Origin of the sequence: Mammaliicoccus lentus (assembly GCF_002902755.1) — a bacterium.
Taxonomy (GTDB): Bacteria; Bacillota; Bacilli; order Staphylococcales; family Staphylococcaceae; genus Mammaliicoccus; species Mammaliicoccus lentus.
Genome location: NZ_PPRS01000011.1, coordinates 1 through 57,671, shown reverse-complemented (window position 1 = coordinate 57,671; position 57,671 = coordinate 1). Strand labels below are relative to the sequence as shown.

The window sequence follows — 57,671 nt, the reverse complement described above, 5'->3', positions numbered from 1 at the left end:
AAGGAAAGCATGTGTTCTTTAGGGAATTCATCTATTTCTATTTTTTGATATCCTCCGCCTCTTTTCTTGATGGACGGATACACTTTGTCAGCTACTTTATGGATTTGTTCTTCTAATGCATATATTTTTTTGCTTAATTCTGTTGTATTGTTTACTTGATCAAATACAATTTGTCCTAATTTAGTTGTTCCAGTCTTAATGATTTTTAGACCGCCCGTATTGTTAAATAGTTTTGAACCATAACTTGCAGCTGCTACGACTGAAGGTTCTTCGACCATCATAGGAACAACATATGCTTTATCGTTTACTATTATTTCTGGCAATATACCTATTGGCAGAGTACCTTGTCCAATAACATTTTCAATTAAATTATCTAATAGTTCTTTATCTATTACAGAATGATTGTGTAGGATTTGTTCAGATTCTTCATTTAGCCAACCATGTTTTTTGAGTTGTTCAATTTTCTCTAATCGAGATAAATGTCTAAAGTCTTTTGTTAATTTTTCCATTATTGATCTGCTCCTCTTTCTATCATTAAAGCAATACCTAAGCCACCACCGATACAAGCTGTCGCGATACCAGTTTGTTTATTCTCTTGATGTAGTGCATAAGATAAAGTTGTAACCAATCTTGACCCTGTGGAGCCTAACGGATGTCCTAAAGCAATTGCGCCACCATATATGTTGAAATTCTCATCTGGAATATTTAAATTTTTCTTAACTGGTATACTTTGAGCTGAGAAAGCCTCAGTCATTTCTACTAAATCTATATCTTCGATAGTTTTGTTAACTTTATTGAGCAATGCTTCAACTGCATAAAAAGGAGCGTATCCCATATATAAAGGGTCACAACCTATTTCTGAATGTTCTCCTAACGTAGCTAAAATTGTATAATTGTGTTCTTTAGCATAGTCTTCATCCATGAGGATTAAAGCAGATGCGCCATCGCTTAATGCTGATGCATTTCCAGCTGTAATCGTACCGTCTTCTTTAAAGATTGTTTTTAAAGAACCTAAATCTTCCATGTTACTTTCAGGTCTAACTAATTCGTCAGCATTCATCATTTCGCCGTTTATATCTTCGAGTGGAACAATTTCCTTATCAAATTTACCTGCTTGAATTGCTTCATGAGCTTTCAAATGAGAATTTAACGCAAATTCATCTTGGTCTACACGACTTACTTCATACTTTTCAGCAATACGTTCAGCAGTTAAACCCATTGGTATTTGATTAAATACATCTGTTAAACCATCATGCATAAAACTTTTTACAGGAGCAGTGTCCTTTTTTAAAATAAGTTCTGGAGCATTTGTCATGCTTTCGATACCACCAACAGCTACAACCTCAGCTTCTCCTAACTGTATGAGTTGTTTACCTAAAATAATAGATTTTAGGCCAGATCCACATACTTCATTTACTGTCATTGCTGACGTCTTGTATGGGACACCTGAATTAATACCGATTTGTCGAGCAGGATTTTGACCACTGCCAGATTGAATAACATTCCCGAAAATAATATTTTGTATTTGAGCTGGATCTATTTGAATTTTATCTATAGCAGATTTTAAGGCAAAAGTGCCAAGTTCCACCGCTGAATAACGGCTTAATTTCCCTCTAAATTTTCCTACAGGTGTTCTTTGAGCACTTACGATAACAACTTTTTTCATGAATTGTATCTCCTTTTATAAATTTATTAATTAATATTTGTAATTAAATACCCTCATTTGATATGATTTTATTATAAAATAAACCTCGAAAGGAATTTATTATGATAATAGGTATTGATAAATTAGATTTTTATATCCCAAACTTCTATGTCAGTATGACTGATTTAGCAAAAGCACGTCAAATAGAACCAGAAAAATTTACGATTGGAATTGGCCAAACAAAAATGGCTGTAAATCCCGTGAGCCAAGATATCATCTCTATGGGTGTCAACGCAGCTCAAAATATGTTAACTGAAGAAGACAAAAAAGATATCGAAATGGTAGTCGTTGCTACAGAATCTGGTGTTGATCATTCTAAAGCAGCATCTATAGAAATACACAGCATGCTTAATATACAACCATTTGCACGTTGTATAGAAATGAAAGAAGCATGTTATTCAGCTACAGCAGCTATTCAATTAGCTAAAGATTTCTTATCTAATCGTCCAGACAAGAAAGTTCTTGTCATTGCTTCAGACATTGCACGTTATGGTTTAAACTCTGGTGGAGAACCTACACAAGGTGCTGGTGCAGTAGCAATGCTAATTAGCCACAACCCTAGAATTTTGACGTTAAACGACGACAGTGTTGCACATACCACAAACGTATATGATTTCTGGCGTCCAACATCTGAAAAATATCCAGTAGTTGATGGAGCTTTATCTAAAGACGCATATATTGATTCTTTCAATACACTTTGGAATGAATACACTAAAAGAACTAAATATGGTTTAAATGATTTTGAATCATTCTGTTTCCATGTGCCATTTACTAAAATGGGACAAAAAGCCTTTAAGACTATTTTAAGCGAAAACGTAGAAGATTCAACAAAAAATAGATTGATGGATGCGTATCAAGATTCTGTTAACTATAACCGTGATGTAGGGAATATTTATACAGGTTCATTATACTTAAGTTTAATATCTTTACTTGAAAATCACGAATTCCAAGATGACCAAAAAATCTGTTTGTTTAGTTACGGATCAGGAGCAGTAGGGGAAATATTCAGCGGTTCACTTGTACCGGGCTATGAGAAAATGTTAGATAAAGAAAGACATTTAGATATGCTTAAATCTCGAAAAGAACTGACTGTAGAAGAATACGAACATTTCTTTAATCGTTTTGATAATGGAGAATTTGACCTTGAGCAAGAATTAACGCAAGATCCATATACAAAAGTATATTTAGATAGTATCGAGGGCCATATTAGAAACTATAAACAACAAGGAAATGAATCATGAAACTAGATGAATTTTCCATTGGTGATATATTTGAAACAAAACCATATTCTTTAACTGAAGAAAATGTTAAAAAATTTGCTAGTGAGTTTGACCCGCAATACATGCATTTAGATCATGAAAAAGCTAGTCAAGGTATGTTTCAAGGTATTATAGCATCAGGTATTCATACGCTCGCTTTATCATTCAAATTATGGGTGGAAGAGGGTAAGTATGGTGATGATGTGATTGCCGGGACTAAGATGGAAGCTGTTAAATTTATTAAGCCAGTATATCCAACAGATGTATTAAGTGTACGAGCCGAAGTCATTAACAAGAAAGTATTAAATGATGAACAAGGGTTACTCACTGTTCTTTTATCAACATTTAATGATAAAAACATAAAAGTATACCAAGCAGAATTAACAGCACTTATAAAAAGATAATAAAACGCGCTTTCAAATTGAAAGCGCGTTTTATTATTTTTAAGCAGGAATTTCTTTATTTTGATTTTTAGTTAGTTTATATACGATTAAGCCAATTACAAAACCTAAAATAGACGGAAGTAGCCAGCCCATTCCAATATCAAAAAATGGTAACCATTTTTCACCGAATGAAATAACAACTTGAGCAAATTTTGTGTTTAAGAATACTTCAGGGCTCGCTTGAACTCCGTCTACAAAAGAAGCAATCATTGTGAAATATGTAGTGAAACGATAGACCGTTCTTGAATGATTAAATAAAGGACTGAATAGTGTTAGTAATATTAAAGTGATTGCAAGTGGATATAAGAACATCAGTACAGGTGTTGAATAAGTGATAATTTTAGTTAATCCAACGTTTGCAAACACACATGACATAATACTTACTACTGTAGCTAATACTAAGTAATTTTGTTTTGGAAATAGGTCTACGAATGTTTCTGAAAAAGCAGTGATAAGACCGATAGCTGTTTTTAAACATGCGACAATAATAATTAAACCTAAAATGATAATGCCGTAATTTCCTAGGTAATATTGAGCAATTTGAGCTAAAGCAATACCGCCATTTTCACTGATTTTGAAGTGGCCAAGACTCATTGTTCCCATAAAAGCTAATAAGCTATAAATAACACCCATTAAAACAATGCTAATTGTCCCAGATTTAATTGTTTCTTTAGCAATACCATTCGGACTTGTTATGCCTAATTTTTTAATTGTTGAGACTATAATTACACCGAAAGCTAGTGAAGCTAAAGCATCTAGTGTATTATAACCATCTATGAAACCAGATAATAATGAACTCTTGTCATATTTAGGATCGATCGGAGCTTCTGAAATACCACCCATAGGATTTATAAAAGCTAAAAGAATAACAATACCTAGTAAAACTAAAAATATTGGGTTTAAAAACTTTCCAATATAATCTAAAATTTTGGAAGGTTTTCTTGCGAAAAACCAAGCTATTGCAAAGAATAAAATACTAAAAATAGATAAGTATAATGTACTAGACGAACTTGAAATAAAAGGTGAAAAAGCAATTTCAAAAGAAGTCGTAGCTAACCTTGGTAAAGCAAAGAATGGTCCGATTACGAGATATAGAGCAATCGTGAATATATAAGCATAGATCACGCTGACTCTGGAAGATATCTCAAAAATACCGCTTGTTTTAGATATTCCAATAGCAACAATACCTAAGAAAGGTAAACCAATTGCAGTAATTAAGAACCCTAAATTCGCGGTAAATACGTTAGAACCAGCTAATTGGCCTAAATGAAGCGGAAAGATTAAATTGCCTGCCCCAAAAAATAAACCAAATAGCATGGATCCAATAAAAATATTCTCTTTTATTGTTAATTTTGTTTTCATGATATTTGTATGTATCCTCCATTATTATTTTAGCGGAATAGTAAGTGATTTTTATTCACTACAACCTATAAAATTACAAAAAAGTTGTAATAATATAATTAATTATGAATAAATTAATTACAAACTGCATTGTATATGAACTATCTTATATTTTTATAGACATTCAAGTCAATAAGGTTTTGAGAGAAATAAGAATGTTATAAAAAAAGAAAGAAGACTTAGGTGAATTTATTGTAATATAGTTTTAAGTATAAGCGTTGGGAAATCTGGAGGTAGAAAGGCACTGAATATTGCAAGACGAGCATCACGTGCAACATATAAGGTCAGGATGTTGCAAGACGAGTGCCACGTGCAACATTCAGAATCATTAATAAAATTTCAAGCCCTAAAAAAACAGTATTTTTGAGGTAGTGTTTTCTACTCAAAAATACTGTCTGGGCCTTCTTCTACTATTTCTAATAGTTCTTCAATAGTATAATCATATTTATTGTTATGCCATTGTTTGATTACATGTATAATCCCACTACCATAGAAATCACTTACTAAATCTGGATGGCTTGAGTTTCGTACTTTTTTACATATCGGGTCATCATTAACCGGAGCAAACTCTTGTAAAAGTCTACTACTTATTATGGTTAATTCATTAAAAACATCTACGTGATGTGATGTATTAATTACGTGATTAAGTAGCTCTCTATTGTTATATACATAATGGATTGTAGCTTCGAATAACGAATCATAACGTGAAGCTTTTACTTCGTTATATAAAAGTTCTGCTATGTATTGTGTAATATGATAGAGTAAATCGAATTTATCTTCAAAGTAACGATAAAATGTACTTCGATTAACTTCTGCTTCTTTACAGATCTTTTGAACAGTTAGTTGATCAAAATCTGTTTCATGCAATAAGTCAAAAGAAATTTGAGTAATGTGTTGGACTGTTCTTTTTTGCGCAGACGAATACACTGTAAAATTCTCCTTTTTGGTTACGGAATTCATAAGCTTATATTAATGTATTCATCGACTTATAACAAATAAAATCCATTATATAAAATAAGAAATTAAATAAAATACAAAAAGAAGAGCCCGAGACATAAACAATTGTCTCGGGCTCTATCATTAAATTGGCAGTAGGTGACTGGATTGAAAAAATGATTGTATCAAATTTTTTCAATCCTACTCCCTAGACCTATAACATTAATTTTCTTTTATGCCTTCAGTCCATTTATCTTTTTTACTTTCATGATTATTAACGTAATCTTCAGCTACTTTTTGTGGGTCTTCGTTATCCACATAGATTTTTTTAGATAACTCTTTTTCGTCATCTTCATTCCAATCATTAGCAATACGTGTCGCTATTTTATAAGCTGCTGGATGATTGTTTTTGAAGTTTTTATTGAAGACTAAGTTTACGTGTTCTTTACCACTGCCATATATTTTATCCGGATCGTCTAACATTTTGAAATCCATTTCTTCGAATATCCAGTGGGGTTGAGTTCCAGTGAAGATGATAGGTTGTTGTTTTTTATATTTTTCTTGAATTGTTTTTAACATTTCTTCATCTGAAGATTTATCAAGTTTCCAATCACTGAAATCATTATCTTTTAATGCTTCATTTGTTTCTTTCATAACACCGTTTCTATTATCTGTACCCGTGATTGTCCAATCTACTGATTTTCCTAAATCATTATCATTTTTTAAATCATCAATTGAGTCTACATCTTTCATATATTTAGGCACTGCCAATGAAACATTTGCTTCATCAATTATATTTTTATCATCGTAAACTTCTAAGTTATCATATTTATTTAAATAACTTTTGTCTGTTGACGGAAAAATACCAGCTGCGTTAAACGAGTTAGAGTTTTCTGATGTTGCTGAATACAATGGTCCGCTAGCAGGTACCGGCGTAGTTACGACATCATAGCCTACATCTTTCAATACTTCAGCGATAACAAGTGAACGTGCTGCTGAATTATCCCCTTTATACGGAATTTCGATTTCTTTTCCGCCTAGATCAGTAGATGAATTTTCTTCTGAACTTCCACTTCCACAAGCACTTAATATCATTGCAATCATTAGTGTTGTGACGAGGCCAATTATTTTGAATTTACTATTTTTAAACAATCTGAGAACCTCCTTTACTCATTATTATCGTCATTCAAGTCTTCTTGATTATCGTCTTTTAAATCTTCCTGATTAATATATTTGTCATAAACGGAAGGATTATATTCTTTTGCGTAAAGCATTAATGCATTGAATAGTATCATTTGATCTGAAGAATCATTTGATAAATCTTTGAATAAATTAGTTGTTCTTTGTTCAATATTTTGATTATTTGGGTCTACGCCAAAGTTATAAGTACTATTATGAGTATCTTCTTCTGAACCTTCTTGTAAAGCGTGACCTTCAACATCTATTCTAGGTAAGAGGCGGTCTAACCATTTAGGCATATACCATGAAGCGTTACCGAATAGTTTTGTAAGTGCTGGTATCAGCGTCATACGAACGATGAATGCATCGAATAACACACCAAATGCTAGAGAAATACCCATGGACTTGATGGTTACATCATCTTGGAAAACGAATGCGATGAATACACTGAACATAATAAGTGCTGCTGCAACAATTACAGGACCACTTTGTTTAATACCAACTTTAATAGAATGTGCGTTATCTCCTGTTTTGCTGAACTCTTCGTGAACACGTGACATTAAGAATAATTCATAGTCAATTGCTAAACCGAACAAGAGACCTATTGTAATGACAGGTAAGAATGCCAAGATTGGACCTGTAGCATCAATTCCGAATAATCCGCTTAAGAAACCTTCTTGCATAACGAATGTTGTGAATCCTAATGTTGCCATTAATGATAGAACAAAGCCTAGAACAGCTTTTAATGGTACTAGGATTGAACGGAATACGAATAGTAATAGAACGAATGCTAGAGCTACGATAACGCCAGCGAATACTGGTATAGCATCATTTAATTTTTTAGACATATCTATGTTAATAACACTTTGTCCAGAAATTTCAGTATTAAAGTCATATTTGTCTTGTGCTTGGTCATCATAATCTCTTAAGTCATAAACTAAATCGTTTGTTGAAACAGCATTAGGACCTTCTTCAGGTGTTATTGCTAACAATGCATAGTTATTGTTGTTTGTTAACTGTGGTGAAGATACTTTGTCGACGCTATCTAGATCTTCTAAGTCGTCTCGAACATTATCTAGATTACGTTTAATTGTATTTTCACTACCATTGTCTTTTGTATTGATTAACATAACAATTTGACCGTTATAACCTTCTCCAAACTCTTTAGAGACTAATTCATTTGCTTTATATGCAGATGAATCTGCAGGTTTCATACCGTCATCAGGCATACCTAGGCGCATTTGTGCGACAGGTATAATCGCTAAACCTAAAACAACTAAACTTAAAATAACAGCGATAACAGGTTTGCCAACTACAAAGTTAGACCATGGTGTATCGTACCCTTTATTATCTGTATTTTTCTTATTTTTAATTTTAATATGTTTATGGAATATACTGATAAACGCTGGTAATAATGTTAATGCTGCTAATACAGCGAATAGAACACTGATAGCTGATGCATAACCCATTACTGCTAGGAATTCGATACCTACTAGAGATAAACCACAAACAGCAATAATTACTGTGATACCAGCAAAGATAACGGCACTACCAGCTGTCCCAACTGCCATACCTATTGCTTTAATTGGATCTTTTTCAGTTTTGGATACTTCTTTATATCTAAATAGAATAAATAGTGAATAGTCAATACCGACGGCAAGACCAATCATTACTGCCAGTGTCAGTGTGACATTAGGTATATCGAACACGTAAGTCAGTAGCCCTATTAAACCAATACTAGAACCTAGTCCGATTACAGCACTGATAATTGGCATACCAGCAGCGATTAATGAACCGAATGTTATAAGTAAAATAACAAATGCTACAATGACACCGATAACTTCAGACATACCACCGATATCTACATCAGATGATGTGCCTTCTGTCGTTTCAATTTGTAGATTATGATCATCTTCTAATTTATTTAATTCGTGCATGATATTATTTTTAGAAGAATCCTTTAATGAAGTTTGCGATACAACGTAATTAATATCTGCAATTGCAGTATCTTTGTCGTCGTTGATTTGTTTACTTTCATAAGGATTAGAGACATTTAAGATGTCGTCATCATCTTGTTTAATATCGTCTAACGTTTTTTCAATATCTTTTTTAGTGTCTTTATCATTTATCCCATTTTCAGATTGGGAATGAAAGACAATACGCATTGATGCTTTTTCACTATCCTGATGAAATTCTTTATTAATTTTTTCATTAGTATCTAGTGATTTTAAACCATTCATTTGAATATCATCATCAAACTTTGGTGCATTTAACGTTAAAGGTAATACGATAACTGCTATTAGTATAATCCAAGCAAATACCGCTAACCATTTTTTCTGAGCTATAAATGTTCCTAGCTTGTATAAAAATTTCGCCAAAACGATTTCCTCCTAAAATATTTTTAAATGTCAGTACAAATTGAATGGTAAATTAAAAAAACTATCCATAATTATGAATAGCGCACCACTTCATACTTCATTTCGGTTTGATAAGATTACACTAACACTCTATACAATAAGAAGACACCAATAATTTTAAACTTGTGTTGAATAATGCAACACTTTTAGAAGTTTGTTGGCATTTAATTTATAAATTCAAGTAAAAATGTATGAATAAGTATTGAAAAATGAAAATTAGTAACAACAATGAAGTTAGTTTTATAAAAGTAATTAATTTGTTAAATATTAATAAAAATTAAACATAATCAAACAAAGTCTGATATATTAATAAGTAAATGTTTCTTTTTCAAACAACTTTATTGTAAAACGAACAATAATATAAAGGGGGTCATAAGAATTGAATAAATATGATAGATTAGATGAAATAACTGACTTAGTTAATCGAAAAGGATCAATAAGAATTGCTGAAATAGTTGAAGAACTCAATGTTTCTGATATGACAATAAGACGGGATTTAGCTGAATTAGATGAACAAGGCATATTAACCAAAATACATGGTGGGGCAAGAAGTAACTCAGCCTTTCAATATAAAGAAATGTCACATAAAGAGAAACATACACAATATATTGAAGAGAAAAAACAAATAGCTAAAAAAGCAGCTACTCTTATTGAAGAAGGAAACACAGTGTTTTTAGGGCCAGGTACAACTGTAGAATTATTAGCGGAAGAAATTCATAATAAAAATTTATCAGTTATAACAAACTGTTTGCCTGTATTTAATATTTTGTTTAAAAAGAAAAATGAATATTTCAAAGTCTATTTAATTGGTGGAGAAATGAGAGAAATTACAGAATCATTTGCAGGAGATATGACGAATAGTGCATTAGAAACAATGAGATTTAGTAAAATGTTCTTCAGCGCTAATGGCGTAAAAGGAATGGATGTTATGACATCTTCACATGAAGAAGCATACACTCAAAAATTAGCGCTTAGAAATTCTATAGAGAAATATTTGCTCGTTGACTCATCAAAAATAGGAAAAGAAGATTTCGTTTCATTTTGTGATTTGAAATCATTAAACGGTGTCATAACTGATGGTAAAGACGAAGACAAAAATAAAATAATAGCAGATTATACAGAAGTCATTATATAAACAAGAACTAAACGATAAAAGACAAAATCTAAACAGATTTTGTCTTTTTTTTATATTATTCAAACAAAATCGAACAATAAATGTTGATTATATGTTTATTTACGTTTATAATCTAAACATAATCATTTTGTAAGCGTTTATATTGTTTAAAGCAACAAGAAATAAACAAATAGAAAGGAAGATTTGAATGAATGTCGTAATTGGTTCAGATGAGCATGGGAAAAATCTAAAATCACGTATCAAACAATATTTATTGAAAAACAATTATAAAGTTGTAGATGCTACAGAAGGTAATGATGTTGACTTCGTAGATGCGACCTTAGCTGTTGTTAAAGAAGTTCAAACAAATGAAGAAAATTTAGGTATTGCAATAGATGCATACGGAGCAGGCAGTTTCATGGTAGCAACAAAAATTAAAGGCATGATTGCTGCTGAAGTTTCCGAAGAAAGATCAGCATATATGACAAGGGAACATAATAATTCGAGAATGATTACGATAGGTTCAGAAATTGTTGGAGAACAACTCGCAATTAACATTGTTCAAGAGTTTATTAACGCTAAATATGATGGTGGAAGACATCAAATTCGTGTCGATATGTTAAATAAAATGTGCTAAATGAGGAGGAAATATAGATGAAGATTGCAATTGGTTGTGATCATATTGTTACAGATACAAAAATGGCAGTTTCACAATTTTTAAAAACGCTTGGTCATGAAGTGATTGATTGTGGTACTTATGATTTTGCGAGAACACATTATCCTATTTACGGAAAAAAGGTCGGAGAAGCAGTAATAACTGGAGAAGCAGATTTGGGTGTATGTATATGTGGGACTGGCGTTGGTATAAATAATGCTGTTAATAAAGTTCCAGGTGTACGTTCTGCTCTAGTAAGAGATATGACTTCTGCTATTTATGCTAAAGAAGAATTAAATGCGAACGTGATTGGATTTGGAGGCAAAATCATTGGTGAATTATTAATGTGCGATATTATTGAAGCTTTTATTGAAGCTGAATATAAACCTACAGAAGAGAATAAAAAGCTTATTTCTAAAATTAAATATTTAGAAGGTCAAAGTGAAAGCCAAACAGACGCTCATTTCTTTGATGAATTTTTAGAGAAGTGGGATAAAGGTGAATATCATGATTAAAGGAATATTATTATGATTTTAACGATTACGATGAATCCTTCAGTAGACATATCATATCAATTGGATAATTTATCAATCAATCATGTTAATAGAACAAATAAATTGAATAAAACCGCTGGTGGAAAAGGTTTAAATGTAACGAGAGTTTTAAACCAGTTAAATGAACAAGTTGTGGCTTCTGGTTTAAAAGGTGGTAAACTCGGAGAATTTCTTGAACAATCTTTGAATGATCATAATATAGCAAATCACTTTTTTGAAATTCAAGGCAATACAAGAAATTGTATCGCTATATTACACGAAGGAAACCAAACAGAAATACTTGAAGGTGGACCTACTATTAGTACTGAAGAAATAGAAAGCTTTAATGAACATTTTGAAGAACTCGTGAGTAAATCTGACGTTGCTGTGATATCCGGAAGTTTACCTAAAGGCGTGGAACCAAATTTTTATTCAAGTTTAATAAAGACCTGTGATAAACACTCTGTTCCAGCAATTTTAGACTGTTCTAATAAAGCGCTTACAGAAGTATTGAGAGGTCAATATAAACCATTGTTGATTAAACCGAATATCGATGAAATCGATGAATTACTTGGAGAACAAATAAATGAAGGTATTGATTCATTGAAACAAGCAGTATCGAATCCAATATTTAAAAATATCGAATGGGTTGTTGTGTCTTTAGGTTCAAATGGTGTATTCGCTAAACATAAAGATAAATATTACAAAGTGGACATACCTAAAATACAAGTTGTGAATCCTGTTGGTTCAGGCGATTCAATGATAGCTGGTTTTGCGTCTGCTTTAATTAATAAAGCAACGAATGAAGAAATACTTAAAAAGGCAAATACTCTAGGTATGTTAAACGCACAAGAAACAGTTACGGGTTATATCAATTTAAAGAACTACGATGACCTTTATAACAAAATCAAAATTATTGAGGTGTGAACAAATGAATAAAATAGATTATAAATTTGAACAATTAAGGCGTTTAAGCGATGAGAAAGGTATCATATCAGCTTTAGCGTTCGATCAACGAGGCGCTTTAAAACGTATGATGGCTAAGTATCAAGATACAGAACCAACTTTAGAGCAAATAGAAAATTTAAAGACATTAGTTTCTGAAGCTTTAACAGAATATGCTTCTTCAATATTGCTAGATCCAGAATATGGTTTACCAGCTTCTAAAGTACGTAATAGTGAATCAGGATTATTATTAGCTTATGAAAAAACAGGCTATGATGTGAACACTAAAGGGCGATTGCCAGATTGTTTAGAAGATTGGTCAGTTAAAAGGATTAAAGAGCAAGGTGCAGATGCTGTTAAATTCCTTCTATATTATGACATTGATGATTCTGAAAGTATCAATATTAAGAAAAAGGCATATATAGAAAGGATTGGTTCTGAGTGTGTAGCTGAAAATATTCCATTTTTCTTAGAAGTATTAACTTATGACGATAATATTCCTGATAACGGAAGTGTTGAATTCGCTAAAGTTAAACCTAGAAAGGTTAATGGCACTATGAAAGTATTCTCAGAAGAGAGATTTAATGTGGATGTATTAAAAGTAGAAGTTCCTGTAAACATGAATTACGTTGAAGGATTTGGAGAAAGTGAAATTGTATATACGAAAGAAGAAGCTATGCAATATTTCAGAGAGCAAGAGGATGCCACACACCTTCCATACATTTACTTAAGTGCAGGTGTATCTGCAAAATTATTCCAAGAAACATTGAAATTTGCACAAGCATCAGGTGCTAAATTCAATGGTGTACTTTGTGGACGAGCAACTTGGGCAGGAGTCGTACCTATTTACATAGAAAAAGGGGAAGAAGCGGCTAGAAAATGGTTGCAAACAGAAGGCTTTAATAATATTAATGCATTGAATAATGTGATTAAACAAACAGCTGTTTCAGTTAAGGAGAAATTATAAGAACGAATTAAAGGAGTGTTAACCATGAATCGTGAAGAAACAACAATGTTAGGTTTTGAAATAGTCGCTTATGCAGGAGACGCTAGATCAAAATTACTAGAAGCATTAAACGCTGCACAACAAGGGGATTTCAATGAAGCAGAACAATTAATAGAAGGAGCTAATCAATGTATTGTAAGTGCTCATAATGCACAAACTGATTTGCTAGCTAAAGAAGCATCTGGCGAAGACATTGCATATAGTGTAACGATGATGCATGGTCAAGACCACCTTATGACTACTCTGCTTCTGAAAGACATGATGAAGCATATCGTTGAACTATATAAAAGAGGGAGCTGATAATTATGGAAGCACTTATCGCACAAATTGAAAAAGCTAAGCCACTTTTTGAAAAAATTTCTCGAAATATTTATTTAAGAGCTATCCGTGATGGTTTTATTTCAGCAATGCCTGTAATTTTATTTTCAAGTATTTTCTTATTAATAGCTTATGTACCAAACGTATTTGGTTTTACATGGAGCAAGAGTATTGAAGCGGCACTTATGAAGCCTTATCAATACACGATGGGTATTGTAGCATTGTTAGTTGCGGGTACTACTGCTAAATCTTTAACCGATTCGTATAACCGAAGATTAGAAAATACAAAGCAAATTAACTTTATATCTACTATGTTAGCATCGATTTGTGGCTTTTTATTTTTAGCTTCTGATTCGATAAAAGAGGGCGGATTTGCGAGTGAATTTCTAGGTACTAAAGGTTTATTAACAGCATTTTTATCTGCATTCGTTACAGTTATAATATATAACATTTGTGTTAAGAAAAACGTCACGATAAAAATGCCCGAAGAAGTTCCACCAAATATTTCACAAGTATTTAAAGATATTATCCCATTCGCTTTAGTTATTTTAGTGTTATATGGTTTTGATTTACTAAGTAGAGCAGCATTAGGATCAAATGTTGCTCACGCTATCATCAAGTTCTTCGCACCATTATTTACGGCAGCAGACGGCTATGTCGGTATTACTATTATATTTGGAGCTTTTGCATTATTTTGGTTCGTTGGAATTCATGGTCCTTCAATAGTGGAACCGGCAATAGCTGCTATAACTTATGCTAATATTGAAACGAACTATCAATTATTAAGTTCCGGTGCTCATGCAGACAAAATCATAACTTCTGGAACACAAATGTTTATTGCAACTATGGGTGGAACAGGTGCTACTTTAGTCGTGCCATTCATGTTTATGTGGCTAGCTAAATCTAAGCGTAATAAAGCGATTGGAAGAGCATCTGTAGTACCTACATTCTTTGGAGTGAATGAGCCTATTCTCTTTGGTGCGCCATTAGTGTTGAACCCTGTGTTCTTCATACCATTCATATTAGCGCCAATTGCAAACGTATGGATTTTTAAAATATTTGTTGATTTAGTTGGTATGCATAGTTTTAGTGTTAACCTTCCATGGACAACGCCAGCGCCTCTCGGAATTGTGATGGGAACAGGATTGGGAGTATGGTCCTTTATTTTAGCGATTACTTTAGTGATAGTAGATATTATTATTTATTACCCATTCCTTAGAGTGTACGATAGACAAATTGTTGAAGAAGAAATTTCTGGACTCAATCAATCTGAGCATCTACAAGATAAAGTTAAGGAAAATTTTGATACAAGTAAAGCTGATAGTATTATAAGTAGTTCTAATAATAATGAAACTCAAGAATATGATGAAGAACAAAGTAATAATGACTTAAGCAACGATGAAGCCAAAAACGTATTAGTATTATGCGCAGGTGGCGGTACGAGTGGATTACTTGCTAACGCTTTAAACAAAGCAGCTAAAGAATTTGGAGCACACGTTACGGCAGCAGCTGGAAGTTATGGTGCTCATATGGACATTATGAAAGACTATGATTTAATCGTTCTTGCACCACAAGTAGCTTCAAACTACGAAGATATTAAACAGGACGTTGATAGATTAGGTCTTAAATTAGCAAAAACAGAAGGTGCAGAATACATTAAATTAACGCGTGATGGTAAAGGCGCATTAGAGTTTGTAAAAAATCAATTCAATAATTAGAAGGGAATAGATATATATATGAAAAAATTACCTGAGGATTTTATTTTTGGTGGCGCAACTGCAGCATATCAAGCTGAAGGAGCAACTCAAACAGATGGAAAAGGAAGAGTAGCTTGGGACACTTATTTAGAAGAGAATTATTGGTATACGGCAGAGCCAGCAAGTGATTTTTATAATCGTTATCCAGTAGATTTAGAGCTTAGTGAAAAATTTGGAGTTAATGGAATTAGAATTTCGATAGCATGGTCAAGAATTTTTCCAGATGGATACGGTGAAGTGAATTCTAAAGGTGTTGAATATTATCATAATTTATTTAAAGAATGTCAAAAAAGAAATGTAGAACCGTTTGTAACGCTTCATCACTTTGATACACCTGAAACGTTACATTCTGACGGAGACTTTTTAAACCGTCAAAATATTGATTATTTCGTTGAATATGCAGATTTTTGCTTTAATGAATTTGAAGAAGTGAATTATTGGACTACATTTAATGAAATTGGACCTATAGGAGATGGTCAATACTTAGTAGGTAAATTCCCTCCAGGTATTAAATATGATTTCGAAAAAGTATTTCAATCTCATCACAATATGATGATAGCGCACGCAAGAGCAATTAAAATATTTAAAGAAAAAGGGTATAAAGGAGAAATTGGTATTGTTCATGCTCTTCCTACTAAATATCCATATGATCCAAGTAACCCTGAAGATGTGAGAGCAGCGGAACTTGAAGATATTATCCATAATAAATTTATTTTAGATGCAACATACTTGGGCGAGTACTCAGACAAAACAATGCAAGGTGTTCAGCACATTCTTGAAGTCAATGGAGGAGAACTTGATATTCGCGATGAAGATTTAAAAATATTAAATGATTCAAAAGACTTAAATGACTTCTTAGGCATCAATTATTATATGAGTGATTGGATGAAAGCATTTGACGGTGAATCTGAAATTACACATAATTCGAAAGGCAATAAAGGTGGATCTAAATATCAACTTAAAGGTATAGGGCAACGTGAGTTTGATGTAGATGTACCACGCACGGATTGGGATTGGATGATATACCCTAAAGGACTTTATGATCAAATTATGAGAGTGAAAGCAGATTACCCAAACTATAAGAAAATTTATATTACTGAAAATGGTCTAGGGTATAAAGATAAATTTGAAGATAATACAGTTTATGATGATGCTCGTATTGATTATGTTAAGAAACATTTAGAAGTAATATCAGACGCTATAGCAGATGGTGCAAATGTTAAAGGGTATTTTATCTGGTCATTAATGGATGTGTTCTCTTGGTCAAACGGTTATGAAAAAAGATATGGATTATTCTACGTAGACTTTGATACACAAGAAAGATATCCAAAGAAAAGCGCATATTGGTATAAGAAGCTATCAGAAACAAAAACAATTGAATAAAACAGTAAAAAGCTTATCTTATTGGTTACGACCAAAAGATAAGCTTTTTATATGAGTGATAAAGTGTAAAAATTCCTTTTAATATCATTTATTATTTAGAATTTTTTTCCAACCTTCTGTTAAGGTCTCATTTTTTACTTCTTTGAAAATGAAGTTAGGTTTTAAGTTTGGATCTTTGTCATTATGATCTTTTGCTGCGAACCCTGTTGAAAGAGTAATGTCATCTTCTGAATTAAATGTGTGTGCATAAACTTTACCATTATCAGCAAACAAATATTTTGTAATAGGCTTATTCATATTTGCTACATTTTGATAGCCTTCAATATTAGATAAATTTTCTGCTGCTTTATCAAACCCAGTTGTGCCATTACTTGAATGATATGAGACAGCCCCAACAACATTGTGTATATCAAATGCTTTTTTGCCTGGTTTGCCTTTATCACTAACTTGAATTTCACCATCATCTGTAAGTGTATATGCATCACCAGTAGCATAATCACCGAAGCTCAAATAACGATTAGAGATTGCTAAAGATTGTTCTTGAGCATATTTATCTAATGATTTCATGATAGATTTTTTAATTTTTTTCTTATCTGATGAATTAATATCTGTTTTTTGGGCTTGAGTTGTATGTGCTGATTTAACGTGTTGTTGAGATTGGCTTTGGCTACTACAACCGACGGTAAAAACGACGATGCTAATTGTAAGAAAAATGTATTTGAATATTGCTTTCATAAATAAACTCCTTTATGTATAAGGGGGTGGGACTACGAAATCTTTTTATCAAAATAAGATTTCTGTCCCACTCCCAATTCATTCATAACTATTTATTTTGCTTATTTTTCAAAATACCAAATTCGTCGACTAATTTTACTTCACGTTGTTCTCCTTTGCTAATATCTCCGTATAGTTGATAAATTTTCACTTTAAGTTTGTTTCCTGATACTTCGTAAACTGAGAAGTTTTGCTCGGATGAATCGCGATTATTTTCATGACTAGTATCAAAAGCTTTAGATTTATGTGGTTGATTGCCAAGTGCGAACAAGCTGTTGTAATGATCTAATTGTTGTTGTGTTAAATCTCCTAATTCAGGACGTACTTTTTTGATGTGTTCTAATGAACGATCATAAATAGCATCATAAGCTTTTGTACCACCTGTGTTTGGCAACACATAGACTGAACCATTTGGATTATCATAATATTCTACATGGTCTTTTCCTAAAACTTGTGGTGCATCTTCAGGTTTTGCGTTTACAAAGCTATTTTTAGTAGAAGTATGCTCCAATGGTTTAGTTCGTGATAAAACATGATCGTGACCTTGTAACACTAAATCCACATCTAATTCATCAATCTCTTTTGTCAGTTCATTTCTAATTTTATTAACATCTTCATCGGATAGTGCATGATAAGATTTTGAATACATCGGTTTATGCAGGTTTAAAATAATCCATTTTGCACCGTTTTGTTTTGCTTGCTTAATATCTTTTTTAATCCAATCCATTTGTTCTTTGCCGATTGCTTTTTCATCAGGATTATCTTTAGATTTTTTGTTGTCATTTGTATTTGCTACAACCATGTGTGCACCGTTGTAATCAAATGAGTAATAAGAACCACCATTTACTGCATTATTTTCTTTTGGCACGTTCATGTGTTTGTTAAATTGACCTAATAATTTGTCATCGTCTTCACTTAAAGCATATTCATCGTGGTTTCCTGGAGCAGAAGCGACTGGAACAGATAAAAATGAAGGTCTTGAGCGCTCGTATAAATCTACCCATTCATCTTCAACTTCAGCAGTTTCAACAAAATCACCTGTGTGTAATGCAAAATTTGGATCTCCTGCTGTTTGAATTGCTTGTTGAATTGTATCAGCACCGAATTGAGCTTCGTTTCTTACATGTTCATTCCAGTAAGCATTTTGTGTATCAGTATACTGTACGAATTTAAATTCATCACCACTGTTACCAGATGTTTTGAATTGACCAACTTCACTTTGTGGACCACTCGCACTACCAACTTTATAATAGTATTTTGTATTCGGCTTTAAATTTTGAGCTTTAGCTTTATATGTATACTCTGGAACGGTAGTTAATTCAGACTTACCGTGTTTATCACCGCTAGTCCATTCCGCACCGCTAGCATTCTCATCAGTATAATAGCCATTAATTTTTTCTTTACCATTACTATCTTTAATAATTTCGCCTTCATCGTCTTTCTCTACATCAGCAAAAATGAAATTCCCGTTTTTATCTCGTTCGACATATTTAGAATTTACTTTTTTAGGCTTTGAATTAACTACTTGCGCGTCACTAAAATCTCCCGTTTCTGATATCCATACTTTTGCATCATTAAACTTATTTGTCGTGTACCAACTAAAACCCATTTGTGTTCTTGTATCACCATTAAAATTAGCGATTATACGATTTGGGTTGTTATTTGTAGGCACGGGCGCTACTTGAGGTTTTTCTTGCATAATCTTGATAGATTGATTACTTTGGGCTTGGGAACTGTTTTGCTCAGGTGCTTTTCCCGCTCCACTTGCATCTGCATATTGTGAACCAGGTAAGAGTAACATAACACTTGCTGTACTTGCTGTGACAAACTTTAACAAATTTCCACTTTTCATCTTTTAAGAACCTCCTATGTATGATTACTTCGAATTATAGCAATGGGATGTTAAATTAATATTAAGATGTTGTTAAAATACATAACTTGCTTTAAACCGCTAATAAACTAATAGAATGACCTTTACAAGAGACTCATATTTCTTGTGTTGGACGTTCTTTATATCTAAAATACAAAAAAAGAGGGTAGTAGATTAATAGAACCTTCAATATAGTTAAGGAGTGAAGATATGCTTACCGTTTATGGACATAGAGGGCTGCCTAGTAAAGCTCCAGAAAATACGATTGCATCTTTCAAAGCAGCATCCGAAATTGAGGATGTAAAATGGTTGGAACTTGATGTAGCCATTACGAAAGATGAACAATTAATTATTATTCATGATGATTATTTAGATCGTACGACAAATATGACCGGGGAAATAACTCAATATAATTATAGTGACATTAAATCTGCATCTGCCGGATCTTGGTATAGTTCGAAATTCAAAGATGAAGTTTTGCCAACATTTGACGATGTGATTGAAATAGCAAATGAATATAATATGAATTTGAATGTAGAATTAAAAGGTGTAACTGGACCAAATGGAACTGCACTTTCCAATAGTATGGTTAAACAAGTTAAGGAAAAGTTAGCTCAGTTAAACTCTAATCTTGAAGTTCTTATTTCAAGTTTTAATTTTGTATTAATCAAGTTATCGCATGAAATAATGCCGGAATATAAACGAGCTTGTTTATTCTGGACAACATCTTTCAGAGAAGACTGGAGAACAATTTTAGATTATTGTCATTCTAAAACTGTTAATGTTCAAGATTCATCTCAGTTAACGCAATCTAAAATAAGTGTGATTAAAGAAGCAGGATATGAAATTAACGTTTGGACTGTTAATAAAGCATCCCGTGCGAATCAACTCGCAAATTGGGGAATAGATGGTATCTTCACAGATAACGCTGATAAATTAATTCATTTATCAAATTCATAAAAAGCCTTAGCTATAAACCTACTAATGTAATTAGGTTTTAAGCTAAGGCTTTTTTAATATTTCTGTTTCACGTGAGACAATTTTAATATTTATAGACGAATTTACATGGAGGGAGTCTAAGGGTTGTCTGACCGTACTGATACGGGTAGTCTTATTTCTCTTGATTTTTATCCGTGTTATAGACTGTTTGATCTTTATTGTCTTGTTTTTTTTCTTGTTGCTCTGCTTTGTCTTCTTCTTCGACTTCAGCTTCTTGTTGTTCTTTTTCTTCTCGTAATTCTTTGATGCGTTTGTAACGCATTTTTTGTCTATAGCCATAAGTACTTTCGAGTATTAATTCTTCATTATTTAAGCCTGCGCCAATTGCTCCGGCAACAGTAGAAATTGATGCTGCGAACCATGCAAGGTTAAAGAAAGTTATGAAGTCTGCTGATCTGCCCATCTTCAATGTTTGACCGAGATAATCAGGCGGTAAAATCACAAGGGCGGCTACTAAGAATAAAATCAATAATGTCACATAATAAATAATCAATGAAATTGCTAAAGTAGAAACCGTTGTAAAATTATACAATCTCGTAATGCGACGATCTTCACTTTGTTTAATAGGCTCCCACAAACGATGTGCTACAATTGTCCAAATCATCATACCTAAAACTGCAACAATCGTCATACAAAATAATCGCCACTCTGTATAAACATAACTTAAATTCCACATTGTTGTAAAAACGATACCGAATGCTCCAGTTGTAAAAGCTATTGCCACAACACTACTTAAACTAGACATCATATTGAGCGGGTTGTTCGCAAAAGTCATACCACTTATTAATCTAAATGCCCCAAATGTTTTATTGGATACTAAATATTGAACGTGTTCTGATTTAGTATTTTCTATATAGTGTGATGTACGTTTAAGAGATGATAAAGGAAATTGGCTATTCATCAATTCATGGCTTGTTTCTGATTCTTTATTTTTATTTTTATGTTTGTACTCATTTACTTCTTTAATAATGCCAACGATAGTATGTTTCGCTCTTTTTTTCATTGGTCTCCAACCGTATGAAGGGAGAGAAATAAGACTTGTACCAGTGTCTTTATTAATATCGACAGCTACAACATATTTTTCTTGAAAGACTGGTAAATCGGTTATACATATCGTATAAGCCCATTCATTAGAATGATTGTAGTCATTTGTTTTTTCATAGATTCGTTCAACAGATTCTGCTGAACCCGTTAAAGGATCGATTGTTAAACTAATTTTCCATTCAACATCTGAATTTATATATTTAGATAAAGTTTCAGGTAGTTCATTTTCAAGTTGATAAGCTAAATTTTCAGGGAGGCCAGGGGCTGCAACTATACCTACGACTATTTTATTTTTAGTCATCTTATTTCTCCTCCTTTCTATGCGATTGTTTTTCACCTTCATATTGTTCTTCATTTTCTTTATCATCTTCACTTTGACTTTGAGAAATGTATTCGTAACGATAGTATTGTCTGTAAGAATACGTTACGCGACGAATTTTTTCAGCATTCTCAACTGTTGAACCTAAAGCTCCTGCTAAAAAGCCTAGTGAAGTAATGAACCAAATTAAATTAACATAGTCTATGAAAGTTGGGTGTATGCTATTTAAAGAAGTCCATGATGTAAATAACTCAGGTGGCACGAAAAGTAACGCACTTATTCCGAGTAACACAAAAAGTAAAAGGTAGTGAAATATAGTAATCGAGCCTACCGTCATAAATGTTGTTAAATTATAAGCATTTCGATAAATCCTTTGTGTTTTTGTAGAAGGATGCTCCCAAAGCTTATAAGAATAAATTAACCATGCAGTCATCCCTATTAAAGATAAAAGCGTTAATAAAATAAAACGCCAATAATCATATGAAATACTTAAATCCCAAGGCGTTGAAAAAATAGACACATACGTACCTGTCGCAAATGAAACAGATATAATCTTTTTGAAATCACCTATTGCTGACCATGGTTCATTAGCATAAGTCATCCCAGCAATAATATGAATCCAACCTATAGCAGCAGATTCTATTATAATTCGTACAGTTTGGGTTGAATTGTCCTCATTAGGTGTTACTTTAGATATTTTGGCAAATTTAAATCCTTTATTTTTTAATAAATCAACATCGTCTTCTTTGCGATACATGTAATTAAGCACAAAAGCTAGAAAGCTTTTCAATTTCTTCTTTAAATTAATTACACCAAGAGCTGGTAAAGAAAGAAATGCTGAATGTGTGTCTGTTTTTATATCACATACGACTGCTTTTTTACCAGAAATACTCGGTAAATCAGTGACACAAATAACATAATCCCAATTGTTTTGATCTTTTTTATCTTTTATTAAATCGAGTGTTTCATCCATATGCTCAGATGTGCCAATCATAGGAGCTACTTCCTGTTCAAAGTGCCAATCCACGTTTGAATCTATATTAGATTTGAAAGTTTCCTCTAGTTGATTGATTACTTTATCAATTAATTTATTTGGCATATCTGGAGAAGGAATCAATCCAACTGTTATAGCCTTCATAAGGTGACCTCCTTAAACTTATATGACCATTTATTAATTCCCGTATTATCCTGATTTAATCATATTCAGAGCAAAAGAAAAAACCAAATAACATACTTTATACACAAAAAATATATAATATGACCATTTATTAATTTAAAATCTAGGAGTATAGTTGTTTATAGTACGATAATAAAAAAAAGTAGTTCACATCATTTAATGAATAACAAAAGTATTATTTTAAAAAGAAAATAAGAATTCTATCAAGATGAGGTGGGGAAAAGATGACTCATGCAAAAATTACAGCTGTTGGCTCATATAAGCCATCAAAAGTATTAACAAACGAAGATATGGAACAACTAGTTGAAACAAGTGACGATTGGATTATTTCACGTACAGGTATTAAAGAACGACGTATAGCAGCAGATGACGAATTTACATCTGATTTATGTTATGAAGCTATTAAAAATTTAGAAAAGAAATATAATAAAGACATTAGCGATGTGGATTTAATAATTGTCTCAACTTTAACACCGGACTATAGAACGCCAAGTGTAGCTTCATATGTACAAGGTAGACTAGGTCTTGAAAATGCTGCTGCAATAGATGTTAATGCAGCGTGCGCAGGATTTGTATATGGTATTAATATGGCAAATGCATATATATCATCAGGTATGTACAATAAAATTATTGTCGTTGCAGGTGAAGTTTTATCTAAAATCACTGATTATTCTGACCGTAATACGTGTGTTTTATTTGGTGATGGCGCGGGTGCATTTTTAATAGAAAATGATGAAGAATCAAGTTTTATCACCTCCACAAGTGGCTCAGAAGGAAAATTAGCTGAAAGTTTATACTGTACAGATGTAAGTAAAACGATGTTCGGAAAAGATTTAGAACAAATCGGTTTTGTAAATCAAAATGGTAAAGAAGTGTATAAATGGGCAATTAAAATGGTACCAAGAGAAATAGAAAAAGTAGCTGAAAAAGCAAATGTAGAATTGAAAGATGTAGATTGGTTTGTACCACACAGTGCAAACTTGAAAATGATACAGAACATCTGTAAGAGAAGTGAATATCCATTTGAACAAACGCTACATAGTCTAGTTTATTACGGCAATACATCTTCAGCTACGATACCACTTGCTATAGATGATGCAGTAGACAGAGGAGATATTAAAAAAGGCGAAACAATACTGTTATTTGGCTTTGGCGGTGGTTTGACATATTCAAGTTCATTAATAAAATGGGGAATATAAGAGGGCAAGAAACTCTATTTTTCAAAAAAGCTCCTAATTCGTTAAACTTTATTTAACGGGTTAGGAGCTTTTGTTAAGGAAATTTAGTCATCATAATTCTTTTCTAATTTTCGTAATTCGTCTCGTGCTTTCTTTTCTAGACCTTCCCCATAATCCATCATGCGTACGATGTCTTTAAAAGCTGCTTTTGGAATTGCTAATGATACAAGTTCTTCTGATGTTACATTTAAATTAATTTCTTCGAGTCTGCCTTCTTTTAATTTATGAACAAAATCAGGTTCTGTAACGAAAGGTGAAGACATTCCGACCATATCTGCATTTTGGAGTGCATCTAAAGCTGTTTCTGGAGAATTGATACCTCCACTAACGATAAGTGGTATTCTTCCATTTAAATGTTCATATACGACTTGATTTACTCTTTTGCCAAAATATTTACCAGGTGTGCGCGTTGTATTTTGGTAAATATGACGCCCCCAACTAGCGATAGCTAAATAATGAATGTTTGCAACTTCTAATACCCAGTCTAAATGTTGGTTAAATTCATCGATTGTATAACCAAGTTTATCTCCTCGTGTTTCTTCAGGAGTCGCTCTATAACCGAAAATAAAATCATCAGGTGCTTCTTTATCGATTACTTTTTGGACAGCTTCCATGACTTCCAATCCGAATCTTGCTCTGTTTTCTAATGTGTTTCTTCCATATTGATCTGTTCGTTCATTTGAGAATGTAGAAAAGAATGTCTGTATAAGTAAACGTTGTGCTATAGATATTTCGACACCATCAAATCCTGCTTGAATAGCACGCGAAGTTGCGTCAGCATATTGTTGTATTACTTCATTTATTTTAGAAACTGACATTTCTAGTACTTCATGTTTAATAGGTGAATTTAATGACATTGGGCTTGGGCCATAAACTTGTCCATATTTTAAAATAGCATGATTAGAAAAACGACCTGCGTGTGCAAGTTGTAAAATAGCTTTATTGCCCGAACCTTTCATTGCTTTAGCAACTTTAGTTAACCCCGGTATACAAGCATCGTCAGAAATATTAAATCCATATTCAAATAATTGTCCGTAAGGTTCTATGTATGCTGCGCCAGTTACTTGCAAAGGTGCTGAATCTGCACGTCTTTTGGCGTAATTTAAATCTTCTTCTGTAATATGACCTTCTTTAGTAGATGAATTTGTTGTCATCGGTGAAAGTACAAAACGGTTTGATAATACAACGCCATTAGGCAATTGAAGTGATTCTAATAAAGGTGAGTATTTATTCATGTTATAACATCCTCTTTCGCGCTTTTCATTACTTTCAAATTAACATTGAAAAATTTAATAATCAATAAACAAATAGCTAAATGAATATTTATATGCTGGAAATTTAATGATTGCATAAATGGTTAACAAAATACTGATAAAAAAGTTATAATATATATTGGACAAAAAGGGATTAAGCAATAAATGTGATATTTCATACATCATCATGCATAATATAGTCGAACATGATTTTAGCAGTGATGTAAGTAATCTTGGAGATGATGGTTTGGTTGAATTAAGTGTATTGGATTACGCTGTGATAGATGAAGGGAAAAGCGCTGAAGAAGCTTTGCAAGATACTGTGAAACTGGCTAAGTTAGCAGACAAGCTTAACTTTAAGAGATTTTGGTTAACAGAGCATCACGATGTGCCAGCGTTTGCCTGCAGTAGTCCTGAATTAATGATGATGCATTTATTATCAGAAACAAAGCGAATTAAATTAGGCTCTGGTGGAGTTATGTTACCACATTATAGCCCGTATAAAATAGCAGAGAACTTTAGATTGTTAGAAGGTTTGTTTCCAAATAGAACGGATTTAGGCATTGGTAGCAATTTAGGAACTGCGATTGTTAAACGTGCTTTGAATGAAGGTAAAACAGACTTCCTAGATTATGAGCAAAGCATCAAAGATATATGTCATTATATTACGAATCAAGATGAAAGTCAGCGCTATAAAGGATTAATTGCTCAACCTCATTTATCTCATCATTCGGATATGTGGCTACTTTGTACAAGTGCTGAATCAGCTCAGATTGCAGCTGAGCAAGGAATAGGCTTGACGTTAGGTACGTTTTTATTACCTAATCAAGCTCAAATTGATAGTGCAAAAGAAAGTGTCGATACTTATCGCAAAGCTTTTAATCGCACATCATTAAATATGAGCCCCACTGTTATGATAACAACATTTGTTATTGTTACAGATACTGAACAAGAAGCTGAAGACTTGTTACAATCATTAGATGTATGGTTACTAGGCAAAAAACAGTTTGCTGAATTCAGTCGATTTCCATCTATTGAAACTGCTAAATCATATAAATTAAGTGAACGAGATCAACGTTTGATTGAACAACATCGTGCACGTGTTATTGTAGGGACGAAAGAACAAGTTAAACTTAAAGTAGATCGACTTGTCGAAGATTTCCAAGCAAATGAAGTCTTATTAGTACCATTACATCCAGGAATTAAACAGAGATGTAGAACTTTAGAGCTATTATCAGAAATATATTTATAAATGAAAGGAAGATTTTTAATGAAAAAATTAGCGAATTACTTATGGGTAGAGAAAGTAAATAATCAATATGTTTTTAGAATGACACCGGAGTTACAAGATGATATTGGAACTGTAGGTTATGTAGAATTTATGGGACCAGACGACATAAATGTAGACGATGAAATTGTAAGTATTGAAGCATCTAAAACAGTGTTAGATGTACAATCTCCATTAGCAGGTACAATCGTGGAACGTAATAAAAAAGCTGAAGATGAGCCAACAATTTTAAACTCTGAAAAACCTGAAGAAAATTGGTTAGTTAAATTAGAAAATGTAGACGAAACTGCATTTAACGCATTACCTGAGGCATAAATGAAACAAACACAAGATGAGAGACTCGCTTATCTCACAGCTTATTTATGGAATGAAGCACATGGAGACAACCCTATTGTTGATGAGGGACGAAGTAAGTGGGAGCTGTATCGCGGACTCCAAAATGTTCGTCCCCCTAAACCAATAGACGATGCTTTTATCCAAGTACAAGATGCTTATTTATCAGAAATTAACCAAAAGCATGTAACATATATTGAAGATTTGGAGCCAGAATTAAACCAAAATATTTATTTATGGCAAGGTGATATCACTACATTAGCAGTAGATGGTATTGTGAATGCTGCTAATAGTAAGTTCTTAGGTTGTATGCAGGCTAACCATAATTGTATTGATAATATTATTCATACAAAAGCTGGCGTACAGCTTCGTTTAGCATGCGATGAAATTATTAAAAAACAAGGTAAAAAAGAAGGCGTAGGTAAAGCTAAAATTACGTCATCATATAATTTACCGTCCCAATATGTGATTCATACAGTAGGACCACAAGTTCAAAGAAAACCTGTCTCACAAATGAATAAAGACTTGCTTGCGAAATCATATCGAAGTTGTTTAAAACTGGCTGATGAAAATGGATTGAAGCATTTAGCATTCTGCTGTATTTCAACTGGTGTATTTGGATTTCCACAAGAAGAGGCGGCAAAAATTGCAATAGAAACAACGTTAAATTATTTAAACGAAACAAATTCACCTATAAAAGTTATTTTTAATGTTTTTAAAGATAAAAATTTCCAATTATACAAGGAGGCACTCAGTCAACATGAATAAAGAAACATGGGATGCATTAACATTGAACCAAACCGACAATACCCAAGCTGAAGTAATTGCTCAAGCTTTTAAAGAAGCGGATGCGGTCGTAGTTGGTATTGGTGCTGGTATGTCAGCTTCTGATGGCTTCACGTATATTGGCGATCGTTTTACAAAGAACTTTCCAGACTTTATCGAAAAGTATGGATTTTTTGATATGTTACAAGCGAGTTTACATCCTTTTGAAAGCTGGCAAGAATATTGGGCTTTTGAAAGTCGATTTGTAAAATTAAATTATATAGATCAACCTGTAGGTAAGTCATATATTGCATTAAAAGAAATGCTTAAAGGTAAAGAACACCATATTATAACAACTAATGCGGATAATGCTTTTGATATAGCTGAATATGATATGGGTAAAGTGTTCCACATCCAAGGTAAATATATTTTATGGCAATGTAGTCAACACTGTCATGCTCAAACGTATCGAGATGATGATGCAATTAGACAAATGGTAGAACAACAAGAAGATATGAAAATCCCTTGGGACCTCATTCCACATTGTCCGAAATGTGATGCACCTATGGAAATAAATAAACGTAAAGCACAAGTAGGTATGGTAGAAGATGCTGACTTTCATGCACAGTTAGATCGGTATAATGCATTTTTAGAAAAACATCAAGATGACAAAGTTCTTTATATAGAAATTGGCATTGGTTACACAACACCTCAATTTGTGAAACATCCTTTCCAACGTATGACACGTCATAACGAAAATGCAGTTTATATGACTTTAAACAAAAAAGCGTATCGCATTCCTAAAAATATAGAAGATAGAACGATACATTTAACAGAAGACATTTCTACTTTAATAACAGATGCACAACAAATCTTACAAAATTAGGAGTGGTGATATGTATTTAATTGAACCTATTCGTAATGGAGAATATATTGCAGACGGCGCAATAGCCTTAGCAATGCAAGTTTATGTAAGTCAGAATATTTTCTTGGATGATGATATTTTGTTTCCATATTACTGTGACCCGAAAGTCGAGATTGGCCGTTTCCAAAATACAGCTATAGAAATTAATCAAGATTATGTAGACGAACATGATATACAAGTTGTCCGCCGAGATACAGGGGGAGGCGCAGTATATGTTGATCGTGGTGCTGTAAATATGTGCTGTATTCTTGAAAAAGATACTTCTATTTATGGAGATTTTCAGAGGTTTTACGAGCCAGCAATCGATGCCCTACATAATTTAGGAGCTACAGAAGTGATTCAAAGCGGTCGTAATGATTTAGCAATTCATGATAAAAAAGTATCAGGAGCAGCTATGACGCTTATTAACAATCGTATATATGGCGGCTATTCTTTATTATTAGATGTCGATTATGAGCCAATGGTAAATGTACTTAAACCAAATCGTAAAAAAATTGAATCTAAAGGTATAAAATCCGTACGTGCTCGCGTTGGCAATATTCGTGATTACTTAGATGAAAAATATCAAAATGTTACGATAGACGAATTTAAAAATTTAATGGTCGAACAGATTATGGGTATTGATGATATTAAAGAAGCGAAACGATATGAATTAAGCGCAGAAGATTGGGATGCAATTGATGAACTTGCAGCGAAAAAATATAAAAACTGGGATTGGAACTACGGACGTTCACCTAAATATGAATATAATCGCAGTGACCGATTCAATTGTGGCACAGTCGACATAACATTATCCATAGAACAAAATCGAATTGCCAAATGTCGAATTTACGGAGATTTCTTTGGACAAGGAGATATTACAGAAGTAGAAGAAGCATTAATAGGCACAAAAGTAGTCAAAGCAGAACTTATTAAAGCGTTAGATGAAATAAACTTAAAATATTACTTTGGTAATATTACGTCAGCAGAGCTTACTCAATTAATTTTAAGTTAAAATAAATAAGAAAGAAAAAGAGGAAATCATCAACCCAACTGATGATTTCCTCTTTTTTATAATGTTAAAAGAAAAGCTAGTTATTAAGCGAATTTGTTAATGATAGTTTTAATAATATCTACAATTCCACCTACGATTTCAGCGATACCCATTTGAAGGACCTCCTTTTCTTTTTGAATTAACTTTAGTATAAACGTAAAAATTGAAAATTTGTCATATTTTCCCTAATTGAGCAAAAAACATGCCTAACTGTAATTATTTTCCTATTGTTGTACAAATAGGCAGCGAGAGCGTTGAGATGGTTGTTTAATGCAAATATTTAAAAGAAAATAAAAAGAAAAATTTATAATTCAACTCATATAATAATGGGGTTAACACCACCTATTTATACAATTAATTGAAAAAATATTCAGAAATATGTTGAAAAATGTAACTCCGAAATATAAACTTGTAATACAAGTGAAAGCGCTTTATTTATAATTAGGGGGGATATAGTATGAAGTTTCGCTTGATCAGTTTACTAGTATGTTTAGTTGTTATATTGGCAGGTTGTAATTTTGAGAAAAAGAAAACATATAACATTGCGACAGCGTCAACAGGGGGTACCTATTATCCTATAGGTGTTGGCATGGGACAGTTATGGACTAAGCATTATCGAAGTCAAAATACTAAATTTAATGGTCAATCTTCTGCAGGTTCTGTAGAAAATATTGATTTAATGAAAAAGAATGAAGCTGACTTTTCAATTTTACAAGGTTTGATTTCTACTCAAGCATCTCAAGGAACAGGAATTTATAAAGGAGAAAAGTATGATTCCTTACGTTCAATGAGCATGATTTGGCCTAATGTTGAACATTTTGTATTAAAAAATAGCGAAGTGGAAACTGGCACAATTGCTGATATTAAAGGAAGTTCTTTCTCAGTAGGTCCTAGAGCCAGTGGTACTGAACAATCAACTTTAATGATGATGAAAGGTATTGGCCAATCAAAAAAAGATATATCTCCTGAATATTTGGGATATGAAGAAACGATTTCTTCTATGAGAGATGGCAGGCTTGATGGAGGTTCGTTACCTGCAGGTGTACCTGTATCATCGATTACTGATATGTATGCTTCAGGGGTAAATGCTACTATTTTAGAAGTGACAGATAAGCAAATGAAACAAATTAACAGTCAAGTGGATACTTGGTATCGCTATACAATTAAAAAAGGAACATATCCTAAGCAAAAGAAGGATATTCAAACAATTGCACAACCTAATATTTTAGTTACGACTAAAGAAATGGACGCAGACATGGTTTATAATTTAACTAAAATGTTGCACGAAAATCGAGATTTTATGATTGATGTACATAACTCTGCGAAAGAAATGAAGTTGGAAACTGCACTAAATGGTTTAAATACTCCATTGCATGAAGGTGCATACCGTTATTATAAAGAAAAAGGTCTCAAAATTGATGACCGATTAATCCCTGAAGAAGTTAAAGAAAAAGAAAGCAAAGGGGGTCATCAAGATGAAAAATAAACCAGAAAAAGAAATCGTAGATTCTGTTAGAGAATTAAAAGGTGGCAGTAAATACATTCTAAATGGTTTGGCTATAATTTTATCTTTATTTGTGTTAGCAGCTTCAAGTTTCTTAAATCTGCAAACATTTCATCAAAATTCAATATTTTTATTATTGATAGTGTTATTAGGTTTTTTATTATATCCGTTGAATAAAAGAGGTATTGATAAACATCATCCTTCTATTATAGATATTGGATTTATAATTTTAGCGTTACTTGGAATTGGACATATCATTCTAAATTATAATACGTTACATGTTGACCGAGCATCACATGCAAATACAACAGATTATATTTTTGCAGTTATAGCTATTATCGTATTATTCGAAATAACAAGAAGAACAATAGGTATTTTTATTCCTTTATTAAGTATATTTGCAATAATTTATGCTTTGTATGGTAATTATTTTCCTATTGATTTTGCACATTCTGGCTTTAGTTTAAATCGACTTTTATATCGATTTTATATGACAACTGAAGGTATATTTGGTAGTACTTTATCCATTGCTGCTACATATATTATGTTATTCATCTTATTTGGAGCATTTTTGGGTGTTAGTGGCGCAAGCAAGTTATTTAATGATTTGGCTTTAGCTATTGCAGGTCAACGCCGTGGAGGACCTGCACAAGTTGCGGTCATATCTAGTGCCTTAACTGGATCATTAAACGGTAGTGCCGTTGCCAACGTGGCAACAACTGGATCGTTTACAATTCCATTAATGAAAAATATAGGCCTTACTCCTCGATTCGCTGGTGGAGTTGAAGCGGCAGCTTCAACTGGAGGTATGATTATGCCACCAATTATGGGAGCAGCTGCATTTATAATGGCCGGATTTTTAGGTGTTCCTTATACAACGATTGTATTAGCTGGTATTATCCCTGCTGTATTCTATTATATTGCTTTAATATGGGCAATTGATACAGAAGCTAAAAAGAAAGGTTTAAAAGGAGTTAGTAAAGAAAATATCCCTTTAGTACGTAAAGTATTAAAAGAAAGAGGCGCATTATTATTACCTGTTATTGTAGTTATTGTAGCTCTGTTAATCGGTAAGACAGCTATATTTGCAGGATTCGCCGGAATAATTTCTTCGATTATCGCTTCTTACTGTACAACAGATAAGACAAATCGGGTAACGCCAAAAAGTTTCTTAGAGGCTCTAATAGACGGAGCCAAAGGTTCTATTCAAGTTGCTTTAGCTTGTGCTTCTGTAGGAATAGTGATTGCAACAGTTGGTATGACTGGTGTTGGCTCTATGCTGGCTTACAATGTTATTGATATAGCAGGCGGTCATTTAATAGTTATATTAATTATGGTAATGGTAACTTGTATAGTCTTGAGTTTTGGTTTACCTTCAACAGCTCTTTATATTGTCGTGGCTGTTACAGTAGCTCCGTCATTAGTACAAGCAGGTGTAGAACCTCTAGCAGCACACTTCTTTGTATTTTATTTTGGAGCGATGTCAAACGTAACACCACCTGTAGCACTTGCTGCTTATACTGGAGCTGGTATTGCAAAAGCAGATCCTGTAAAAACATCTTGGACTGCATTAAGATTAGCGTTACCAGGATTTATAATTCCATTTTTACTTGTATATCACCCAGAGTTGTTACTAAATGATGCAACTACAGGCGGTTTAAATTATGGCCAATTAATAGTGACAATTTTAATTTCATTAGTAGGTATTTATGCGTTAGTTACTGGTATGGGAAATTATTTATTTACGAAGTTGAATATATTAGAAAGAATTTTATTTATTGTATTTGCAGTAATGTTAATATTCCCTGAAATTATAACAAGTATTGTAGGGATTATTGGAGTTATATTATTGATGAGTGTTCATTATATTAAATTCAGGAAAGTAGGCGTAACATAAATGAAAAATGCTAGCTCAAAACGTTTATCAGAAGTCATCTTTAATAAATTAGTAGAAAGAATTAAAAATGACAAATATAAAGTTGGTGATAAATTACCTTCAGAGTCAGTATTAGCTAAAGAATTTGAAGTGAGTAGATATCCTATAAGAGAAGCACTGAGTAAACTAGCTTCAGCCGGATATATTGAATCATTTCAAGGCAAAGGTAGCTTTGTTATTAATCATGACGTTTCTGATACGTTTAGGCAGCATGCTTATGGTAGATTCTCAGAGAAAGATTTGCTTGATATTTTAGAAATGAGAACAATTATAGAAGTTGAAGCAGCAGGTATTTGTGCACTTAGAAGAACTGAAGAAGATATGCAATTAATAGAAGATGCTTTTCATGAATATATAGAAACACATCAAGATGAATATGCTTTAGGCATAGATCCTGATTATAATTTCCATAAATGTATTGTTCAAAGTACTAAGAATCAATATATAATCAAAACATTTGAAAATTTACAGGATATTCATGTAAATGCTTTATCATATTCATTAAAGTTAAATATAGGTATGCTTGAAAAAAGAGAGAGTGTAATTCATGAACATGAAATGATATATCAGGCTATAAAAAATCAAGACGAATACAATGCAAAAAAGGCTATGAAAGAACATTTAGTTACAATGCGCAAAAAATTGGGAGATAAAAGGTGTAGGTGATAAATGTGAAAAGCAAGGAGATTGAACAGAGATTAAGAGAAATTTTCGCGGACAGATTACTTATGGATGTTTCAGATCTTGTTTCTTATGGTTTTGATGCATCGTTCGGTCAATATATGCCGGATTATGTAGTTCAAGTGTTATCTACGGAAGATGTCCAAAATGTAGTGAAATTAGCAGATGAATATATCATTCCTATTTATGCTAGAGGTGCAAGCACAAGTTTGTCAGGGGGAGCTTTGCCAGTTAAAGGTGGTATAGTAGTTGATTTTTCTCAGTGGAATGATGAATTTGAAATATATCCTGATGATTTAATCATAAAGACAAGGCCTGGTGTGATTACAGGAAAAATACATGCTTTAGCAGAAAAGCATAATTTAATGTATCCACCAGATCCTTCTTCTTCAGTGGTATGCACAATTGGTGGTAATTTAGCTGAGAATGCTGGAGGTCCACGTGGTATAAAATATGGTGTAACAAAAGATTATGTTATTGGATTAGAAGTTGTTATGCCAGATGGAGAAGTTATACGCACTGGTGGCCAAACGATTAAAAATGTCACAGGATATGATTTAACAAAATTGTTAATAGGTTCAGAAGGTACACTAGGTATTATTACTGAAGCTACGTTACGCTTAATACCTAAGCCTTTAGCTACAAAAACAGCGATGGTTATATTTGATGATTTATACACAGCAGGAAAGTCTATATCCAAAATATTAACATCAGGTGTCAGACCTTCGAAAATGGAAATTTTAGATCATAATGCATTAAATAAAGTTGAAGACTATGCAGGATTAGATTTGCCTAGAGATGCAGCAGCTATATTATTAATTGAAGTCGATGGTAATCCAGAGAATTTAGGTGATGAATTGGATACTATCAAAAAAGCATTAAAAGAAATAGATGTTGAAAATGTTGAAATTGCTGAATCTAAAGAAGCAGAAGATAAATTATGGCAAGTTAGAAAACTTGTCTCACCTGCAGTAGTTGAAAGTGGTTATACGAAAATTTCAGAAGATGCAACAGTACCATTAAGTAAAATTCCGGAAATGTTTAAGAAAATCGATGAGATTAAAACTAAATATGATTTAAATATCGTTGTATTTGGACATGCAGGTGATGGTAATTTACATCCGACAATTAATACAAATATGCGAGATGAAAATGAAGTACGTAAGACAGAAGATGCTGTGGAAGAAATTTTTAATTATGCGATTGAATTAGGTGGGACGCTCTCGGGGGAACATGGTATTGGCGTCATGAAAAAAGCGTTTATCAAAAAAGAAATGGGTGAAGCGGGGGTACGTTATCAACAAATGATTAAAAAAGCATTAGACCCTAAGAATATTCTTAACCCTGGAAAGATATTTCCTGAAAAGGGAGAAGAAAGGTTAGTGTTGCGAAATGAATAATACATTAGTGGACAAATTAGATTATCAAGCAACGTTTGACTGTGTTCAATGTGGATATTGCTTACCAGTATGTCCAACTTATATAGCTTTTGAAAAGGAGAAACATTCTCCGCGTGGACGTATTAATCTGGTGAAAATGGCTGCTGAAGGTAAGGTCTCAATCGGAGATATGAGTGAAGGTATTGATCTATGCTTAGGTTGTCGAGCATGTGAAACAGTATGTCCAACAAATGTTCAATACGGAGATATATTAATGTCAGCAGTTGAAGTCATAAAAGAAGATAAAAAGATGGGCTTAAGTGAAAAGTTAGCTCGAAATGTAACGTTCAAACATATTTTACCTAAAAAAGGTGTCATTCGAAAAATAAATTATGCATTATATTACTATGAGAAGCTAGGTGCTAAAAACTTAATAAACAAAAATCATCTTTTAGGAAAAGAAACAAAGTATGGTAAGTTAAATTTAGCTTTACCCGATGTGAAAAAAACACGTAAAATCCATGATAATGAAAAAGTAAATAAAACTAAGACACAAACAAAAACACAAGTTGCCTTTTTCCAAGGGTGTATTATGGATGCCTTTTTCTCTAGAATCAATAACTTAGCAATTAAAATTATGAAACAACATGATATAGAAGTTCATGAAGTACCAAATCAAACTTGTTGTGGTGCTTTACAACATCATGCAGGTGAAACAAATGATACTATCGAATTGGCTAAAAAGAATATAGCAGCATATGCCGATACCGATATAGATTATATCGTTAATACGATTGGAGGCTGTGGTGCATCGCTTAAAGAATATGACAAGTTATTTAAAAAAGGCAGCTATTGGCATCAAAGAGCAGTGAAATTTGTTAAAAAAGTAAGGGATATTTCAGAAATAATGGATGATTTATCATTAGAATTTAATTATAAAATGCCATACAAAGCTGTATATCAACCATCTTGTCATTTAGAAAATGTACAAAAAGTATTTAAATCACCAAAAAGCGTCTTAGGTAAGGTACCTGACCTTGATATGGTAGATATGGAAGGACAATCATTATGCTGTGGTTCGGCTGGTATTTATAATATTATACATTTTGATGAATCTATGAAAATTTTGGATGATAAAATGGAATATGTTCAACAAGCAAAGCCTAATATGATTATCACTTCAAATCCCGGTTGTCATATGCAAATGCAATTAGGAGTAGAAAGAGAAGGGTTAAGCAATCAAGTAACTGTCAAACATATAGTTGAAGTCGTAGCAGAAGCATGCGGTATACGTGATTAGGAGGAATTATATGCAAAGGGATGTAATAATTATAGGTGGCGGTATTATAGGTTTTAGTACAGCTTATCATTTGAAACTTCAAAATCCTGACTTGGATGTTCTTTTACTAGAGAAAGAAAATAATCTTGCTGAACATCAAACAGGTCACAATAGTGGCGTTATCCATTCCGGCATTTATTATAAGCCTGGTTCTCATAAAGCAGAATTTAGTAAAAAGGGTTCACAATCTATGATTCATTTCTGCAGAGAATACAATATTCCTTACAATCAATGTGGCAAAGTAATTGTTGCAACTGATGAAAATGAGTTAGATAGACTAAGAGCGCTTTATGAAAGAGGATTACAAAATGGACTTCAAGTGACGTTATTAAATGCTGAAGAAGTAAACCAAATAGAACCTTATGTTCAAACAGTTGGGGGTATAAAAGTTCAAGAAACCGCGATAGTAAACTATAAAAAGGTGACTGAACAATTCAAATTATTATTTGAAGAATTAGGCGGCGAAATCAATTTTAATACTCCAGTTACATCGATAAAAACATCTGAGGATAAAATTGTACTTAATAGTTATGAGCAACAATTCAAATCAAAAAGCATTATAAATTGTGCTGGATTATATAGTGATAAAATTGCTAGGATGAGTGGCGTAAATACAGATATTCAAATTATTCCGTTTAGAGGAGAGTATTATCAACTTAATGAATCTAAAGAGAAGTATGTTCAAACATTAATATATCCTGTTCCAAATCCTGAGTTACCATTTTTAGGCGTGCATTTTACAAATATGATAGATGGCGGGGTAGATGTCGGACCTAATGCTGTATTAGGTCTTAGAAAAGAAGCTTATAAAAAAATTGGATTAGATAAATCAGAAACATTAGAGATTTTAAAATTTCCTGGGTTATATAAGATGGGTATAAAAAATATTAAAGAAGCACTTGGAGAATATTATCGATCATTTAATAAACGTGCTTTCGTTAACAATGCACAAAAACTTATTCCATCGTTAAGAAAGGAAGATATTGAACCGATTGAAGCGGGCGTAAGAGCCCAAGCTATGTTAAGCGATGGAACGTTGCTAGATGATTTTGTGTTTGAGAAAGGTAAGCATTCATTACATGTATTAAATGCACCATCACCAGCAGCAACATGCTCGATTGAAATAGGAAAAGCTATTTCAAAAGAATTTGAACAATTATCGATTTTGAAATAGTTGTTATATAAAAAGCTCTTCACTAGTCTGTATACTAATGAAGAGCTTTTCTTATTATTATCTATCTTGTTTTCTTTCGTTTTTAATTAAGTTTAATAGTTCTTGATCTGAGAGGTTTGCTAGTTTTTGACTTTCTCGGGTTCTTTTTGGCGTTAATGTAAGACCGAGGAATTTACGTTCTCTGTTTGCGTCTTTATAGAAACTAATCATCATAAATATAATAATAACCGAGAACGGCAATGCGGTTATTATGGCGGTGTTCTGTAATGCGTTTAGTCCGTTATCTCCGCCAGTGAATAATAGTATAAACGCGATTAGTGATTGTGCGACACCCCAAACGATTTTTATAAATGAGCTTGGGTTTAATGAACCTCGTGTCGTTAACATTCCTAATACGAATGTTGCAGAGTCTGCTGATGTAATAAAGAATGTTGCGATTAATGCTAGTGTAATAATAGATAGTATTAATCCTAATGGCATTTCATTAAATACACCAAACAATGCTGTTTCTGGTGGCATATCGAAAATTGCTGGATGTTTCTTAGCAGTTTCAATACCTAATACACCAAATACACTGAACCATATGAAACTGATAAGAACAGGTACAAGCATAACGCCACCGATGAATTCACGTACTGTACGTCCTCTTGATACACGTGCTATAAACACCCCAACGAATGGACTCCAACTTATCCACCAAGCTAATTGGAAGAATGTCCAATCAGACATCCAATCTGCTTTTTGTGAATTAAACATACCTGTGTCGAAACTGTTTTGTAGGAATGTTTGTAAGAAGTTACCTGTTGTAGTTGTAAATGCATTTAACATAAGTATTGATGGTCCGATAATAAGTACAGCGATTAATAATAAACCTGCAATACTAATGTTTACGTTACTTAAAATTTGAATTCCTTTATTTAATCCTGACCAAGCACTTGTTAAGAATAAAATCGTTACAATAATAATGATAATAGATTGTACGGCAATATTATTTGGTACGCCGAATAAATAATTTAAACCACCGTTAATTTGTAACGCACCCATACCAAGTGATACGGCTACACCACCGATAGTAGCGATAACAGATAATACGTCAATCACAATACCTAGTGGTCCATCTACATATCTTCCAAATACAGGACGTAATGTTTTTGAAATTAATCCCGGTTCGTCTTTTCTAAATTGGAAATATGCTAATGCTAGAGCTACTACACCATAAACGCCCCATGCATGGAAGCCCCAATCGAAGAATACTGATTGTAACGCTTCTGCATAAGCTGCAGTAGTTTTAGGGTCTGCTTTTGGAGGTGCAGCGAAGTGAGCAATAGGTTCAGCTGCTCCCCAGAATACTAACCCGATCCCCATACCAGCACTGAATAGCATAGCGAACCATGAAACAGTATTAAATTCTGGTTTTTCATGAGGTTTCCCTAATTTTAATTTCCCTATTGGACTTAGCATTAAGAAAATACAAAAGAAAATCATGGCTATTACAACAATCATGTAATACCAGCCAAGTGTTTCAGTTATCCAGGCAGTGGCTTTATCACCAATGTCATTAAATTTAACTGGAAAAACTGCGCCTAGTAAAACGATTATAGCAACGATTACGGAACTGATTGTAAATACTAGTGAATAACCTTTTTTAGGCTTATTTTCGTTCAATTGAGATTCCATAAGTAAAATAAACCTCCTCGTTTATTAGTATTAAAAACAACGCCTTATACTTTAACAAAGATGATTAGAATTTTCAAATTGTATTTTAATAAAATATAAATTAGTAAATATTTACAAAACAAAACAAACGTGTTACTGTTTGGGTATCTACTCAAAGTAGGATTACAAACTCATAAAACTAGGTATTAGAGTACCTATTCCCAAAGATAAGCTGAGGCATTTATAAATGTCTCAGCTTCTTTTTTTATCATCGATTCTCCTAAAACATATCTTTAATAATTTTTAAATATTATGATTTATACATTTCACAACCATTATCTTTGTTACAATAGATGTGAATATTTTCTAATAATTAAAAAAGGGGATGCCTTTTATGAAAAAATATTTTATTTTGGAATTGTATTAGTGTCATCAGTAACAATTGCAGGTTGTAGTATTAGTATAGGTAATGAACCTGAGAATAAAGACTCAAGTAACAATGAACAAAAAAGCGAACAAAAGAATCAAAATGCACAAGATAGTAACAGCAATAATGAAACTTCTAAATCGAATTCAGATAAAGAAGTAACTAACATTTCAGAAACACAAAGTGTTGCGATGACTTTGTTAGAACCTGAAATAGATTCTGAAGTCATAACTGCAGATGAATTATTATCTGGCAGCTATACACAAAAAACTGGATCTGGTGAAGAAATAAAACATTCTGTAGATAAAGTAGGATTATCGGAAAGTCCAGAATTAGGAAAAATGGCGAATAAACCTGATGGTATGAAGTTCTATGGAATGTCACCTTCTAAAGGTAGTTACGCAACAATAGTAGGTATAAATAAAGACCAAGTTGTTTACATATATACCCAATCTCCTATTTCAGATTATAATGATGTGAAAGATAGTGAGGCATTCGCAAGTTTTAATATTGCGGATTTATATAATAATCATAAAGATAACAGTAAAATTTCAGAGCTAGAAAATAAAATTAAATATGGAGAAAGCTTGGAGACAAAGAATGACAGTAGTACATCTCAAGAAGATACGAATAGTGATGAATATTATGCCCAAGTATGGCTGACAGCTTTACCAAGCTATAGAGATTCAGACAATTCTAGCGGCATGAAACCAGAACTAAGCCATGATTCAATAGAAGGCGAATATTTAAATCCATATAACAAAGAGCATACTATCAAATATCCTAAAGGGGTACAACGATTGGCAGGTACGCCTACAGCTGCTGGGCAAGTAGTTTATAAAAATAATAATGATGGTACTATTTCAATTTATGATGTGCCATCACACTTCCATGATAAAAAATGGTTGGAAGATGATGATTGGTCACAAAAAGAATCTGAAAGCATTATAAACAACCCGAAAGTTGTGAAATTATATGATGCATCAGATGAAGAAATAGAAAGAGTAGTAGAAATGTTTGATGGTACAACTAAAGAAGAAAATAAATCCAATGATATGGATGAAGACGATGAAAATGAAGAAGTTACGCGTGACAATGTGATAGATAAAGTAGAATCTTATGAAGGAGAAGAGTTAGATACCGACAAATATACATTTAAAGAACCAGAAAAAAATGATGACGGAGAATGGGGCTTTTCATTCTTAGATAAAGACGGTAACTTAGTAGGTTCTTATATTATTAACGAAGACGGTGTCGTTACAGAATACGATGAAGATGGCGAAGAAGTAGGTTCAGGAGAATAAATTAAAAACACCTTCGTACAATTCATATTAAAATGAATTGTGCAAAGGTGTTTTTCTATGAGAATATTTCTTCAGTAAACTTACTTTATTTTTATGTGCTTTAAGATCCATTGTTCAATATCATCTTCTTGTAGATCATGTGTTGCTATCATAACAGTAAAATCTATAGCTTCTTTTGTATTAACTTCTAACTCATAACCATTTAAGTTTAAAAAGATATTTAAACATATAAATGCGGTTCTTTTATTTCCATTATAAAACACGTGTTTTTTCACGAGATTTCTAAATAAGTTGCTCGCTTTCAACGCAAGTGTTGGATATTGTTCTATACCAAATACATATTGTTTCGGTGCATTTACTAACATATTTAGAGCAGTTGCATCGACTACGCCTATAGGTTCTTTAGGACTATACTTTTGAATAACATAGATATTAAATGTAATAATTTCTTTCTCGGTTAAATATCTAATCATCTATCAACTAACCCTTTGAAGACATCATCATACTTATTGCTAATTTCATCTGCTAATTTCAATATATCATCGTGTTCATTGATTGATTTACTTGGTTTTAACCAAATTTTATTATCTTCTTCAATAAATTCAACTGCATCTCCTTCATGAATGTTAATAGCTTCCATAACATTTTTAGGAATGGTAATTACGCTACTATTCCCTACTTTTCTTATTTTTTTTACATTCAATATCTCCATAATATTCACTCCCAACATAAAAGTATATACATGTATATACTTTTATGTTACCAGTTTTCTTGAACTTTTCAATTATGTCGTATTAATTATTTTTTTAACTTATCTTTTTCTAATGTTTATTTGTGTTTCACTTCGGATATCGACTAAACTAATGGCTCCATTTTATTCTTTTAATTATAGAAGAAGACATTCTTGAGGTTATAAAAGAGTGTCTTCTGTTTTTTAATATACTGCTATAATGAATTACAATTGTTCTTTCTGAAAACATGTTGTACACTTATATGTAAGCGCTTACTATAAGAATTATATTTTGTATTACTAAGGAGAGTATATATGAAAGATAAAGTGATTATTGTAACAGGTGGCAGTAGTGGAATGGGAAAAGGGATGGCGAAAAGATTCGCTGAAGAAGGTGCAAAAGTCGTTATTACAGGCCGTAAATTAGAAAATCTCGAGAAGACAAAGCAAGAGATTGAGCAGTATGAAGGCCAAATCCTTTGTATAGATATGGATGTTAGAGACCCAGAAAGAGTTCAATATACAGTATATGAAACAGTTAAGACTTTTGGGAAAATAGATGGACTAGTTAATAACGCAGCTGGAAACTTTTTATGTGCAGCTGAAGATTTGTCGATTAATGGGTGGAATTCCGTTATAGATATTGTGCTAAATGGCACATGGTATTGTTCTCAAGCTGTAGGCAAAGAATGGATTAAAACTGGGCATAAAGGCCGCATCATCAATATGGTTGCAACATATTCATGGGGTGCAGGTGCTGGTGTTATCCATTCGGCCAGCGCAAAAGCAGGTGTGCTCGCTATGACAAGAACACTTGCAGTGGAATGGGGAACTAAATATGGCATCACAGTAAATGCAATTGCACCGGGTCCTATTGAAAATACAGGTGGCTCTAAAAAGTTATCACTTTCAGAAGAAGCACGACAACAATCACTGAATAGTGTACCTTTAAAAAGATTTGGGCAAACTGAAGAAATTGCTGGATTAGCACGTTATATTTTTTCTGATGAAGCGGGTTATATAAATGGAGCTTGTATGACGATGGATGGCGGACAGTGGCTAAATAAAAATCCATTTTAATATGGTTCTATTTATGACACTACGTTTAAATTCTTTAAAATAGAGAATATTAGTAGTGTAATCAAAATGTTTCATATAAAAAGAGAAAGGTGATAAAGATGGATGCAAGGTTTCCAATAGGTGAACTACAGTTTCCAGAACATGTAACATTTGATCATATCCAACAATGGCTGGATGAAATCGGGAATTATTCAAATCGCTTAAGAGAAACGGTAGACGAATTAGACCCTTCAGAATTGAACAAGAAATACAGAGAAGGCAGTTGGACAGTAAGACAACTTGTGCATCATATAGCAGATTCACAGTTGAATATGTATCAACGTTTAAAACTCGCATTAACAGATGATAGAAAGCCAACTGTACCAGCGTTTGACCAACAAAAATGGATAGAAACGCCAGACAATGAATTACCAGTCGAATGTTCAATTAGAATGCTTGAAGGAATGAATGAACGTATTGTAGCAATTGGTAGAAACTTAAGTGAAGAACAATTGAAACGTAAATTTACGCATGAAGATGACGGAGAAACTTCAGTAGCATTTAAAGTAGCGAAATTATCATGGCATGAAGAACACCATTTAGCGCATATTAAATTAGCGTTATCACAATAAATGAAGAAATATAGCAGGCTGGTACAGTTATGTCCTGGCCTGTTCAATAGAAGCTTCAGAATTATTTCAGTGGAAATCATCAGAAGAAGTTATTGAAAATAATATAAATAAAACTAGTCACAGACGGTCTATTTAACCTATGTGGCTAGTTTTTTTATTTAGAATTTTCCGAAAATTCTTTTTATTAAGTATTATTTGTGTTATATTGTTCTGAATTACACTAATACTGTAAAAGGGAGGTTATTTTTATGGAAGAAATCGGGAGTATGATTAAGTATTTTAGAATGAAAGAGGAATTAACACTTAAACAAATGAGTAGTCAAACCGGCTTATCTACAAGTTTTTTATCACAAGTAGAGCGAGGGGAGTCTTCTATAGCGATTACTTCTTTGAATAAAATAGCGGATGCTTTGAATGTTGATATTACTTCATTTTTTAAACCTAAAATTGAAACGAATTTTCATGTTATTCCAGATGAAATTGATTCATTTAAGATAAATAGATCTCATCAAAATTTCAAACGTGTTTCTAGTGATTTTGAAAATAGAAAATTAGAGAATTTTATTATTACTATTTATCCAGATGATTGTAGTGAAGTTTCTAGACATGATGGTGAAGAAATGTATTACATTATCGAGGGTGAATTAACGTTTTATCTTGATGATGTTAAGCATATTGTACATGAGGGTGAGATTATTCATTATCCTTCCAGTTTGAATCATTATTATATTAATGAATCTCAAAATCCTGCAGTTATATTAAGTGTAGTTACACCTAAAATATTTTAAATTTGAAAGGAGAATGGAAATGAGAGTTGCAACAGATATTGGCGGTACTTTTACAGATTTGGTTGCATTAGATAACGATGGAAATATTATCGTAGGTAAAGCAGATACAACTCCTAAAAATTTTGAGGCTGGGATATTCAATGTGCTTGAACAAGCTAAAATTAATTTAAAAGACATTGACATGTTTATTCATGGAACAACTATTGTTATTAATGCTTTAACTGAAAAGAAAGGTGTTAAAACTGGTCTTATAACGACTAAAGGTTTTAGAGATGTGTTAGAAATTGCACGTGGTAATAGACCAGATTTATTTAATGTTAGATATAAAAAACCAACTCCAATTGTTGAAAGGCATCTTCGCCGTGAAGTTACGGAACGTCTGAATTATAAAGGTGAAGTTATACAAGAGTTGAATGTTGAGGAAATTGATGAAATTATTCATTATTTTAAGGAAGAAAATGTTGAAGTTATAGCTATTTCATTATTACATAGTTATCTAAATAATGAACATGAAAAGAAAATAGCTCAGTATATTAATAAAAAATACCCTGAATTTTTAACTACTTATTCTACTGAATTGAATAATGAATGGAGAGAATACGAACGTGCCTCTACAGCGGTGTTGAATGCTTATGTTAAACCAATTGCTAATGAGTATTTATCTAATTTAGAGAAAAATATTATAGAGAATAGTTCAAGTAGCAGAAATTATGTAATGCAATCAAACGGTGGAACAAGCACTTTTGATCACGCTAAAATAGCGCCTATAAATATGGTAGAGTCTGGTCCAGTTTCAGGTATATTTGGTGCCGCTGTGTTAGGAGAAATGATTGGAGAGAATAATTTAATTGTTTTAGATATAGGTGGTACAACAGCGAAATGTTCATTGATTGAAAACAGTAACGTTAAAGTTACAACTGATTATCATTTGGAAAGAACGAATAATTATGCTGGTTACCCTATGAAAGTACCTGTAGTAGATATTGTTGAAATTGGAAATGGTGGAGGATCTATAGCTTGGTTTGATGAAGGTGGATCTATTAAAGTTGGCCCGAAATCTGCTGGAGCTGAACCTGGACCGATAGCATATGGAAAAGGTGGAATAGAACCAACTACTACTGATGCAAACTTGTTATTAGGAAGGTTAAATATTTCTAATTTTGATACAGATACTAAAATTGAAGAGGTCAAAAAACAATTTCACGAATCAATTACTGATCATTTGGATGTAGAACTAGATGAAGCAGCTATGGGAATTGTTAAAATAGCGAATTCAAACATGCTAAATGCATTAAAGTTAATATCTGTTAGAAAGGGTTATGATCCACGTGATTTCACGATGGTTGCTATAGGTGGAGGAGGACCTATGCATTCTCAAGACTTAGCTCGTGAATTAGGCGTGAAGAAAGTAATAGTTCCCTCTACTTCAAGTGTGTTTGCTTCATGGGGGATGTTAATGTCTGATTTAAGACATGATTATGCTCAAACACATCTTACTAATACTAAAGATTTAAATTACAAAGAAATTAACAATAAATTTGTGGAATTAGTTGATGAAGCAGTTAGTACTTTGAAAAATGAAGATGTAAATAATCAACAAATAGTAGTTACAAAGTTAATGGACTTGAGATATGAAGGGCAAGACCATCCTGTAGAAGTAACAGTGCCATTTGATAAAGTGGATGAAAATAATCTTAATGATATAATCCAAGCATTTCATAAAAAGCACGAACAATTATATACTTATGCACTTGAGGAAAATGGAACTGAAATAGTGAATTTAAAAGTTAGTGTAATAGGTAAAATTGAAAAACCAACAATTAAAGAGATTACTGTACCCAAAGGAGATTCAGTGAAAGAGGAGCGTCAAGTCTATTTTGAGAATGAGGGATGGAAAAAGGTAAAAGTTTATGATAGAGATTATTTAGCAATCGGAGAAAAAATTGAAGGTCCAGCAATTATTGAAGAAAAGTCTACAACAATACCGATTAACTCTAAAGATGCAGTCACTAAAGATTCATATGGAAACTTGATTATTCATATTGGAGGAGATAATTATGAGTTATAAAACTGATCCATTCACATATGAAGTGATAAAAGATTCTTTAATTTCTACTGGTGAAGAAATGTTCATAGCTTTAGCAAGAACTTCAATGAGTCCAATTATATACGAGGTGTTAGATTACGCATGTGGTTTAACTAATAAAAAAGGAGAGCTTGTAACACTTGGTAATGGCGTTACAGGTTTTATAGGTATGTTATCTTTCATGGTAAAAGAAACCTTGAAAACGTATGGAGATGACATTAATGAAGGAGATGTATTTTTAATTAATGATCCATACGAAGGCGGAGGTTCACATTTGTGTGATGTAGGACTTGTTTTACCAATTTTCCAAGATGGTGAACTGGTTGCATTTGTTGCTAATAAAGCACATTGGACAGAAGTAGGTGGAAAAGATACAGGTTCAATGTCTACTAATTCTACTGATGTATATCAAGAGGGACTTCAATTTCCATGCGTGAAATTATATGACAAAGGTGCAGAAAACAAGGCGTTAGTTAAAGTGATTGAATCAAATGTTCGTTTTCCTGAGTTATCAATTGGTGACATGAGAGCGCAAATTGCTTCGCTTAAAACAGGTGAAAAACGTATTCAAGGTTTATGTAAAAAATATACAACGCAATCTATTCTTGAAAGTATGGAGCGATTTTTGGATCAAGGTGAAAAATCTACATTAAATGAAATATCAAAATTACCTCAAGGAATTTATGAAATTGATGAATTAATTGATGATGATGGTATTTCAGATGAACAAATACCAATTAAATTAAAATTAACTATCACAAAAGATGAATTTATTTGTGATTTTAGAGGGTCCTCTAAACAAGTACAAGGTCCAATTAATAGTTCTTATACAGGACTAGTATCGGCAGTTAGGACAATCTTTTTAGCAATTACAAATCCATCCCAAGAAGTAAATGATGGAGCTTTTAGACCATTAAAAATTATTACAGATAAAGGTTCAATCATTTCAGCTCAACGTCCTGCACCAGTTTCTATGTATTGGGAGTCTATGCTATATGGCTCAGAAACAATTTGGAAAGCATTAGCACCAGTTATTCCTGACAGATTAACGGCGGGTCATTTACTGTCTGTATGTGTTGTAATAATGGGAGGAAAACATCCAGATAAGGATGGAAACTTCCTCATTGTTGAACCATCCGTAGGGGGATGGGGTGCTTCTAATAGTTTTGATGGAGATACTGGTCAATTTTGTGTGTCAGATGGAGAAACATTCAATGTACCTGTTGAAATTGCAGAAATTACTTATGGCGTCCAAGTGGAAGAATATAGTATGAGAACAGATGGTAGAGGTGCAGGTGAGTATCGAGGAGGTCCTGGTGTTATTCGAACTTATAAAGCATTAACTGATGGACAATTCTTTACAGGTAGTTTTGGGCATCATAAACAAAACACTTGGGGAGCTGATGGTGGACATGAAGGATCAAATAATGAATTTTTAATAGAGAAATCAAATGGTGAATTAGATGGGCCATTTGGTAAGTATAATCAGTATCCATTAAATAAAGGAGATAAAGTAATATTAAGAACAGCAACCGGTGGAGGGTTTGGCGATCCACATAAAAGAGCTAAAAAGTTGATAGAAAAAGATATCAAAAATGAATATATAACTCTGCAGCAAGCAAAAGAAATTTACAATTATAAATAAGTCATTAATGGAGGGAATCTATGAGTGAAAATAATAGTTTTTCTAAAGCGGATAATCCTTTAGAAAGTGTTCCAAAGTCTCAACGACAACATTGGTCCACTCCTGCAGTCATTTTTGGAGGTTTAGAGTTTACAATACCTGTTCTTATGGTAGGAGCTTCATTAGCGGGATCGTTTAAATTGATTCATGTTGTATGGATTACACTGTTGGCAATGGTTGTATTTCAGTGGATAGGAAATACCATTAGCGGATATATAGGTGCTAAAACAGGAAGACCATCGTCAGTCATAGCAAAGAATAGTTTTGGTGATGTACAAGCAAGGTTAATAGCAGGTGGAACTATATTTATAGTCTCTTTAGGGTGGTGGGCTTTACAAACAGCAGTAGCTGGTAACGCTATATCAGCAATGTTTGGTGTCAATTACCAAAAAGATTGGTTTCTTTGGGCAATTATTACGATTATAGCAGGCCTATTATTTGCCATCCCTTCAATTATTGGCTATCAATCAATGAAGTGGACGGATTACATTGCTGTACCTGCAGGTTTATTATTAGTTATAGGAGGTATATACTTTGCACTAAGCAATACAGGGTTACATAATCTATTAAGCTGGCAACCAAAGCCTCAAATGACAGTGATGGCTGCAATTAGTTTAATAATTGGTGTAAACGTATCGCAATGGGTCATAGCAGCAGACTATACAAGGTACGCAAAGCCTACTTGGAAAGATAATATTTTAATACCATTAGGTATAGTAGCTGTCGGTGTCCCCTTGTTTATAGTTGGGGCGGTAATGTCAGTAGGTGTTGGTGACCCTGATATAGTACAAGTAATGATGGGGTTAGGTTTTCCTGTTTGGGGATTTTTAATCTTATGGTTCGCTACATGGACAAGTCAACTTGTGAATAATTACAGTATGGGATTGGCGTTTGCAAATTTACTTAATGTTAGCTCACATAAAGGTAGACAATTATTAACTTTATTAGGTACATTAATAGCTATAGCAATTGCAATAGCAGGAATTTTGCAATATTTCACGGACTTTTTAAATTTCACAGCTATTGTTTATCCTGCTATCGCTGGAGTTATGTTTATTGATTTTTTTGCTATTCGTAATCGAGAATGGGAAAGTATTAATGGCTGGAATATCATAGCTACAATAGCCATGATAATAGGTATGCTTGTTGGTTATTACACTCAATATATCCATCAAATGGGTTTACCGGCAATTCAATCTTTAGTCGTTACGATGATTGCATATTACATTTTAATGCGTATAAAAGCTTCAGTTAAACCGGATGCTTTTACACCTGAAAAGTGGAAGAAGTCTTAAAAATATATTGATATATTAATTAAAATAAATGCTTATATACTCATGTATTTACAGTCCAATATGGATTTGCTAATGCAGGTATATACTTGACGATCCAAGCAATTGCTGTTGTGTTATCAAGATTTTATTTAAGAAAATTTATACAATCTGATGGATTGTGGCATCCAAAGTTTATGTTAAAAGTATTAGGTATTCTAATGTTAGCAGCTATCATTGTTGCTTTTGGACTATACATATACATAGGAGTATTTTATGGTAGTGCAATCTTAATCGGTATTGCCCAGGCAATGATTTATCCAACTTTAACATCATACTTAAGTTTCGTCTTACCACGAGCAGGTAGAAATATGTTGTTAGGCTTATTTATCGCTTGTGCCGACTTAGGTGTGTCGTTAGGTGGTGCTATGATGGGTCCAATATCTGATTTAGTAGGCTTTAAATGGATGTATTTAATATGTGGCATGCTCGTCTTAATAATAATGGTTTATAGTAGTAGGAATAGAAAAGCAGCATATTAAATGATAATAAAACGGAACAGCCCGAGACAATGATTGACGTCCCGGACTGTTTTGTTTGTGTTAATAAAGTAGCAAATCTTGCAAAACGAGGTGCACGAGCAACATAACAATCTCCTTATTGACACGTTTAGTAAGAAAAGGCAACAAGACCATCGTTATTGACAGAAGAACGTACAACATAAGTCTCCAGTCTATTACTGCCAATACAAAGAAAGAGTTCGAGACATTAACCAATGTCCCGAACTCTTTATCATTATATTTTAAACTAGTTCTTTAAAGTTTTCTAAGCGCTTTTCTTTTTCTTCGTCGCTAATGTTATGTGCTTTAACATAGCGGTTGTTTTCTTTGCTTGCACATTCGTGTGAGCATGCGCCAAGATATTTCGCTTCATTTTCTTCTGTAACTAAGAATTGTCTGTTACATTCTGGATTGCTACAGTTGATGTATCTTTCGCAAGGTGTACCATCGAACCATTCTTTTCCGACTACTGTTTTTTCTACTTGGTTTACGTCTACGCTAATACGCTCATCGAATACGTACATTTTTCCGTCCCAATATTCGCCTTTAGTTTCTGGATCTTTACCGTAAGTAGCGATGCCACCCTCTAATTGTGCAACATCTTCAAATCCTTCTTTTAATAGGAAACCTGAGAATTTTTCACAACGAATACCGCCTGTACAGTACGTGACAATTTTTTTGTCCATGAATTTTTCTTTATTCTCTTTAATCCAGTCTGGTAAGTCTCTGAATCTTGTGATGTTAGGACGAATTGCGCCACGGAAATGACCTAAGTCATATTCATAGTCATTTCTTGCATCAATTACTATTGTGTCGTCAGATAATAAAGCTTCTTTAAATTCTTTTGGTGATAAATATTCACCAGTTAATTGTTTAGGGTTAACGTCTTCTTCTAAGTCTAATGCAACAATTTCTGGTCTGGGACGAACGTGCATTTTTTTGAAAGTATGCCCTTCAGCTTCATCTATTTTAAATACGATATCTTTGAAGCGTTCATCAGCTTTCATATGTTCCATGTATTGATCAGTTGCTTCTTTAGTACCTGATAAAGTCCCGTTAATACCTTCGTTTGCAACTAAAATACGGCCTTTCAATTCTAAGTCTTTACAAAAATCTAAATGCTCTGCTGAAAAAGTTTCAGGGTCATCGATTGTTGTGTATTTATAAAATAATAATACTCTGTAATCCATTTTCATTCTCCTCTTATATTTTAAATAGTATTATGTGTAAAATTTTTAAGTGTTTATAATTTGTAGTTGTCCCTTTTAAATGAGGGCATATTTTATCCTCATTATATTGTATCAAAAAAGTTGCATATTTCAATTGTTTAATTTTGTAAAATGTTATGAAAGGAGTTTTATTGTAATGATTTATAAGTTGTTCTACAATAATTTTGTGTACTTATGTGTAAATTAACAAATAAAATCACTTATAAAAGGAGGGATACAGTGAGAGATTTAGTTCATAAGATAAGTAAGTATTTTTCCAGTTTGATGACATTACATACTGAACGATTGAATTTGAAAAAAGGTATTAGACAAGGTTTGTTAATTGCTGTTCCCATCTTGATTGGTTATTTATTAGGTAGAACAGATTTAGGATTACTTGTAGCAACAGGAACATTAGCTCATATATATGCGATTAAAGGGACGTTCAAGTCGAAAGTACAAACTGTACTCGTATCTGCAATATTGCTATCTATTTGTATGTTTTTAGGTACTTTGACAGTTTGTAACCAACTTCTATTTGGTATATTGCTCGTCCTGATTTCGACTTTGGTCTTTTATGTTTTTGTTTCTTTAAAAATACCAGGACCAGCTTCTACATTTTATATTGTGCTATTTGCATAACCTATGAATTTACCGATAGAGCCAAGTGATGCATTAGCCATATTAGAATGTCCAGTTGTAGAAATTCATATGTCTAATATTCATTCACGTGAATCATTTAGACATCATTCAGTCTTTGCAGATATCGTTACAGGTCAAATGACTGGATTCGGAGTGGAAAGTTATTTACTTGGTTTAAGAGCTGCTTATTCAGCTATAAAATAATATGTAAGTTGAAGAGGTTAAGGTGCCCATGTTGTTGATATTATTTCACACATGTGAGGTTCTTTAACCTCTTTTTTCTATATTTTAATGGTGTTTAACCAAATGTTTAGGTATTTATAGTAAAATAAAAATAAGATATACAAAACATTGGAATGGAAAATGATAATCAAGGAGTTTTTGCAATATGGAGAATCGACAAGTACAGAGCATATATGTCAATCTTATAAAAGCTTCTCAAAACGTCCAAAAGGGGCTTTTTGAAATATGTAGAGAAGAAAATATTAAAGTTAATGATTTTTTAGTATTAGGAGCTTTATATCAATGGGGCGCACAATCTATCTTATCAATTAGTAAAAACGTATTAATTAAAAGTGGCAGTATGACCTATATTATTGATAAGCTTGAGAAGAAAGAATTGATTTATCGAACGCCGTCTAAAGAAGATAGACGTGTTATTTTAATTGATTTAACAGAAGAAGGCTATAAACAAGCAGAAAAATTGTATAACGCTGAATTAGAAATGTTCGCTCGTATGTTTGAAAAAGCGAGTAAAAAGACTTTAGATAATGCACCTAGCGAATTGAGAGAATTAAGAGATGTTTCAGATGCGTTCGTTGAGGAAAATGGATTTAAATACTAATTTTTAATTAAGAAAGGATTAGTTATGGAAACTGTATATATAGCAGGTGGTTGTCTATGGGGCGTAGAAGCTTTCTTTAAAACTTTGCCAGGTGTCATAGATACAGAAGCTGGTAGAGCGAATGGAGAGAGTCATACATTAGAGGGTCCGTATGATGGTTATGCTGAATGTGTGAAAGTTATTTATAATCCTGAAATTGTATCTATTAATGATTTAATGCATTATTTATTTGAAATTATTGATCCATATAGTGTTAATAAACAAGGGCAAGATGAAGGATTAAAGTATAGAACAGGTCTATATAGTACTGAACAAGCACATCTAGAAGAAGCTAGAGCGTTTATAAGTAGTCGAGATGATGCCAGTCAAATAGCTGTAGAAATTAAGTTATTAACTAACTACATAAAAAGCGCTCCAGAACATCAAGATAGATTAACTAAATACCCAAACGACTACTGTCATATACCTAAGGCATTGTTAAAAAAGTATCAAAATTAATATAAAACGCCACATAAAAAATGAATTTATTTCATTTTTTATGTGGCGTTTTTAGTTTTAAAAACTTTAGTTATTGTCCGTGATATATATTAAATAATAACGGTTTGATACAATTTTTTGTCCATTCGTCGCATATTTTTTGTTTGTTAATATTATTTTCTACTATTGTAATACCGCAATCTCCACCGCCAGCGCCAGACGTTTTACTTGCGCCACCAAATTTCTCACCAATATCACATAGTTTCTTAAGGTGTGTTGTTTCTATATCAATTGTAGCAAGTGAATCTAATTTTTGGATGATTTTTCGATTTTGTCGAATCATCTCCTGCACGCCTTGTATATAATTTGTCTTAAATGAATGGATGAGCTGTTCTACATACATTTGAGATTTTTCTAAAAATTGACTGTAGAATATAGGATCTGCTTTTAAACGTTTCACTTCACTTACTAAGTGGTGTGAAGAAGCGGGCGACCCAGTCCAACCGATTAATACTTCCATACGTTCAGGGGCTTGTAACGGTTCTATATGAAGGCCAGGCCAATTTTTCTTAAGTACTTCATTGACTGATGTAGCTTCGATTTGTTCTTTTACCCATACATGATCAAAAGTACTATAAACTAACCAACCTGTGTATACACTGACGGCGATATCACCACAAGAACTTAAACTTTGTAATTTCATGTTTGCGATAACAGCGAGTTTATAAATGTATAGATTAGATAATTGTAAGTTATAAAATTCATTCAAAGCTTTGACTACAGAGACTAATACAGCAGCACTTGATCCAATTCCATATTTATGACCATTTGCATCGTCTAAATTACTATCAATTGTAATATTGAATGGTCTCATTGGTATATTGAAACTTTTCGCGTATTGTTCAAAGACTTCGATTGCTTGTGTAATATATTTTAATTGTTCAGCAGCATCAGTATCTGAAACAATAATATTATCTTCAGCTCTTATAAATGTTACAGGCTCATGATGCAAGGTTTTGGAATGTATTAACCCTGTATTTCCATTTGTATCTTCTATTGTGGCTGTAACAAAACGATCTACTGCTATTAGTACGGATTTGTATCCAGGTTCAGTCACTGCGTATTCTCCAGCAATGTATAATTTTCCTGGGGCTTTCACTTGAATCATTTTATCTCTTCCTTATTCTAAAATTTCAATTCCTGTGTGCGTGATATCACTCGCAATTATTTGTTCTTCTTTAAAATGTTGAAGTAATGCATTTAAAATGTATTGCTGATTTTTCTTCTCTGTTAGAATTTTCACATTCGGCCCCGCGTCCATTGTAAAGTAACAAGGGTATCCGGCTTCGCGACATTGGTGAACAATTTCCATCACGAGATAACTATCAGGTACTAAATATGTGAAAGGCGGCTGAGCACCTAAATTGGTAGCATGCATGCGTAAACCATTTTCTTCTATAACTTCACCTAAATGTTTAAAGTCTTTGTTGTTAATTGCTTCTTTTACAGATTGAATATCTTCATCAACATGATCTAACCAATATTGATAAAAGCGGGAAGTCTGTCTTGTATGAGACATACCAGAACGGCTAGAAACCTTCTTAGATTTATCATTAATTACGACAAAAACCATAGAGAGTTCATTTTCCCAGTCATTTGCATCGATAGCGTGAGCATAAGACGTTTCATCATCATGTCCCTTTTCCCATTCTGCAAATCCACCAAAAATACTTCTAGATGCTGAGCCTGAACCTCTACGAGCTAGTCTAGATAAATCTTTCTTAGACATGTTTAATTGTAAGGCTTCATTACATGCTGCCGATAATGCTGCATATGCACTTGCTGACGAAGCAAGTCCAGCGGCTGTTGGTACATAATTTATACTTTCGATATATGCATACATGGAGGTTTGGCTTCGTTCTCTAACGAGGTCCATAAAGCGGTAAATTTTCTTAGCTTCGTCATCACTCACTTCTTCTCCATTCAATATTAATGTATCTTTAGTATATTCTGGATTGAAAGTGACTTTCGTATCCGTGTAAAAACGGTCTAGTGTGACCGATAAACTATTATTCATTGGAAGAATTAAATCTTCGTCTGCTTTACCCCAATATTTTATTAAAGCAATATTAGTATGGGCACGCGCTTTACCACAGTTGTTCAATCTGATTAACCTCCTAAATATTCAATCCAAGTATGGTGTGCACCAAATTCAAGAGCACTGGCTGATATTTTTTCAGCAGTTCCAAGATCTTGAGCTAATACAATCATACTGCCTCCACGACCACCGCCAGTTAATTTCCCAGCAATAGCACCTTGATTTTGACTTAATTCAAGAAGTGCTTCTATTTGATCATGACTAACAGTAAGTTTGCGTAAGTTTTCTTGAGAAAGCTTAAAAATATGCGCTAATTGATTGAAGTCATTATTGTTGATTGCTTGATTCGCTTCGTGCACAAGCACGCCAATATGTTCTACATATTGCATATATTCTTGACTATTATCACATAAACGGTGAACATCTTCTACTGCCTTTTTAGTAGAACCTCTTACACCAGTATCAATTACAACCATATATCCTTCTATAGCTAAAGGTTTTAAAGTCGTTACTTCACCTTGTTGGAACCATACGGGCTTATTCGAAACAATGGTTTGTGTGTCTATACCACTAGGTTTACCATGTGCAATTTTTTCTGCCCAATTTGCTTCTTCAATGAGTTTTTCATCAGAAAGAGGCTTGTTTAAATAATTATAACTTGCTCTTATAAAAGCTATTGCCATCGCTGCACTAGAACCTAGACCTCTAGACGGCGGTAAGTTTGTTTCAAATGTAACATTAATAGGTTGGGGTATTTCATATTTATTAATGAAACGGGTTACAACTAATTTAATATGTTCAGGTGCTTCATCTAGAAACCCTTCGTATACATCACTATTAATAAAAGAACGTTCATTTTCTTTCAATGATGTTATCGTTGCTTTAACTACACCAGATTTAAAGGGAATAGCAATTGCAGGTTGTCCAAATGTTACAGCGTGTTCTCCTATTAAAATAACTTTCCCATTTGCTTCCCCGTATCCTGTTTGTGTCATACTTCAATCACCTTTAGCACTTTCAAATTTTTTTCATTTTTAATAACACTTTACCATTATAAAACTACTGTCAAATATATTCAAAGACCTTACCTTAAAATTTCCATTTATTCATTAATGAAATTGGTAACTATTATGACCTTTTGCAAATCCTTTTGCTGTAAACAACCAAGAATCTCCGCCACTTTCAATATCATTAGCACAAATGATTAATTGGTTTGTACCAGGAATAAAGGCAGGGTGGGTAGACCTTAACATGTGACCTTCGTCACGTCCGGGCATTAAAATTTGTCCAATTGGATAGCCTCGCTTATTAAATACAAGCACTCTACCTTGACCGTACATTGCTACGTAAAGATTGTCGTCACTATCAATACAGCATGAGTCCGGACCTTCGTGACCCGTAAAGTGATAAGGTATAGAAGCACCAAATGGCTCAATTGTTACACCATCTTCTTCTAATGAAATGCGATGTAATCTATTGGCATTCGTTTCAGTAACCCATAGTACACGCTCATCTGTACTTAAAGCTATACCATTAGCGACAGAAATATTTTGAATGATTGGTGTGATTGATTGATGATCGGGCGATACATAATATACGCCACCCAGAGGATTTGTTGAATAACCTCTAAAATCAGTGAAGTAAAATCCACCTTTACTATCAAATACTAAATCATCTACACAATATTCAGTGTCTATATCTGAAACTATACTTTGAGGGTTTTTGCCATCAGAGTCAACTGAAATAATGCCGCCGGAATCTTTAAAATTCCCTAAATAACATAAATATAAACGACCATCTTTATGAATTTTTACAGCAGCAGGGTTTGTTTTTTCAGATTGAAAGACTGTATTTACTTTCTTCTCGGGTAAATCAACGCGAAATATTTTTCCACCAAAAACTTCACACAAAAATAAATTATGGTCTCTGTCGAAACATAAACCTTCAAGTTGAAGTCCTTCGTCTGAAATTTTTAACCATGGTTCAGCTGTAACTGTTTGTAAATTTTGTTCACCTGAAAGGAGTGGTACTGCACTTTTAGAAGCTTCTGTATAGTAAAGAGTTGGAATTTCTTTATGAGTCATAACACATTCTCCTTTATCGTTATATTATTCATTTAAATC

At 32.9% G+C, this 57,671-nt stretch carries 52 protein-coding genes and 2 pseudogenes (1 of these 54 running past the window's edge); 35 read left to right on the top strand and 19 right to left on the bottom strand.

Annotated features, from left to right (window positions below):
* Together CD135_RS05675 and CD135_RS05670 are read right to left on the bottom strand one after the other, a co-directional pair.
* Positions 1-509, bottom strand: partial view of a hydroxymethylglutaryl-CoA reductase, degradative gene (locus CD135_RS05675; protein WP_103268986.1) — the beginning only. Its footprint begins 769 nt before the window's first position; the window shows 509 of its 1,278 coding nt (coding positions 1-509); the start codon lies at positions 507-509; its stop codon lies beyond the left edge, outside the window.
* Positions 509-1,666, bottom strand: coding sequence for a thiolase family protein (locus tag CD135_RS05670; protein WP_103268985.1), 1,158 nt, complete (start codon positions 1,664-1,666; stop codon positions 509-511). The genes CD135_RS05675 and CD135_RS05670 overlap by 1 nt, the downstream gene beginning before the upstream one ends.
* Positions 1,667-1,767: 101 nt before the next feature.
* Here CD135_RS05670 and CD135_RS05665 point away from each other — a divergent pair, with 101 nt between their 5' ends.
* Positions 1,768-2,946 carry a hydroxymethylglutaryl-CoA synthase gene (locus CD135_RS05665; protein ID WP_016998935.1) on the top strand — a complete coding sequence of 393 codons (1,179 nt, stop codon included), beginning with the start codon at positions 1,768-1,770 and terminating at the stop codon, positions 2,944-2,946.
* Positions 2,943-3,368, top strand: a complete 426-nt coding sequence (locus tag CD135_RS05660; protein ID WP_064211396.1) for a MaoC family dehydratase — start codon at positions 2,943-2,945, stop codon at positions 3,366-3,368. The genes CD135_RS05665 and CD135_RS05660 overlap by 4 nt, the downstream gene beginning before the upstream one ends.
* A gap of 39 nt (positions 3,369-3,407) precedes the next feature.
* Here the strand turns inward: CD135_RS05660 and brnQ are convergent, their stop codons facing one another.
* The 4 genes from brnQ to CD135_RS05640 all read right to left on the bottom strand — a co-directional run bounded on the left by brnQ (position 3,408) and on the right by CD135_RS05640 (position 9,301).
* Positions 3,408-4,772: a branched-chain amino acid transport system II carrier protein gene (brnQ, locus tag CD135_RS05655; RefSeq protein WP_026023604.1), complete on the bottom strand. Its 1,365-nt coding sequence runs from the start codon at positions 4,770-4,772 to the stop codon at positions 3,408-3,410.
* 414 nt (positions 4,773-5,186) lie between these two features.
* Positions 5,187-5,735 (bottom strand): TetR/AcrR family transcriptional regulator, encoded by a 549-nt coding sequence (locus CD135_RS05650; RefSeq protein ID WP_064204373.1) that lies wholly within the window; start codon positions 5,733-5,735, stop codon positions 5,187-5,189.
* Positions 5,736-5,966: 231 nt separating this feature from the next.
* Positions 5,967-6,896 carry a glycine betaine ABC transporter substrate-binding protein gene (locus tag CD135_RS05645; RefSeq protein ID WP_370686875.1) on the bottom strand — a complete coding sequence of 310 codons (930 nt, stop codon included), beginning with the start codon at positions 6,894-6,896 and terminating at the stop codon, positions 5,967-5,969.
* 14 nt (positions 6,897-6,910) lie between these two features.
* A complete protein-coding gene (locus tag CD135_RS05640) occupies positions 6,911-9,301 on the bottom strand; it encodes an MMPL family transporter (RefSeq protein WP_103268984.1) in 2,391 nt (796 codons plus the stop codon).
* A 418-nt stretch (positions 9,302-9,719) separates the two neighbouring features.
* On the opposite strand from CD135_RS05640, the gene CD135_RS05635 reads away from it, so the two are divergent.
* From CD135_RS05635 to lacG, 8 genes are all read left to right on the top strand, one after another.
* Positions 9,720-10,475: a DeoR/GlpR family DNA-binding transcription regulator gene (locus CD135_RS05635; protein ID WP_103268983.1), complete on the top strand. Its 756-nt coding sequence runs from the start codon at positions 9,720-9,722 to the stop codon at positions 10,473-10,475.
* A gap of 187 nt (positions 10,476-10,662) precedes the next feature.
* On the top strand, positions 10,663-11,091 hold the full coding sequence (gene lacA, locus CD135_RS05630; RefSeq protein WP_016998942.1) for a galactose-6-phosphate isomerase subunit LacA: 429 nt from the start codon (positions 10,663-10,665) through the stop codon (positions 11,089-11,091).
* Positions 11,092-11,108: 17 nt separating this feature from the next.
* A complete protein-coding gene (gene lacB, locus CD135_RS05625; protein ID WP_016998943.1) occupies positions 11,109-11,624 on the top strand; it encodes a galactose-6-phosphate isomerase subunit LacB in 516 nt (171 codons plus the stop codon).
* A gap of 12 nt (positions 11,625-11,636) precedes the next feature.
* Positions 11,637-12,569: a tagatose-6-phosphate kinase gene (locus tag CD135_RS05620; protein ID WP_103268982.1), complete on the top strand. Its 933-nt coding sequence runs from the start codon at positions 11,637-11,639 to the stop codon at positions 12,567-12,569.
* A 4-nt stretch (positions 12,570-12,573) separates the two neighbouring features.
* Positions 12,574-13,554, top strand: coding sequence for a tagatose-bisphosphate aldolase (gene lacD, locus CD135_RS05615; RefSeq protein ID WP_103268981.1), 981 nt, complete (start codon positions 12,574-12,576; stop codon positions 13,552-13,554).
* Positions 13,555-13,578: 24 nt separating this feature from the next.
* Positions 13,579-13,893 (top strand): PTS lactose/cellobiose transporter subunit IIA, encoded by a 315-nt coding sequence (locus CD135_RS05610; protein ID WP_016998946.1) that lies wholly within the window; start codon positions 13,579-13,581, stop codon positions 13,891-13,893.
* 2 nt (positions 13,894-13,895) lie between these two features.
* Positions 13,896-15,629: a lactose-specific PTS transporter subunit EIIC gene (locus tag CD135_RS05605; RefSeq protein ID WP_103268980.1), complete on the top strand. Its 1,734-nt coding sequence runs from the start codon at positions 13,896-13,898 to the stop codon at positions 15,627-15,629.
* Positions 15,630-15,647: 18 nt separating this feature from the next.
* Positions 15,648-17,051 (top strand): 6-phospho-beta-galactosidase, encoded by a 1,404-nt coding sequence (gene lacG, locus CD135_RS05600; RefSeq protein WP_064204381.1) that lies wholly within the window; start codon positions 15,648-15,650, stop codon positions 17,049-17,051.
* Between the two features lie 84 nt (positions 17,052-17,135).
* On the opposite strand, the gene CD135_RS05595 is transcribed toward lacG, so the two are convergent.
* Together CD135_RS05595 and CD135_RS05590 are read right to left on the bottom strand one after the other, a co-directional pair.
* Positions 17,136-17,786, bottom strand: coding sequence for a hypothetical protein (locus tag CD135_RS05595; protein WP_103268979.1), 651 nt, complete (start codon positions 17,784-17,786; stop codon positions 17,136-17,138).
* An 88-nt stretch (positions 17,787-17,874) separates the two neighbouring features.
* Positions 17,875-19,626, bottom strand: a complete 1,752-nt coding sequence (locus tag CD135_RS05590; protein WP_228064687.1) for a purple acid phosphatase family protein — start codon at positions 19,624-19,626, stop codon at positions 17,875-17,877.
* 279 nt (positions 19,627-19,905) lie between these two features.
* On the opposite strand from CD135_RS05590, the gene CD135_RS05585 reads away from it, so the two are divergent.
* The gene (locus tag CD135_RS05585; RefSeq protein ID WP_064204384.1) at positions 19,906-20,655 is read left to right on the top strand and encodes a glycerophosphoryl diester phosphodiesterase; all 750 of its coding nucleotides are present in this window, start codon (positions 19,906-19,908) and stop codon (positions 20,653-20,655) included.
* 151 nt (positions 20,656-20,806) lie between these two features.
* On the opposite strand, the gene CD135_RS05580 is transcribed toward CD135_RS05585, so the two are convergent.
* Together CD135_RS05580 and CD135_RS05575 are read right to left on the bottom strand one after the other, a co-directional pair.
* Positions 20,807-22,039, bottom strand: coding sequence for an MFS transporter (locus CD135_RS05580; protein WP_103268977.1), 1,233 nt, complete (start codon positions 22,037-22,039; stop codon positions 20,807-20,809).
* A gap of 1 nt (position 22,040) precedes the next feature.
* The gene (locus CD135_RS05575) at positions 22,041-23,195 is read right to left on the bottom strand and encodes a hypothetical protein (protein WP_103268976.1); all 1,155 of its coding nucleotides are present in this window, start codon (positions 23,193-23,195) and stop codon (positions 22,041-22,043) included.
* A gap of 263 nt (positions 23,196-23,458) precedes the next feature.
* On the opposite strand from CD135_RS05575, the gene CD135_RS05570 reads away from it, so the two are divergent.
* The gene (locus tag CD135_RS05570) at positions 23,459-24,433 is read left to right on the top strand and encodes a ketoacyl-ACP synthase III (RefSeq protein WP_016998953.1); all 975 of its coding nucleotides are present in this window, start codon (positions 23,459-23,461) and stop codon (positions 24,431-24,433) included.
* A gap of 83 nt (positions 24,434-24,516) precedes the next feature.
* Here the strand turns inward: CD135_RS05570 and CD135_RS05565 are convergent, their stop codons facing one another.
* Positions 24,517-25,707, bottom strand: a complete 1,191-nt coding sequence (locus CD135_RS05565; RefSeq protein ID WP_016998954.1) for an NADH-dependent flavin oxidoreductase — start codon at positions 25,705-25,707, stop codon at positions 24,517-24,519.
* Between the two features lie 265 nt (positions 25,708-25,972).
* Here CD135_RS05565 and CD135_RS05560 point away from each other — a divergent pair, with 265 nt between their 5' ends.
* The 11 genes from CD135_RS05560 (at position 25,973) to lhgO (ending at position 38,082) form a co-directional block, all read left to right on the top strand.
* Positions 25,973-26,977: an LLM class flavin-dependent oxidoreductase gene (locus tag CD135_RS05560; protein ID WP_167543681.1), complete on the top strand. Its 1,005-nt coding sequence runs from the start codon at positions 25,973-25,975 to the stop codon at positions 26,975-26,977.
* An 18-nt stretch (positions 26,978-26,995) separates the two neighbouring features.
* Positions 26,996-27,328, top strand: coding sequence for a glycine cleavage system H family protein (locus tag CD135_RS05555; RefSeq protein ID WP_103268974.1), 333 nt, complete (start codon positions 26,996-26,998; stop codon positions 27,326-27,328).
* Positions 27,329-28,114 (top strand): protein-ADP-ribose hydrolase, encoded by a 786-nt coding sequence (locus CD135_RS05550; protein ID WP_103268973.1) that lies wholly within the window; start codon positions 27,329-27,331, stop codon positions 28,112-28,114.
* The gene (locus tag CD135_RS05545) at positions 28,107-28,997 is read left to right on the top strand and encodes an SIR2 family NAD-dependent protein deacylase (protein ID WP_103268972.1); all 891 of its coding nucleotides are present in this window, start codon (positions 28,107-28,109) and stop codon (positions 28,995-28,997) included. The genes CD135_RS05550 and CD135_RS05545 overlap by 8 nt, the downstream gene beginning before the upstream one ends.
* A 10-nt stretch (positions 28,998-29,007) precedes the next feature.
* The gene (locus CD135_RS05540) at positions 29,008-30,030 is read left to right on the top strand and encodes a lipoate--protein ligase (RefSeq protein WP_103268971.1); all 1,023 of its coding nucleotides are present in this window, start codon (positions 29,008-29,010) and stop codon (positions 30,028-30,030) included.
* 496 nt (positions 30,031-30,526) lie between these two features.
* On the top strand, positions 30,527-31,555 hold the full coding sequence (locus tag CD135_RS05535; protein WP_064204397.1) for a TAXI family TRAP transporter solute-binding subunit: 1,029 nt from the start codon (positions 30,527-30,529) through the stop codon (positions 31,553-31,555).
* Positions 31,545-33,470 carry a TRAP transporter permease gene (locus tag CD135_RS05530; RefSeq protein WP_103268970.1) on the top strand — a complete coding sequence of 642 codons (1,926 nt, stop codon included), beginning with the start codon at positions 31,545-31,547 and terminating at the stop codon, positions 33,468-33,470. Before CD135_RS05535 ends, CD135_RS05530 begins: the two co-directional genes overlap by 11 nt.
* Entirely contained in the window at positions 33,471-34,175 is a 705-nt protein-coding gene (locus CD135_RS05525; protein WP_064204399.1) for a FadR/GntR family transcriptional regulator, read from the top strand. It abuts the gene before it with no gap.
* A gap of 62 nt (positions 34,176-34,237) precedes the next feature.
* Positions 34,238-35,590 carry an FAD-binding oxidoreductase gene (locus CD135_RS05520; protein ID WP_256933693.1) on the top strand — a complete coding sequence of 451 codons (1,353 nt, stop codon included), beginning with the start codon at positions 34,238-34,240 and terminating at the stop codon, positions 35,588-35,590.
* Positions 35,583-36,869: a (Fe-S)-binding protein gene (locus tag CD135_RS05515; RefSeq protein ID WP_016998962.1), complete on the top strand. Its 1,287-nt coding sequence runs from the start codon at positions 35,583-35,585 to the stop codon at positions 36,867-36,869. The genes CD135_RS05520 and CD135_RS05515 overlap by 8 nt, the downstream gene beginning before the upstream one ends.
* A gap of 10 nt (positions 36,870-36,879) precedes the next feature.
* The gene (gene lhgO, locus CD135_RS05510; RefSeq protein WP_064204402.1) at positions 36,880-38,082 is read left to right on the top strand and encodes an L-2-hydroxyglutarate oxidase; all 1,203 of its coding nucleotides are present in this window, start codon (positions 36,880-36,882) and stop codon (positions 38,080-38,082) included.
* 57 nt (positions 38,083-38,139) lie between these two features.
* Here the strand turns inward: lhgO and CD135_RS05505 are convergent, their stop codons facing one another.
* Positions 38,140-39,759 carry a BCCT family transporter gene (locus tag CD135_RS05505; protein ID WP_064211376.1) on the bottom strand — a complete coding sequence of 540 codons (1,620 nt, stop codon included), beginning with the start codon at positions 39,757-39,759 and terminating at the stop codon, positions 38,140-38,142.
* Between the two features lie 405 nt (positions 39,760-40,164).
* Between CD135_RS05505 and CD135_RS05500 the strand changes: the two genes are divergently transcribed.
* Entirely contained in the window at positions 40,165-41,469 is a 1,305-nt protein-coding gene (locus CD135_RS05500; RefSeq protein ID WP_103268968.1) for a hypothetical protein, read from the top strand.
* Positions 41,470-41,549: 80 nt separating this feature from the next.
* Here the strand turns inward: CD135_RS05500 and CD135_RS05495 are convergent, their stop codons facing one another.
* Positions 41,550-41,942 carry a type II toxin-antitoxin system death-on-curing family toxin gene (locus CD135_RS05495; RefSeq protein ID WP_082892487.1) on the bottom strand — a complete coding sequence of 131 codons (393 nt, stop codon included), beginning with the start codon at positions 41,940-41,942 and terminating at the stop codon, positions 41,550-41,552.
* Positions 41,939-42,181, bottom strand: a complete 243-nt coding sequence (locus CD135_RS05490) for an AbrB/MazE/SpoVT family DNA-binding domain-containing protein (protein WP_026023607.1) — start codon at positions 42,179-42,181, stop codon at positions 41,939-41,941. Before CD135_RS05490 ends, CD135_RS05495 begins: the two co-directional genes overlap by 4 nt.
* Before the next feature lie 333 nt (positions 42,182-42,514).
* On the opposite strand from CD135_RS05490, the gene fadH reads away from it, so the two are divergent.
* The 7 genes and pseudogenes from fadH to CD135_RS05455 all read left to right on the top strand — a co-directional run.
* Positions 42,515-43,279, top strand: a complete 765-nt coding sequence (gene fadH / locus CD135_RS05485) for a 2,4-dienoyl-CoA reductase (protein WP_016999750.1) — start codon at positions 42,515-42,517, stop codon at positions 43,277-43,279.
* 98 nt (positions 43,280-43,377) lie between these two features.
* On the top strand, positions 43,378-43,890 hold the full coding sequence (locus CD135_RS05480) for a YfiT family bacillithiol transferase (protein WP_016999749.1): 513 nt from the start codon (positions 43,378-43,380) through the stop codon (positions 43,888-43,890).
* Positions 43,891-44,138: 248 nt separating this feature from the next.
* Entirely contained in the window at positions 44,139-44,678 is a 540-nt protein-coding gene (locus CD135_RS05475) for a helix-turn-helix domain-containing protein (RefSeq protein ID WP_016999748.1), read from the top strand.
* A gap of 19 nt (positions 44,679-44,697) precedes the next feature.
* Positions 44,698-46,746: a hydantoinase/oxoprolinase family protein gene (locus tag CD135_RS05470; protein ID WP_103268967.1), complete on the top strand. Its 2,049-nt coding sequence runs from the start codon at positions 44,698-44,700 to the stop codon at positions 46,744-46,746.
* Positions 46,736-48,409 (top strand): hydantoinase B/oxoprolinase family protein, encoded by a 1,674-nt coding sequence (locus CD135_RS05465; RefSeq protein ID WP_103268966.1) that lies wholly within the window; start codon positions 46,736-46,738, stop codon positions 48,407-48,409. Before CD135_RS05470 ends, CD135_RS05465 begins: the two co-directional genes overlap by 11 nt.
* Before the next feature lie 20 nt (positions 48,410-48,429).
* Positions 48,430-49,743, top strand: coding sequence for a cytosine permease (locus CD135_RS05460; RefSeq protein WP_103268965.1), 1,314 nt, complete (start codon positions 48,430-48,432; stop codon positions 49,741-49,743).
* A gap of 50 nt (positions 49,744-49,793) precedes the next feature.
* Positions 49,794-50,261 (top strand): annotated as a pseudogene (locus CD135_RS05455) (MFS transporter); the annotation flags it as partial.
* Between the two features lie 260 nt (positions 50,262-50,521).
* Here CD135_RS05455 and trhO read toward each other — a convergent pair.
* Positions 50,522-51,469: an oxygen-dependent tRNA uridine(34) hydroxylase TrhO gene (trhO, locus tag CD135_RS05450; protein WP_016999734.1), complete on the bottom strand. Its 948-nt coding sequence runs from the start codon at positions 51,467-51,469 to the stop codon at positions 50,522-50,524.
* Positions 51,470-51,727: 258 nt separating this feature from the next.
* On the opposite strand from trhO, the gene CD135_RS05445 reads away from it, so the two are divergent.
* The 4 genes and pseudogenes from CD135_RS05445 (at position 51,728) to CD135_RS05430 (ending at position 53,471) form a co-directional block, all read left to right on the top strand.
* Positions 51,728-52,129, top strand: a complete 402-nt coding sequence (locus CD135_RS05445) for a hypothetical protein (RefSeq protein ID WP_103268964.1) — start codon at positions 51,728-51,730, stop codon at positions 52,127-52,129.
* 27 nt (positions 52,130-52,156) lie between these two features.
* Positions 52,157-52,333: pseudogene (locus CD135_RS05440) on the top strand (type II 3-dehydroquinate dehydratase); the annotation flags it as partial.
* Positions 52,334-52,517: 184 nt separating this feature from the next.
* Positions 52,518-52,973 carry a MarR family transcriptional regulator gene (locus tag CD135_RS05435; protein WP_016999726.1) on the top strand — a complete coding sequence of 152 codons (456 nt, stop codon included), beginning with the start codon at positions 52,518-52,520 and terminating at the stop codon, positions 52,971-52,973.
* 24 nt (positions 52,974-52,997) lie between these two features.
* A complete protein-coding gene (locus CD135_RS05430) occupies positions 52,998-53,471 on the top strand; it encodes a peptide-methionine (S)-S-oxide reductase (RefSeq protein WP_064204409.1) in 474 nt (157 codons plus the stop codon).
* A gap of 70 nt (positions 53,472-53,541) precedes the next feature.
* Here CD135_RS05430 and CD135_RS05425 read toward each other — a convergent pair whose 3' ends face one another.
* The 4 genes from CD135_RS05425 to CD135_RS05410 form a co-directional block, all read right to left on the bottom strand.
* A complete protein-coding gene (locus CD135_RS05425) occupies positions 53,542-54,618 on the bottom strand; it encodes a phosphomevalonate kinase (RefSeq protein WP_103268963.1) in 1,077 nt (358 codons plus the stop codon).
* Between the two features lie 12 nt (positions 54,619-54,630).
* Complete coding sequence (gene mvaD, locus CD135_RS05420) at positions 54,631-55,614, bottom strand: diphosphomevalonate decarboxylase (RefSeq protein ID WP_103268962.1); 984 nt, start codon at positions 55,612-55,614, stop codon at positions 54,631-54,633.
* A 5-nt stretch (positions 55,615-55,619) separates the two neighbouring features.
* A complete protein-coding gene (mvk, locus tag CD135_RS05415; protein WP_064204411.1) occupies positions 55,620-56,543 on the bottom strand; it encodes a mevalonate kinase in 924 nt (307 codons plus the stop codon).
* Between the two features lie 114 nt (positions 56,544-56,657).
* The gene (locus CD135_RS05410) at positions 56,658-57,632 is read right to left on the bottom strand and encodes an SMP-30/gluconolactonase/LRE family protein (protein WP_064204412.1); all 975 of its coding nucleotides are present in this window, start codon (positions 57,630-57,632) and stop codon (positions 56,658-56,660) included.
* Positions 57,633-57,671 lie beyond the last annotated feature (39 nt).

Coding starts and splice junctions, on each gene's coding strand:
- CD135_RS05620 (WP_103268982.1), top strand. CDS start 11,637: ATGATTTTAACGATTACGATGAATCCTTCAGTAGACATATCATATCAA.
- CD135_RS05475 (WP_016999748.1), top strand. CDS start 44,139: ATGGAAGAAATCGGGAGTATGATTAAGTATTTTAGAATGAAAGAGGAA.
- CD135_RS05660 (WP_064211396.1), top strand. CDS start 2,943: ATGAAACTAGATGAATTTTCCATTGGTGATATATTTGAAACAAAACCA.
- CD135_RS05465 (WP_103268966.1), top strand. CDS start 46,736: ATGAGTTATAAAACTGATCCATTCACATATGAAGTGATAAAAGATTCT.
- trhO (WP_016999734.1), bottom strand. CDS start 51,469: ATGGATTACAGAGTATTATTATTTTATAAATACACAACAATCGATGAC.
- CD135_RS05550 (WP_103268973.1), top strand. CDS start 27,329: ATGAAACAAACACAAGATGAGAGACTCGCTTATCTCACAGCTTATTTA.
- lacB (WP_016998943.1), top strand. CDS start 11,109: ATGAAGATTGCAATTGGTTGTGATCATATTGTTACAGATACAAAAATG.
- fadH (WP_016999750.1), top strand. CDS start 42,515: ATGAAAGATAAAGTGATTATTGTAACAGGTGGCAGTAGTGGAATGGGA.
- lacD (WP_103268981.1), top strand. CDS start 12,574: ATGAATAAAATAGATTATAAATTTGAACAATTAAGGCGTTTAAGCGAT.
- CD135_RS05535 (WP_064204397.1), top strand. CDS start 30,527: ATGAAGTTTCGCTTGATCAGTTTACTAGTATGTTTAGTTGTTATATTG.
- CD135_RS05595 (WP_103268979.1), bottom strand. CDS start 17,786: ATGAAAGCAATATTCAAATACATTTTTCTTACAATTAGCATCGTCGTT.
- lhgO (WP_064204402.1), top strand. CDS start 36,880: ATGCAAAGGGATGTAATAATTATAGGTGGCGGTATTATAGGTTTTAGT.
- CD135_RS05570 (WP_016998953.1), top strand. CDS start 23,459: ATGACTCATGCAAAAATTACAGCTGTTGGCTCATATAAGCCATCAAAA.
- CD135_RS05585 (WP_064204384.1), top strand. CDS start 19,906: ATGCTTACCGTTTATGGACATAGAGGGCTGCCTAGTAAAGCTCCAGAA.
- CD135_RS05460 (WP_103268965.1), top strand. CDS start 48,430: ATGAGTGAAAATAATAGTTTTTCTAAAGCGGATAATCCTTTAGAAAGT.
- lacA (WP_016998942.1), top strand. CDS start 10,663: ATGAATGTCGTAATTGGTTCAGATGAGCATGGGAAAAATCTAAAATCA.
- CD135_RS05495 (WP_082892487.1), bottom strand. CDS start 41,942: ATGATTAGATATTTAACCGAGAAAGAAATTATTACATTTAATATCTAT.
- CD135_RS05435 (WP_016999726.1), top strand. CDS start 52,518: ATGGAGAATCGACAAGTACAGAGCATATATGTCAATCTTATAAAAGCT.
- CD135_RS05525 (WP_064204399.1), top strand. CDS start 33,471: ATGAAAAATGCTAGCTCAAAACGTTTATCAGAAGTCATCTTTAATAAA.
- CD135_RS05540 (WP_103268971.1), top strand. CDS start 29,008: ATGTATTTAATTGAACCTATTCGTAATGGAGAATATATTGCAGACGGC.
- CD135_RS05670 (WP_103268985.1), bottom strand. CDS start 1,666: ATGAAAAAAGTTGTTATCGTAAGTGCTCAAAGAACACCTGTAGGAAAA.
- CD135_RS05480 (WP_016999749.1), top strand. CDS start 43,378: ATGGATGCAAGGTTTCCAATAGGTGAACTACAGTTTCCAGAACATGTA.
- CD135_RS05565 (WP_016998954.1), bottom strand. CDS start 25,707: ATGAATAAATACTCACCTTTATTAGAATCACTTCAATTGCCTAATGGC.
- CD135_RS05530 (WP_103268970.1), top strand. CDS start 31,545: ATGAAAAATAAACCAGAAAAAGAAATCGTAGATTCTGTTAGAGAATTA.
- CD135_RS05425 (WP_103268963.1), bottom strand. CDS start 54,618: ATGATTCAAGTGAAAGCCCCAGGAAAATTATACATTGCTGGAGAATAC.
- mvk (WP_064204411.1), bottom strand. CDS start 56,543: ATGACACAAACAGGATACGGGGAAGCAAATGGGAAAGTTATTTTAATA.
- CD135_RS05610 (WP_016998946.1), top strand. CDS start 13,579: ATGAATCGTGAAGAAACAACAATGTTAGGTTTTGAAATAGTCGCTTAT.
- CD135_RS05515 (WP_016998962.1), top strand. CDS start 35,583: ATGAATAATACATTAGTGGACAAATTAGATTATCAAGCAACGTTTGAC.
- CD135_RS05545 (WP_103268972.1), top strand. CDS start 28,107: ATGAATAAAGAAACATGGGATGCATTAACATTGAACCAAACCGACAAT.
- CD135_RS05575 (WP_103268976.1), bottom strand. CDS start 23,195: ATGAAGGCTATAACAGTTGGATTGATTCCTTCTCCAGATATGCCAAAT.
- lacG (WP_064204381.1), top strand. CDS start 15,648: ATGAAAAAATTACCTGAGGATTTTATTTTTGGTGGCGCAACTGCAGCA.
- CD135_RS05430 (WP_064204409.1), top strand. CDS start 52,998: ATGGAAACTGTATATATAGCAGGTGGTTGTCTATGGGGCGTAGAAGCT.
- CD135_RS05665 (WP_016998935.1), top strand. CDS start 1,768: ATGATAATAGGTATTGATAAATTAGATTTTTATATCCCAAACTTCTAT.
- CD135_RS05470 (WP_103268967.1), top strand. CDS start 44,698: ATGAGAGTTGCAACAGATATTGGCGGTACTTTTACAGATTTGGTTGCA.
- CD135_RS05505 (WP_064211376.1), bottom strand. CDS start 39,759: ATGGAATCTCAATTGAACGAAAATAAGCCTAAAAAAGGTTATTCACTA.
- CD135_RS05490 (WP_026023607.1), bottom strand. CDS start 42,181: ATGGAGATATTGAATGTAAAAAAAATAAGAAAAGTAGGGAATAGTAGC.
- CD135_RS05410 (WP_064204412.1), bottom strand. CDS start 57,632: ATGACTCATAAAGAAATTCCAACTCTTTACTATACAGAAGCTTCTAAA.
- CD135_RS05590 (WP_228064687.1), bottom strand. CDS start 19,626: ATGTTACTCTTACCTGGTTCACAATATGCAGATGCAAGTGGAGCGGGA.
- CD135_RS05520 (WP_256933693.1), top strand. CDS start 34,238: ATGGATGTTTCAGATCTTGTTTCTTATGGTTTTGATGCATCGTTCGGT.
- CD135_RS05555 (WP_103268974.1), top strand. CDS start 26,996: ATGAAAAAATTAGCGAATTACTTATGGGTAGAGAAAGTAAATAATCAA.
- CD135_RS05580 (WP_103268977.1), bottom strand. CDS start 22,039: ATGACTAAAAATAAAATAGTCGTAGGTATAGTTGCAGCCCCTGGCCTC.